Annotated in this window: 51 protein-coding genes and 1 pseudogene (2 of these 52 running past the window's edge); 26 read left to right on the top strand and 26 right to left on the bottom strand. The window is 73.6% G+C overall.

Going from position 1 to position 55,345, the window contains the following annotated elements; translation table 11 throughout:
* From AC07GB_RS15010 to AC07GB_RS14985, 6 genes are all read left to right on the top strand, one after another.
* A protein-coding gene (locus AC07GB_RS15010) for a hypothetical protein (protein ID WP_478845335.1) crosses the window boundary here: on the top strand, window positions 1-1,147 show its 3' portion. It extends 101 nt beyond the left edge of the window; 1,147 of the gene's 1,248 nt are visible here — the last part of the coding sequence; its start codon lies beyond the left edge, outside the window; its stop codon occupies window positions 1,145-1,147.
* A 39-nt stretch (window positions 1,148-1,186) separates the two neighbouring features.
* A complete protein-coding gene (locus tag AC07GB_RS15005; RefSeq protein WP_478845333.1) occupies window positions 1,187-1,753 on the top strand; it encodes a glycine-rich domain-containing protein in 567 nt (188 codons plus the stop codon).
* The gene (locus tag AC07GB_RS15000) at window positions 1,750-3,072 is read left to right on the top strand and encodes an MFS transporter (protein ID WP_478845331.1); all 1,323 of its coding nucleotides are present in this window, start codon (window positions 1,750-1,752) and stop codon (window positions 3,070-3,072) included. The genes AC07GB_RS15005 and AC07GB_RS15000 overlap by 4 nt, the downstream gene beginning before the upstream one ends.
* Window positions 3,073-3,077: 5 nt before the next feature.
* Complete coding sequence (locus tag AC07GB_RS14995; RefSeq protein ID WP_478845329.1) at window positions 3,078-3,533, top strand: hypothetical protein; 456 nt, start codon at window positions 3,078-3,080, stop codon at window positions 3,531-3,533.
* Window positions 3,534-3,600: 67 nt separating this feature from the next.
* Window positions 3,601-4,203 (top strand): carbonic anhydrase, encoded by a 603-nt coding sequence (locus AC07GB_RS14990; protein WP_478845327.1) that lies wholly within the window; start codon window positions 3,601-3,603, stop codon window positions 4,201-4,203.
* A 45-nt stretch (window positions 4,204-4,248) separates the two neighbouring features.
* Window positions 4,249-5,844, top strand: coding sequence for a SulP family inorganic anion transporter (locus AC07GB_RS14985; RefSeq protein ID WP_478845325.1), 1,596 nt, complete (start codon window positions 4,249-4,251; stop codon window positions 5,842-5,844).
* Window positions 5,845-5,926: 82 nt separating this feature from the next.
* Here the strand turns inward: AC07GB_RS14985 and AC07GB_RS14980 are convergent, their stop codons facing one another.
* Window positions 5,927-6,433, bottom strand: a complete 507-nt coding sequence (locus AC07GB_RS14980; protein WP_478845376.1) for a MarR family winged helix-turn-helix transcriptional regulator — start codon at window positions 6,431-6,433, stop codon at window positions 5,927-5,929.
* Window positions 6,434-6,664: 231 nt separating this feature from the next.
* Here AC07GB_RS14980 and AC07GB_RS14975 point away from each other — a divergent pair, with 231 nt between their 5' ends.
* Window positions 6,665-7,384, top strand: coding sequence for an SDR family NAD(P)-dependent oxidoreductase (locus AC07GB_RS14975; protein ID WP_478845323.1), 720 nt, complete (start codon window positions 6,665-6,667; stop codon window positions 7,382-7,384).
* A gap of 15 nt (window positions 7,385-7,399) precedes the next feature.
* Here the strand turns inward: AC07GB_RS14975 and nadE are convergent, their stop codons facing one another.
* The 7 genes from nadE to AC07GB_RS14940 form a co-directional block, all read right to left on the bottom strand.
* Window positions 7,400-8,221, bottom strand: coding sequence for an ammonia-dependent NAD(+) synthetase (gene nadE, locus AC07GB_RS14970; protein WP_478845321.1), 822 nt, complete (start codon window positions 8,219-8,221; stop codon window positions 7,400-7,402).
* A 116-nt stretch (window positions 8,222-8,337) separates the two neighbouring features.
* On the bottom strand, window positions 8,338-9,708 hold the full coding sequence (gene dctA, locus AC07GB_RS14965) for a C4-dicarboxylate transporter DctA (protein WP_478845319.1): 1,371 nt from the start codon (window positions 9,706-9,708) through the stop codon (window positions 8,338-8,340).
* 80 nt (window positions 9,709-9,788) lie between these two features.
* Window positions 9,789-10,847: a tartrate dehydrogenase gene (locus AC07GB_RS14960; protein ID WP_478845317.1), complete on the bottom strand. Its 1,059-nt coding sequence runs from the start codon at window positions 10,845-10,847 to the stop codon at window positions 9,789-9,791.
* A gap of 73 nt (window positions 10,848-10,920) precedes the next feature.
* Window positions 10,921-11,817, bottom strand: coding sequence for a LysR family transcriptional regulator (locus tag AC07GB_RS14955; protein WP_478845315.1), 897 nt, complete (start codon window positions 11,815-11,817; stop codon window positions 10,921-10,923).
* Window positions 11,818-11,863: 46 nt separating this feature from the next.
* Window positions 11,864-12,322, bottom strand: a complete 459-nt coding sequence (locus tag AC07GB_RS14950) for a pyridoxamine 5'-phosphate oxidase family protein (RefSeq protein ID WP_478845313.1) — start codon at window positions 12,320-12,322, stop codon at window positions 11,864-11,866.
* Window positions 12,323-12,403: 81 nt separating this feature from the next.
* Window positions 12,404-15,211: a protein kinase domain-containing protein gene (locus tag AC07GB_RS14945; protein ID WP_478845311.1), complete on the bottom strand. Its 2,808-nt coding sequence runs from the start codon at window positions 15,209-15,211 to the stop codon at window positions 12,404-12,406.
* A gap of 154 nt (window positions 15,212-15,365) precedes the next feature.
* On the bottom strand, window positions 15,366-16,190 hold the full coding sequence (locus AC07GB_RS14940) for an MBL fold metallo-hydrolase (RefSeq protein ID WP_478845309.1): 825 nt from the start codon (window positions 16,188-16,190) through the stop codon (window positions 15,366-15,368).
* Window positions 16,191-16,282: 92 nt separating this feature from the next.
* Between AC07GB_RS14940 and AC07GB_RS14935 the strand changes: the two genes are divergently transcribed.
* Entirely contained in the window at window positions 16,283-16,882 is a 600-nt protein-coding gene (locus tag AC07GB_RS14935; protein ID WP_478845307.1) for a CGNR zinc finger domain-containing protein, read from the top strand.
* A gap of 22 nt (window positions 16,883-16,904) precedes the next feature.
* On the opposite strand, the gene AC07GB_RS14930 is transcribed toward AC07GB_RS14935, so the two are convergent.
* Window positions 16,905-17,576, bottom strand: coding sequence for an SAM-dependent methyltransferase (locus tag AC07GB_RS14930; protein WP_478845305.1), 672 nt, complete (start codon window positions 17,574-17,576; stop codon window positions 16,905-16,907).
* Between the two features lie 207 nt (window positions 17,577-17,783).
* Here AC07GB_RS14930 and AC07GB_RS14925 point away from each other — a divergent pair, with 207 nt between their 5' ends.
* Window positions 17,784-18,359, top strand: coding sequence for a helix-turn-helix domain-containing protein (locus tag AC07GB_RS14925; protein WP_478845303.1), 576 nt, complete (start codon window positions 17,784-17,786; stop codon window positions 18,357-18,359).
* On the opposite strand, the gene AC07GB_RS14920 is transcribed toward AC07GB_RS14925, so the two are convergent.
* Window positions 18,356-18,604: a hypothetical protein gene (locus AC07GB_RS14920; RefSeq protein WP_478845301.1), complete on the bottom strand. Its 249-nt coding sequence runs from the start codon at window positions 18,602-18,604 to the stop codon at window positions 18,356-18,358. The two genes, AC07GB_RS14925 and AC07GB_RS14920, sit on opposite strands and share 4 nt — an antisense overlap.
* Before the next feature lie 81 nt (window positions 18,605-18,685).
* Window positions 18,686-19,138 (bottom strand): nucleoside deaminase, encoded by a 453-nt coding sequence (locus AC07GB_RS14915; RefSeq protein WP_478845299.1) that lies wholly within the window; start codon window positions 19,136-19,138, stop codon window positions 18,686-18,688.
* Window positions 19,139-19,331: 193 nt separating this feature from the next.
* On the opposite strand from AC07GB_RS14915, the gene AC07GB_RS14910 reads away from it, so the two are divergent.
* The 3 genes from AC07GB_RS14910 (at window position 19,332) to AC07GB_RS14900 (ending at window position 22,480) form a co-directional block, all read left to right on the top strand.
* Window positions 19,332-19,859 carry a DM13 domain-containing protein gene (locus AC07GB_RS14910; protein WP_478845297.1) on the top strand — a complete coding sequence of 176 codons (528 nt, stop codon included), beginning with the start codon at window positions 19,332-19,334 and terminating at the stop codon, window positions 19,857-19,859.
* A 175-nt stretch (window positions 19,860-20,034) separates the two neighbouring features.
* A complete protein-coding gene (locus AC07GB_RS14905) occupies window positions 20,035-21,426 on the top strand; it encodes an NADP-dependent succinic semialdehyde dehydrogenase (protein ID WP_478845295.1) in 1,392 nt (463 codons plus the stop codon).
* Between the two features lie 28 nt (window positions 21,427-21,454).
* Window positions 21,455-22,480 carry a PHP domain-containing protein gene (locus AC07GB_RS14900; protein WP_478845293.1) on the top strand — a complete coding sequence of 342 codons (1,026 nt, stop codon included), beginning with the start codon at window positions 21,455-21,457 and terminating at the stop codon, window positions 22,478-22,480.
* Window positions 22,481-22,507: 27 nt separating this feature from the next.
* Here AC07GB_RS14900 and AC07GB_RS14895 read toward each other — a convergent pair whose 3' ends face one another.
* Complete coding sequence (locus AC07GB_RS14895; RefSeq protein WP_478845291.1) at window positions 22,508-22,894, bottom strand: hypothetical protein; 387 nt, start codon at window positions 22,892-22,894, stop codon at window positions 22,508-22,510.
* 168 nt (window positions 22,895-23,062) lie between these two features.
* Here AC07GB_RS14895 and AC07GB_RS14890 point away from each other — a divergent pair, with 168 nt between their 5' ends.
* Window positions 23,063-23,881 (top strand): AraC family transcriptional regulator, encoded by an 819-nt coding sequence (locus AC07GB_RS14890; RefSeq protein ID WP_478845289.1) that lies wholly within the window; start codon window positions 23,063-23,065, stop codon window positions 23,879-23,881.
* A 106-nt stretch (window positions 23,882-23,987) separates the two neighbouring features.
* Entirely contained in the window at window positions 23,988-25,445 is a 1,458-nt protein-coding gene (locus tag AC07GB_RS14885) for an L-lactate permease (RefSeq protein WP_478845287.1), read from the top strand.
* Between the two features lie 252 nt (window positions 25,446-25,697).
* Here the strand turns inward: AC07GB_RS14885 and AC07GB_RS14880 are convergent, their stop codons facing one another.
* The 3 genes from AC07GB_RS14880 to AC07GB_RS14870 form a co-directional block, all read right to left on the bottom strand.
* Window positions 25,698-27,329 (bottom strand): eCIS core domain-containing protein, encoded by a 1,632-nt coding sequence (locus AC07GB_RS14880; RefSeq protein WP_478845285.1) that lies wholly within the window; start codon window positions 27,327-27,329, stop codon window positions 25,698-25,700.
* A 240-nt stretch (window positions 27,330-27,569) separates the two neighbouring features.
* Window positions 27,570-28,349: an alpha/beta fold hydrolase gene (locus AC07GB_RS14875; protein WP_478845283.1), complete on the bottom strand. Its 780-nt coding sequence runs from the start codon at window positions 28,347-28,349 to the stop codon at window positions 27,570-27,572.
* A 112-nt stretch (window positions 28,350-28,461) separates the two neighbouring features.
* The gene (locus tag AC07GB_RS14870; protein ID WP_478845281.1) at window positions 28,462-29,091 is read right to left on the bottom strand and encodes a LysE family translocator; all 630 of its coding nucleotides are present in this window, start codon (window positions 29,089-29,091) and stop codon (window positions 28,462-28,464) included.
* Window positions 29,092-29,205: 114 nt separating this feature from the next.
* Here AC07GB_RS14870 and AC07GB_RS14865 point away from each other — a divergent pair, with 114 nt between their 5' ends.
* From AC07GB_RS14865 to AC07GB_RS14855, 3 genes are all read left to right on the top strand, one after another.
* The gene (locus AC07GB_RS14865) at window positions 29,206-29,658 is read left to right on the top strand and encodes an Lrp/AsnC family transcriptional regulator (RefSeq protein WP_478845279.1); all 453 of its coding nucleotides are present in this window, start codon (window positions 29,206-29,208) and stop codon (window positions 29,656-29,658) included.
* A gap of 209 nt (window positions 29,659-29,867) precedes the next feature.
* On the top strand, window positions 29,868-30,602 hold the full coding sequence (locus AC07GB_RS14860; RefSeq protein ID WP_478845277.1) for an ANTAR domain-containing protein: 735 nt from the start codon (window positions 29,868-29,870) through the stop codon (window positions 30,600-30,602).
* A 56-nt stretch (window positions 30,603-30,658) separates the two neighbouring features.
* On the top strand, window positions 30,659-31,396 hold the full coding sequence (locus AC07GB_RS14855) for an ANTAR domain-containing protein (protein WP_478845275.1): 738 nt from the start codon (window positions 30,659-30,661) through the stop codon (window positions 31,394-31,396).
* A gap of 23 nt (window positions 31,397-31,419) precedes the next feature.
* Here AC07GB_RS14855 and AC07GB_RS14850 read toward each other — a convergent pair whose 3' ends face one another.
* The 5 genes from AC07GB_RS14850 to AC07GB_RS14830 form a co-directional block, all read right to left on the bottom strand.
* Window positions 31,420-33,000 carry a S41 family peptidase gene (locus AC07GB_RS14850; protein WP_478845273.1) on the bottom strand — a complete coding sequence of 527 codons (1,581 nt, stop codon included), beginning with the start codon at window positions 32,998-33,000 and terminating at the stop codon, window positions 31,420-31,422.
* Entirely contained in the window at window positions 32,997-34,550 is a 1,554-nt protein-coding gene (locus tag AC07GB_RS14845; RefSeq protein WP_478845271.1) for an amidohydrolase family protein, read from the bottom strand. Before AC07GB_RS14845 ends, AC07GB_RS14850 begins: the two co-directional genes overlap by 4 nt.
* The gene (locus AC07GB_RS14840; protein WP_478845269.1) at window positions 34,550-35,311 is read right to left on the bottom strand and encodes a uracil-DNA glycosylase family protein; all 762 of its coding nucleotides are present in this window, start codon (window positions 35,309-35,311) and stop codon (window positions 34,550-34,552) included. Before AC07GB_RS14840 ends, AC07GB_RS14845 begins: the two co-directional genes overlap by 1 nt.
* 228 nt (window positions 35,312-35,539) lie before the next feature.
* Window positions 35,540-36,769 (bottom strand): NAD(P)/FAD-dependent oxidoreductase, encoded by a 1,230-nt coding sequence (locus AC07GB_RS14835; RefSeq protein WP_478845267.1) that lies wholly within the window; start codon window positions 36,767-36,769, stop codon window positions 35,540-35,542.
* Between the two features lie 497 nt (window positions 36,770-37,266).
* Window positions 37,267-38,283, bottom strand: coding sequence for a metallophosphoesterase family protein (locus AC07GB_RS14830; RefSeq protein ID WP_478845265.1), 1,017 nt, complete (start codon window positions 38,281-38,283; stop codon window positions 37,267-37,269).
* A 325-nt stretch (window positions 38,284-38,608) separates the two neighbouring features.
* Between AC07GB_RS14830 and AC07GB_RS14825 the strand changes: the two genes are divergently transcribed.
* The gene (locus tag AC07GB_RS14825; protein ID WP_478845264.1) at window positions 38,609-39,742 is read left to right on the top strand and encodes an abortive phage infection protein; all 1,134 of its coding nucleotides are present in this window, start codon (window positions 38,609-38,611) and stop codon (window positions 39,740-39,742) included.
* Between the two features lie 108 nt (window positions 39,743-39,850).
* Window positions 39,851-40,105, top strand: coding sequence for an EF-hand domain-containing protein (locus AC07GB_RS14820; protein WP_478845262.1), 255 nt, complete (start codon window positions 39,851-39,853; stop codon window positions 40,103-40,105).
* 72 nt (window positions 40,106-40,177) lie between these two features.
* On the opposite strand, the gene AC07GB_RS14815 is transcribed toward AC07GB_RS14820, so the two are convergent.
* Window positions 40,178-41,071 (bottom strand): hypothetical protein, encoded by an 894-nt coding sequence (locus tag AC07GB_RS14815; protein ID WP_478845260.1) that lies wholly within the window; start codon window positions 41,069-41,071, stop codon window positions 40,178-40,180.
* 281 nt (window positions 41,072-41,352) lie between these two features.
* Between AC07GB_RS14815 and AC07GB_RS14810 the strand changes: the two genes are divergently transcribed.
* Window positions 41,353-41,766, top strand: coding sequence for a rodlin (locus AC07GB_RS14810; protein ID WP_478845258.1), 414 nt, complete (start codon window positions 41,353-41,355; stop codon window positions 41,764-41,766).
* A 104-nt stretch (window positions 41,767-41,870) separates the two neighbouring features.
* On the opposite strand, the gene AC07GB_RS14805 is transcribed toward AC07GB_RS14810, so the two are convergent.
* From AC07GB_RS14805 to AC07GB_RS14790, 4 genes are all read right to left on the bottom strand, one after another.
* On the bottom strand, window positions 41,871-42,980 hold the full coding sequence (locus AC07GB_RS14805; RefSeq protein ID WP_478845256.1) for a beta propeller repeat protein: 1,110 nt from the start codon (window positions 42,978-42,980) through the stop codon (window positions 41,871-41,873).
* A gap of 2 nt (window positions 42,981-42,982) precedes the next feature.
* Complete coding sequence (locus AC07GB_RS14800) at window positions 42,983-44,053, bottom strand: hypothetical protein (RefSeq protein ID WP_478845254.1); 1,071 nt, start codon at window positions 44,051-44,053, stop codon at window positions 42,983-42,985.
* Window positions 44,054-44,205: 152 nt separating this feature from the next.
* On the bottom strand, window positions 44,206-44,826 hold the full coding sequence (locus AC07GB_RS14795; RefSeq protein WP_478845252.1) for an L-threonylcarbamoyladenylate synthase: 621 nt from the start codon (window positions 44,824-44,826) through the stop codon (window positions 44,206-44,208).
* Between the two features lie 83 nt (window positions 44,827-44,909).
* Window positions 44,910-45,122: a hypothetical protein gene (locus AC07GB_RS14790; protein WP_478845250.1), complete on the bottom strand. Its 213-nt coding sequence runs from the start codon at window positions 45,120-45,122 to the stop codon at window positions 44,910-44,912.
* A gap of 215 nt (window positions 45,123-45,337) precedes the next feature.
* Between AC07GB_RS14790 and AC07GB_RS14785 the strand changes: the two genes are divergently transcribed.
* The 3 genes from AC07GB_RS14785 (at window position 45,338) to AC07GB_RS14775 (ending at window position 47,653) form a co-directional block, all read left to right on the top strand.
* Window positions 45,338-45,745 carry an XRE family transcriptional regulator gene (locus AC07GB_RS14785; RefSeq protein ID WP_478845248.1) on the top strand — a complete coding sequence of 136 codons (408 nt, stop codon included), beginning with the start codon at window positions 45,338-45,340 and terminating at the stop codon, window positions 45,743-45,745.
* A 152-nt stretch (window positions 45,746-45,897) separates the two neighbouring features.
* Window positions 45,898-46,152, top strand: a complete 255-nt coding sequence (locus tag AC07GB_RS14780) for a hypothetical protein (protein ID WP_478845246.1) — start codon at window positions 45,898-45,900, stop codon at window positions 46,150-46,152.
* A 274-nt stretch (window positions 46,153-46,426) separates the two neighbouring features.
* Window positions 46,427-47,653 carry a cytochrome P450 family protein gene (locus AC07GB_RS14775; RefSeq protein WP_478845244.1) on the top strand — a complete coding sequence of 409 codons (1,227 nt, stop codon included), beginning with the start codon at window positions 46,427-46,429 and terminating at the stop codon, window positions 47,651-47,653.
* A gap of 47 nt (window positions 47,654-47,700) precedes the next feature.
* Here the strand turns inward: AC07GB_RS14775 and AC07GB_RS14770 are convergent.
* Window positions 47,701-47,886: pseudogene (locus tag AC07GB_RS14770) on the bottom strand (hypothetical protein); the annotation flags it as partial.
* An 87-nt stretch (window positions 47,887-47,973) separates the two neighbouring features.
* Between AC07GB_RS14770 and AC07GB_RS14765 the strand changes: the two are divergent.
* From AC07GB_RS14765 to AC07GB_RS14755, 3 genes are all read left to right on the top strand, one after another.
* On the top strand, window positions 47,974-49,791 hold the full coding sequence (locus AC07GB_RS14765) for a methyltransferase (RefSeq protein ID WP_478845242.1): 1,818 nt from the start codon (window positions 47,974-47,976) through the stop codon (window positions 49,789-49,791).
* A 39-nt stretch (window positions 49,792-49,830) separates the two neighbouring features.
* A complete protein-coding gene (locus AC07GB_RS14760) occupies window positions 49,831-50,514 on the top strand; it encodes a hypothetical protein (RefSeq protein ID WP_478845240.1) in 684 nt (227 codons plus the stop codon).
* 216 nt (window positions 50,515-50,730) lie between these two features.
* Window positions 50,731-55,345, top strand: the 5' portion of a protein-coding gene (locus AC07GB_RS14755; protein WP_478845238.1) for an SDR family NAD(P)-dependent oxidoreductase. It continues 2,495 nt past the right edge of the window; only the first 4,615 of its 7,110 coding nucleotides appear in the window; it begins with the start codon at window positions 50,731-50,733; its stop codon lies beyond the right edge, outside the window.

Genomic DNA, 55,345 nt, shown 5'->3' with positions numbered 1-55,345 from the left:
GGAGATCGCCCGAGGCTTTCCCGACAACTGGATGACCCCCACCCTGGCGGCCGCCCTCGCGGCCGGCGAAGCGGAGTTCGTGCTCTCCACGGGCACCAACCACGCGCGGATGCAGATCATCCGGCCCCCGTACTTCCTGCTCAACTCCTACTACCGGCTGTGGAGCGAGCACCCCGACATCTCCGACACCTGGCACGAGGGCTGCCGGCGGGTCTCCCTCACCACCGTCCTCGCCACCGAGCACGTCGCCCGCGTCAACGCCCGGCGGCGCGGCGGCCCGCAGGCCGAGCCGGACCCGCTGCCGGACCTCGACCAGCGGCGCCTCGACGAGCGGACGTTCTACGTCAACCTGCGCCGCGACCCCGCCCTGTGGGACCGCGCGGACGTCGAGCGCATGGTCGAGGAGATCCGTACCGCACAGGCCGCCCACCCCCGCGGCCGCTACCACCTGGACTGCTCGGGACCCCATCTCGCGCACCTGGTCCGCAAGGCCGTCGACTGGGGCCTGTGGCCCTCCTTCCCCCGGCCCGCGAGCATCGTGCACGCCTACGAGTACGCGCCGCTCAACGTGCGGCGCTACCTCCAGCACCACTTCTCCTGCCCGGTCGTCGACCTGTTCGGCAGCACCGAACTCGGCTACCTCTTCTACAGCGACCGCACCGGCCGCTACCACCCGTACCTGGACCGGATGAGCGTCGAACTGATCCCCGTGGAGCCGGGCAGTCGCATCCACAGCCTCATCGTGACCAGCGTGCGCAACCCGCACATGCCCCTGGTGCGCTACCGCTCGGGCGACTGCGTGCGCACCGCCGACGGCTCACCGGACCCCGCCCGCATCACGCGCTTCTGCGGCCGGGAGAAGGAACTCCTGAAGACCCCGCACGGGCCCGTGGCCCAGGGCGACCTCGACGACGTGGTCGCCGCCGCGTCGCCCCGCGTCTTCGTCCACCAGCTCGACGCCCGCGACCCGTCCCGCGCGCTGCTGCGCTACACGACCTTCGACGGCGCCCCGCTCGCGCCCGTGGAGGCCGACACCCTGCGCCACGGCGTCGCCGAGCTGACCGGACGGGACAGCGACCTGGAACACCAGGAGCACATCCCCATCGGCACATCGGGCAAGTACGCCTGGCTCGCCCAGGACGCCTGAGTCCGCACCCCGCCCTCCGCCACGCCTTACGGGAGCACCATGACCACGCAGCCGATCGCGTCCGCCGCCCCCCTCGCGCCCGCCGTCGACCACGTGTCCGCCGCCGACCTCGCGTCCCTGCTCGGCGACGCCCTGCACGCCGAGGTGGTGGCCCACTTCGCCGCGGCGACCGACGCGCCGCGGGAGTACGTCGAGCGCCAGGTCACCGAGTGTCTGCGCTACCTCTACCTCGTCTCCCGCCACCCGGACCGGCTCAGCGGCCTCTTCCTCCCCGTCGAGCAGGAGATCGACGAGATCTGGCACTACCTCATCCTCCAGACCCGTGAGTACCGCGCCCTGTGCGAACAGCGGCTGCCCGGCGGCTTCTTCGTGGAGCACCGCAGCATCGCGTACGAGGACTACCAGCGCGAGCCGGGCAGGGAGCAGGCGATCGAGGAGGCGCTGCGCTGGATCCCGCTGTACGTGCGGGAGTTCGGCCCCTTCGACGAGGGAGCGCTGCCGCACTGGACGATCGTGCGCTTCCTCCACGAGCAGCTCGGCATGCCGCTCTCCGAGATCAGCGCGCTGACCCCGTCGGCGGCCTCCCAGGAAACGGGCGGCAGTTGAACGGGCACCCGCGCGCCGGCACGGCCGCCCCGCCGAACGGTCCGGCGCCCGCGAAGGCCACCCCTCCCGCCGCCGACCCGCCCGAGCAGCGCCGCGTCCTGACCGTCCTGGTCGTGTCCCAGATCCTCAGCGGCGCGGGACTTGCCGCGGGGATCACCGTCGGCGCGCTGCTCGCCGAGGAGATGCTCGGCTCCACGTCCCTCGCGGGGCTGCCCGCCGCCCTGTTCACCGGCGGCGCCGCGTTCGGCGCGGTGGCCGTGGGGCGGATCTGCCAGCGCTGGGGCCGCCGCCCCGGACTCGCCACGGGCTACGCGGTGGGCGCGCTCGGCAGCCTCGGCGTCGTCGTCGCGGCCGCCACCGACAGCGCGGTCCTCCTCTTCGCCTCCCTCGTGGTCTACGGCGCCGGTACGTCGACCAACCTGCTCGCGCGGTACGCCGGCGCCGACCTGGCATCGCCCGGTCGGCGCGGCCGCGCCATCAGCACGGTCCTGCTCGCCACCACCCTCGGCGCCGTGGCGGGACCGAACCTGGTGACCCTGTCCGGATCTGTCGCGCACGCCTGGGGACTGCCCCGGCTCAGCGGCCCCTTCCTGCTCGCGGTGGCGGCCTTCGCCGCGGCCGCCGTCGTCCTCGGCTGCTTCCTGCGCCCGGACCCGCTGCTCCTCGCCCGCTCCCGGGCCGCGCGAGCGAGCGACCCGGACGCGGCGCGGGCGGCCGAGGCGGCGGCGGACGACACGGCCACCGACGGGCGCGGCCTCGTCACCGGCACCACCGTCATGGTGCTCACCCAGCTTGTGATGATCGCCGTCATGACGATGACTCCGGTCCACATGCGGGCCCACGGGCACGACACACAGCTCACCGGACTCGTCATCGCCCTGCACGTGGGCGCGATGTTCCTGCCCTCGCCGCTGTCGGGACGGCTCGTCGACCGCCTTGGCCCGCGCCCGGTCGCCGCCGCGTCCGGCGTCACGCTGCTCGCCGCGGGCGCCACGGCCGCCCTGACACCCCCGCACTCCGTCCCCGGCCTCGCCACCGCGCTCGTCCTGCTCGGCCTCGGCTGGAACCTCGGGCTGCTGAGCGGCACGGCCCTGGTCACGGCCGCCGTGCCGCCCGCCACCCGCGCCGGCACGCAGGGCCTGGTCGACGTGGGCATCGCCGTCGCCGGTGCCACGGGCGGCATGGCCTCGGGCGTGGTCACCGCGTCCGGCGGATTCCCCCTGCTCGCCCTCGGTGGGGGAGTCCTCGCCCTCGCCGTCCTTCCGGTGCTCCTGGTGTCCCTCCGCCCCGCGCGCCCCGCCGCGCCCGAAGCCTCCTGACGACGATGAAACCCCTGACCCCCGACCGCCCGGACACGGCGACGGTACGCCGCACCCGGCCGGGCCCCGCGGCACGGGCACGCCGCTGGGCCGTCACCACCCTGATCGTCCTGCTGTCCCTCCTGTGCGGCGGCGCAGCGCCCGCCGTCACCGGCGCGGCCCCCGACACGGCGGCCCCGTCGCGGCTCGTCGCGCCGGAACCGCCCCCGGTCACCCTGGACACGCGGGAACGCGCGCTCAGGGACGGCGAAGTCCCCCACCCGCCCCCTCACTTCGTCCGGGGCCGTGCGCACACCACCCCGGCGCCCCTGCGAGCCGCCGCCGCGCGGGCCCACTCCGCCCTGGCCGGGCCCGCCGGCGCCGGCGCGGCCCTCAGACCCCACGACCCCCGGTCCGGCGCGCCCGCGCCCACCAGATCGGGCGCCCAACTGCTCCGCCTGCACTGCGTATCGCGCTCCTGAGCGGAAGCCGGGCCCCGCCCGTCGACCGCACACCCCACACCGACACCCCCCAGGAGGCGTCTTCGCCATGGAGACCTTCATCACGCATGCCCGCGGCATGACCGCCCGCATCGCCGAACGCCGCGAGGAACAGGAGACGTTCGGGCGGCTCGCCGCCGGGCAGTCCCCGCTCGCGCTCTTCATCACCTGCTCCGACTCCCGGGTCGTCCCCTCCCTGATCACCGGCGCCCGCCCCGGCGACCTCTTCGAGCTGCCCACCGCGGGCAACGCGGTGCCCCTGTACGAGGCGGACCGGCCCGCCAGTGCGGAGGGCGCCACCATCGAGTACGCGATGCGCGTCCTGCGCGTCGCCGACATCGTGGTCTGCGGCCACTCGCACTGCGGCGCCGTCGGCGCCAAGGCCCGCGGCGACGACCTCGCCGAGCTGCCCGCCGTACGGGACTGGCTGGACCGCCAGCTGTCCAGCGAACTGCCCGCCGACGACGGGCCCGCGGTCGCCGCCGCCGTCCAGCGCCACGTGCGCGAGCAACTGGCCCGCCTGCGCGACTACCCGTGCGTCCGCGAGCGCCTGGAGGCAGGGGAGGTACGCCTGCACGGCTGGTACTACGAGGTCCACACCGGCCTGGTGGCGGCGCATCACGCCGAGACCGACCTGTTCCTCCCCCTGTGAGCCCAGAGGGATCCGGTGAAACCCATGAAAGCTGACGTACCGACCATGAAAAGGCCCCCAGTGCGTGACCTGTCCACACTGCGCGCGGACTTCACCGCGTCGATCGTGGTCTTCCTCGTCGCCGTCCCTCTGTGCGTCGGGGTGGCCGTCGCCTCCGGCGTACCGGCCGAACTCGGTCTGGTCACCGGCATCGTCGGCGGCCTCCTGACCGGTCTGCTGCCCGGCAGCAGCCTCCAGGTCAGCGGCCCGGCCGCCGGCCTGACCGTCCTCGTGTACGAAGCCGTGCAGGAGTACGGCCTCGCGGCGCTCGGCGCCCTGGTGCTGATCGCCGGGCTCCTCCAACTGGCCATGGGAGCCCTGCGGCTCGGCCGCTGGTTCCGGGCGATATCGGTGGCGGTGGTCCAGGGCATGCTCGCGGGCATCGGCCTCGTCCTCATCGCCGGGCAGCTGTACGCGCTCGTCGACGCGAAGGCGCCCGCCTCCGGACTGGACAAGCTGGCCGAACTGCCCCGGCTCGCCGCCGACACGGCAGGGTCGGGCGACGCCCTGGCCGCGTTCGCCGTCGGCACCGGCACCATCGCCGTCCTGGTGCTGTGGCCGCGGTGGCGGAAGGCGGGGCGGGTGCTGCCCGCGCCGCTCGCGGCGGTCGCCCTGGCCACGCTCGCCGTGTTCACCTTCGACCTGCCGGTGGCGAAGGTCGAGGTGCAGGGCCTGGTGGACGCCGTGCAGCCGCCCGGCGGCGACGCGTTCTCCGCCCTGGTGGAGGGCGGTGCCCTCGCGGGCGCCGTCGGCACCGTGCTCGCCTTCACCCTGATCGCGTCCGCCGAGTCGCTGTTCAGCGCGGCGGCCGTGGACCGCATGCACGACGGGCCGCGTACCGACTACGACAAGGAGCTGATGGCGCAGGGCGCGGGCAACGCGGTCTGCGGGGCCCTCGGCGCGCTGCCGATGACCGCGGTGATCGTGCGCAGCTCCGCCAACGTGCGGGCGGGCGCCAGGACCAAGGCGTCCCGTGTGCTGCACGGCGTGTGGCTCCTCGCCTTCGCGGCGGCGTTCCCGGCGGCGCTCGGCGTCATACCGGTGGCGGCCCTCGCCGGCGTCCTGATCCACGCGGGCTGGAAGCTGATCCCCGTCAAGGCGCTCGGGCCGCTGTGGCGCGAGCACCGCGGGGAGGCCCTGGTGCTCGCGGTCACCGCGCTCGCGATCGTGGCGACCAACATGTTCGAGGGCGTCCTCATCGGCCTGGCCCTGGCCATCGTGAAGACGGCTTGGGACACCTCCCACGTGCACCTGGAGGTGGAGGGCCTGGAGGGCACCGGCACCATCCGCGTCCGCGTGGTCGGCAACGCCACGTTCCTGCGCCTGCCGAAGATCCTCGACCAACTGGAGGCGCTGCCGGACGACCGCAGGACCGAACTGGACCTGTCGGGGCTCCGGCACCTGGACCACGCCTGCTCGACGGCCCTCACCGCGTGGGTCGAACGGCATGGGACGGTGACGGCGCCCGACGGCGACGCACCCCTGACGGGACGTCAGGAGCGCACAGGCCACCAGGAGCGCACAGACCGCCAGGAGTCCGCCGACCGCGACGAGCACGCGGACCACCACGAGCACAAGGAGACCGCGGGAGCCCGTCGCTGACCGGGCGCACACGCCTCTGACGGAGCGGGTGCGGCACGGGCGCGGGATCTCCGCGTCCGCGCCGCACCTTTCGCGCGTGGCCTCAGAGCTGCCCCACCTGCGTGACCCGGTGGTCGCCCACGCGGTCCTGGACGTCGTCGAGCAGGACGCGCAGCAGGTCCGCGAGCTGGGTCTGCTGCTCGGGCGTGAGCGAAGTGATCAACTCGGCGTCGCGGTGCAGGACTTGGTCCACCGTGGCCTCGACGAGGTCGTGCCCGGCCGGGGTGAGGGCGACCAGGACGGCGCGGGAGCGGTCCGGCGCCGGGCCGCGGGTCACGAGCCCCTCGCGTTCGGCGCGGGCGACGCGCTGGGAGACCGCGCCCGCCGTCACCAGGCAGCGGTGGCCGATCTCCCGGGTGGTGAGCGTGTACGGGGGGCCGCTGCGGCGCAACACGCTGAGCAGGTCGAGCGTCGCGGGATCGACCCCGGCGCGGGCGAGCACGGCCCGCCGGTCGTCGCCGAAGAGCTTGGCCAGTTGCCAGATCGGGGTGACGATCCCGATCGAGTCGACCGGGGTGCCGGGGCGCTCGCGCTGCCAGGCCTCGGCGATGGTCGGGGCCGTGGGGAGGGCGGCGGCCTCCCGCGCGGCCGTCTCCGAGGCGGCCGTCTCCCGCGCGGCGGCCTCGGGCGTACCGACCTCCGGCGTACCGACCTCCTGCGCGTCGGCGTCCTGCACGCCGACCTCCTGCGCGTCGTGTGGATCACTTGTCACGGGGAGCCCTCTCGTACTACGTTTAGAGCTAAATTTAGACCTATACGAACGTGATTCGGAGCTGAGCATATGGCACGCACCATCCTGATCACCGGCGGCGGCACGGGCATCGGCAGGGCCGTCGCACGGCACTTCGCCGCGCGGGGCGACCAAGTGACGGTCACCGGCCGCCGCCCCGGCCCGATCGAGGAGCTGGCCGCCGAGACCGGCGCACGCGCCCTGGTCTGCGACCACACGCGGCCCGATCAACTGCTCCGGCTGCTCGACGAACTGCCCGCGCGCCTGGACGTCCTGGTCAACAACGCGGGCGGGAACGTGGACTTCGACGCCGACGGCGCGTCCGACCTGGCCTCCTACGCCCGCGACTTCCGCGGCAACCTGGAGGCCAACCTCATCAGCGCCGCCCTCACCACCAGGGCGGTGGCGGACCGCCTCGCCGAGGGCGGCGCCGTCGTCCACATCGGCTCCATCGCGGCCGACCAGGGGGCCGGATCCTACGGCGCCGCCAAGGCGGGCCTCGCCGCCTGGAACATCAGCCTCGCGGACGAGCTGGGCGCCCGCTCCGTCACGGCGAACGTGGTCGCCCCCGGCTACATCGGCGACACCGAGTTCTTCCGGGACAAGCTCACCGGCGAGCGCCGCGAGCAGCTGGTGGCGGCCACCGCCACCGGCCGCGCGGGCACCCCCGACGACATCGCCGGTGCCGTGGCCTTCCTGGCCTCACCGGCGGCCCGCCACATCACGGGCCAGGTCCTGCACGTGAACGGCGGCGCGCACACCACCCGCTGAGCGGCCGGCCGGGTCTCAGGGCGCGATCGGCAGCTGCCGCTTGTGCTCGGTGAGCCGGTAGCGGCGGACGATGGCCTCGAAGGCGGGCCCGTCGACCGGCTTGCCCTCCAGGAAGTCGTCGATGTCGTCGTACGTGACGCCGAGCGCCTCCTCGTCGGGCTTGCCCGGGCTCAGCGTCTCCAGGTCCGCGGTCGGGGTCTTCCACACCAGGGAGGCCGGCGCGCCGAGGGCGTCGGCCAGGGCGCGGACGCGCCGCTTGGTGAGGCCGGTCAGCGGCACCACGTCGGCCGCGCCGTCACCGAACTTGGTGAAGAAGCCGGAGACCGCCTCGGCGGCGTGGTCGGTGCCCACGACCAGGCCGTCGTGCGCGCCCGCGACCGCGTACTGGGCCACCATGCGCTGCCGGGCCTTGATGTTGCCGTGCACGAAGTCCCGGTGGTGCGCGTCGCGGAACGCCGTGCCCGCGGCGACGGCGGCATCGAGGGCGGCGTCGCTCGCGGGCCGCACGTCCACGGTCAGGGTCTCGTCGGGCCGGATGAAGTCGAGCGCGAGACGCGCGTCGTGCTCGTCGGCCTGGGTGCCGTACGGCAGCCGCATCGCGAAGAAGGCGGCGTCGTGCCCGGTGGCGCGGGCCCGCTCGACGGCCAGCTGGCACAGCCGGCCCGCGGTCGTGGAGTCCACGCCGCCGCTGATGCCGAGCACCAGCGAGCGCAGGCCCGTGGAGGTCAGCCGGCCGGCGAGGAACGCCACCCGGCGCTCGATCTCCTGCTCCGCGTCGAAGGTCGGGCTCACCTGGAGATCCCGGGCGATCTCCTGCTGGAGGGATAGGGGCGCCATGTCGCTCACGGTCGTTCCTCGGTCGGGGTCGGCACGCGCCGTCGGCCGGGGCCGCGCGCGTCCAGGGGACCTCAGCACTCTAGAGGAAGGCCGCGCGGCGCCCGCGGCCAGGAGGCTCAGGCCTTGGCCGGCTGCTCCACCGGGGCCTCGGCCCGGTCGTCGGCCTCATCTGCGGGGGCGGGATCCGGGGCGCGGCCCTTGAGTACCGCGTTGACGCGCGCGGTGTCGAGGTCGTTCTCCCAGCGGGCGACGACGAGCGTGGCCACGCTGTTGCCCGCGAGGTTGGTCAGGGCGCGGCACTCGGACATGAACTTGTCGATGCCGAAGATGAGCATGATGCCCGCCGCCGGGACGGTGCCCACCGTGGACAGGGTCGCGGCCAAGGCGATGAAACCGGCCCCTGTGATGCCGCCGGACCCCTTCGACGTCAGGATCATGACGGCGAGCAGACCGAGCTGCTGACCGAGGCTCAAGGGGGTGTCGGTCGCCTGGGCGATGTAGACGGCGGCCAGGGACAGGTAGATGGAGCTGCCGTCGAGGTTGAAGGAGTAGCCCGTGGGGACCGTCAGTCCGACGATGTCCCGCCGGATGCCGAGCCCTTCGAGCTTCTGCATCAGGCGCGGCAGGGCGCTCTCCGACGACGAGGTGCCGAGGACGAGGACGAACTCCTCGCGCAGATGGCGGAGCAGCCGGAAGATGTTGATCCGCAGCGCGGCGGTGACCGCGCCGAGCACCACGATCACGAAGAACGCGGACGTGCCGTAGAAGAGCCCGATGAGCTGACCGAGGCTGGTCAGCGTGGAGATCCCGTACGCGCCGATGGTGTAGGCCATCGCGCCGAAGGCGCCCACGGGAGCCGCCAGCATCACGTAGTGCAGGATCTTGAAGGCGACGGCGCTGAGGCGGTGGATGCCTTCGACGAGCGGTTCACCGACCGGCCCGACGGCCTTGAGCGCGACGCCGAAGAGGACCGAGAGGAAGATGACCTGGAGGATGTTGCCCTCGGCGAACGCTCCGACGGCGCTGTCGGGGACGATGTCGGTGAGGAAGTGCCACCAGTCCTGGTCCTGCCCGTCCTTGACGTAACTTCGCGCGTCCCCTTCGATGCGCAGCGTGCCCGGGTCGGCGTGGACGCCCGCGCCGGGCCGGAAGACGTTGACGGCGACCAGGCCCACCAGCAGGGCGGCGAGCGTTCCTGCCTGGAAGTAGAGCAGGGACTTCAGGCCCACGCGGCCGACGCGGCCGAGGCTGTCGACGCCGCCGATGCCCGCCACGACGGTCAGGAAGACGATCGGCGCGATGAGCATCTTGATGGCGGAGACGAAGGTGGTGCCCACCGGCTCAAGGGCGGTGCCGACCGAGGGCCACAGCCAGCCGGTGAGCACCCCGGTGACGATGGCGGTGAGAACCCAGAAGTACAGCTGCCGGTACCAGGGCCGCCCGGGCGCGGGAGCGGGTGCCGGGGCGAGGGACGCGGGTGCTGCCATGACGTTTCTCCTCGTCGGGGAACGGGCGCAACCGGCCTTGGGCTGCTCGCGGCGGCCGCCGGCGGCTCACGGGGCGGAGGTCAGAGAAGTTCGAGGACCTTGTCGGTGAACTCGGCGGTCGTGGCGGTGCCGCCCAGGTCGCGGGTGCGCACGTCGGTCTTGGCGAGGACGCCCGCGACAGCGTCGGTGACGTCCCTGGCCGCCGCCGACTGGCCCAGGTGGTCGAGCATCAGGGCCGCCGACCAGATCGCGCCCAGCGGGTTGGCGACGCCCCGGCCCGCGATGTCGGGCGCCGAGCCGTGCACCGGCTCGAACATCGAGGGGAACTCCCGCTCCGGATTGAGGTTCGCGGCGGGCGCGATGCCGATGGACCCGGCGATCGCCGCCGCGAGGTCGCTGAGGATGTCACCGAAGAGGTTGGAGGCGACCACCACGTCGAACCGGCCGGGATCGAGGACGAACTTCGCCGCGAGCGCGTCGATGTGCTCCTGGTCCCAGGCGACGCGCGGGAACCCGGTCGCGCGCTCGGCGACCAGCTCGTCCCAGAACGGCATGGTGTGCACGATGCCGTTCGACTTCGTGGCCGAGGTCAGCCGCCCGCCCCGCCGCGCCGCGAGGTCGAAGGCGTAGTCGAGGACACGGCTGACACCGGCCCGCGTGAACACGGACTCCTGCACGGCGAGTTCATCGGGGAAGCCCCTGTTGAAGCGCCCGCCGACCTCGCTGTACTCGCCCTCCACGTTCTCCCGGACGACCACGAAGTCGACGTCGCCCGCGCGTGCGGCCCGCACCGGGCTGTCGATGCCTTCGAAGACGCGGATGGGCCGGAGGTTGACGTACTGGCGAAAGCCCCGCCGGATCGGGATGAGGAGACCCCACAGCGAGACGTGGTCGGGCACCTCCGGGTGGCCCACCGCGCCCAGCAGGATGGCGTCCTTGTCGCGCAGCTGGTCGAGGCCGTCGTCCGGCATCATCGCGCCCTCGCGCAGATACCGCTCGCAGGACCAGTCGTCGTACGAGGTGTAGGTGAGGCCGAAGCCGTGCCGGCGGGCGAGGGCGTCGAGGACCCGCTGCGCGGCGGGCAGCACCTCGGTGCCGATGCCGTCGCCGGGGATCAGGGCGATGCGGTGGTTCGTCATGCCGTCGATTCCAGCAACGCGCCCGCTCCGGCGTCCAAGACGCAAACCGGATCTGCCTTATAGGCGGGCCCTATCAGGAGGCCTCGGCCGCGGCGCGGGGCCCGACGGCGGCCGCCGCGAAGGCACTGGCCGCGGGGGACAGCACGCCGCGCCTGCTGACCAGGGCGATGTCCAGCGTGGTCGCGGGCTCGATGTCCAGGACGCGGGCGCCCGCCCGCCGGGCGAACTCCCGCCAGGAGTCCGTGACGACGGCGAGCCCGACCCCGGCCAGGACCAGCGGAAGGAGCGCCACCCGGTGCTCGGTCTCGGCGGCCGCGGTGAAGTCGACACCCCGCTCGCGCAGCGCGTCGACGTAAGCGCGCATGCCGGTGCCCGGCTGCCCGACGATCAGCCGCTGCCCGGCCAGCTCCGCGCAGTCGAGCGCGTCCCGCCCGGCGAAGGGGCCGCCGGGCGGCACCACGAGCACGAACCGCTGCCGGCCGAGGACGTGCGCGGCGACCTCCTTCTCCGGCACCGCCCCGGCGGTCGCGAGCAGACCCAGCTCGACCGCGCCCGTACGCACCATGTCGATGACGTCGCGTGCGGTGAAGGCCGCCTTGACGGCCACCGAGACGCCCGGGTGGTCGTCGCTGAACGCGCGGATCAGCGTGGTGAGCGGCTCGACCGCTTGCGACGGCATGGAGGCGATGTCCAGGCGGCCCGCGCGCAGCTCGCGCACGGCGTCGACACTGGCCCGCGCGGTGTGCAGACTCCGCACGGCCGCGCGCGCCGGTTCGATCAGGGCCCTGCCCGCGTCGGTGAGGACCGCCCGGCGGCCGATGCGGTGGAAGAGGTCCGTGCCGATGTCACGTTCCAGGGCCTGGACGGCCTGCGAGAGCGACGGCTGCGACACGTACAGGGCCGCGGCCGCCCGGTTGAACCCGCCACGGTCGACGATCGCGAGGAAGTACTCCAGCTGCCGGACATCCATACGCGCACCTTCTCAGGAAGAGGCCGAAAGCCGGTGCGAGGGGCGGCTAGCCGAGCCACGCGCCCCCGCGCATGAGCACCCGGCCGGTCAGCTCGCCCTCGCCGCGCCAGGCCAGCACGGTCTCCGGGGTCACCCGGACGTAGACGTACGCCCCGTCCTCCGCCCGCGGGTCCCAGCCGAACTTCGCCGCGAACCCGGCCGCGCCCTCCTCGGGCACCTCCCGCGCCGCGAAGCAGTCCGCCGACCCGCGCAGTTGCACCACGTCGAACGTGTCCGGCAGGGCCAGGCGCACGCGCGGGTCCGCGCGGAGGTTGCGCACGGTCGCCGTTGCCTCGCCGGTGCACAGCCACAGCGCGCTCCCGTCCCACCAGAACCACAGCGGTACTTGGTGCGGGCCCCGGTCCGGGTGCGCGGTGGACACCCAGACGTCCCGTTCGCGGCCGAGGCGCTCCCGCGTGTCACGGGTGCGTTCCCGCACGTCGCGGCGCGTGTCGTCAGTCGTCATGGGGACCGACCGTAGCCAGTGACAGGGGGCCGCGCATGAGGCACAGGACCTACGTCCGAGGTCCGAGGACGCCCGGGCGGGTCAGCGGCGCACGTACGCGTTGAGCGGCGACACCCCGTCCAGGTCGACCTGGAGGCCGGCGAGCGCCCTGGAGTGCAGGAACGTACGCGTCGGTACGTAGACCGGCACGACCGCCGCCTCCTCCATCACGCGGCGGTCGACCCTGGACCACAGTTCGCCCGCGGCGGACACGGAGTCCGCGCCGCCGGCCGCCTCGATCGCCTCGTCGACGTCCGCGCTTTTGAGGCGGGAGTAGTTCGACGAGGTGGGGGCGGTGGCCGCGCTGTCGAAGTAGTCCGGCAGGAACGAGGAGGCGACGGGCAGGCCGCCGCCGACGGCGAGACGGAACAGGTCGTACTTGCCCTCGCCCGCGTTCTTGAAGTAGTCGGTCGTCTTGTCCTGTTTCCGGTCGACCCGGAAACCGGCCTGCTTCAGCGCCGCCGCGATCACTTCGGCACGCTTGCCGTCCGCCTCCGTCCCGTACCCCAGAGTCAGCCGGTAGCCGCTCTTGCCCGCCTCCTTCAGGAGCGCACGCGCCCGGGCGGGGGACCCTCGCTCCCCGGCGCCGTACAGGTCGAAGGCGCGGGCCCCGCGCACACCGGGGGGCAGCAGGTTGTGGTGGACGGTGCCGCTCTCGCCGCTGGCCGCGAGGACGTCGGCCGCGGGCAGCGCCGTCGCGATGGCCTTGCGGACGGCGCGGTCCTTCACCCGCCGAGTGTTGATCATGTACGCCTGCACATACGGGGAGGGCGCCGAGAGACGGCCCGCGCCGGAGGCCTTGTCGAGTCCGTCCTTGCTGAGGGAGCCGGTGAAGGTCATCACTGCCTCGCCCGGGCGCGCCGCCAGTGTGCGGGACTTGATCTGGTCGGCGGACACGCCGCCCTGCATGCGGTACGTGTCCGGGTAGGCGGTGCGCAGCGGGTCGGTGTCCGCCTTCCAGGCGCGGTTGCGGGTGAGGACGAGGTCCTTGCCGCCGCCCTGGAAGGCGTTGATCTGGTACGGGCCGGTCGACGGCAGCGTCCCCGAATTCACCGGGGTGTCCTTGACCTTGGCGGGCAGGGGCGCGCCCGCGGGGCCCGCGAGCGCGACGTTGAAGTCCGGCCGGGCGCTCTTGAGGTGGAAGACGACCGTGCGGTCGTCGGGTGTCTCGATGGCGCCCGTCGGCAGCTTGCGGGTGCCGGTTCCTGTGCTGTCGTCCTTGCCGAGGAGCCAGCGGCGTACGGTCGCGTCGCCGAGGGAGAACCGCGGGTTGAGTGTGCGCTCGACGGCGTGGGCGAAGTCCTCGGCCCGCACGGGAGTTCCGTCGTTGTAGGTCAGCCGCTCCTTGAGGGTGAACGTCCAGGTCCTGCCGCCCGCGGTGGGGCGCCCGGCGTCGGTGGCCAGGTCGCCGACGAGCCGGACCGAGCCGTCGGGCAGTGTTTTCAGGCCTGTCAGGCTGCGGTAGACGAGGCGCGAGACCAGGCGGTCGGTGCCCGTCCACAGCGTGCCGGGGTCGATGGTGGTGAGGTCGTAGGGGTCGAGGACGGTGACGGTGCCGCCCCTGCGGGCCCCGCCGACGGCGGGCGACGGGCCCATGGAATCCGCCGCCGTGCCGATGGCCAGCGTCTCGGTCCTGGCCCGCTCGGCCACCGCGGGGCCCTTGACGCCGCTTCCGCCGCCCGCCTCGCGGCCGTTCGAACTGCCCGAGCCGCTGCCCCGCGCCCGCCGGTCGGAGCCGTCGCCGTCCTTGCCGAAGGGGTCGAAGGAGTCGAAAGGGTTGACGACGGTGAGGACGGCGACGAGCGCGGCGACGGCGACGGCCGCCCCCGCCGGAAGCCACCATCCGCGCCACCACGGGCGGCGGGCGCCGTCGGCCGCGACCGGCGGCCGTGGCACGGGCCACGGCGTCGGCGGGCCCTGGGGCATGGGCGGGGCGAGGGGGTACTCGCTCGCCACGGCCGGCTCCGGGGCCGGGGGCGGCGGCACCGGAGCGGGCCGCAGGCCGGGCGTGCGCGCGAGGACCTCAAGAGCCTGACGTGCCTCTTCGGCACTGGGTCTGCCGGTGGGGTCCTTCACCAGGGTCCGGCCGACGAACGCGTCCCACTCGGGGACGAGTTCCGGCCGCCGCGCGGAGGGCGGTTCCGGGGCCTCGTACACGTGACAGTGCATCAGGGCGGCCTCCGACGGCGCGTCGAAGGGCGGCGAGCCGGTGAGCATCTCGTGGACCATGCAACCCAGCGAGTACACGTCGGTGCGCCCGTCGGCGGGCCCGCGCGTGAACCGCTCGGGGGCCATGTAGTGCAGCGTGCCGATGGGGGAGTCGGAGGTGCGGGTGAGGTAGGCGCCGGTCGCTCCGGTCGCGTCGAGGAACTTGGCGATGCCGAAGTCGAGGACCTTCACCGTGCCCTCGTCGGTCACCATCACGTTGGCCGGCTTGATGTCCCGGTGCACGATGCCCGCACGGTGGGCCACGGCGAGCGCCCGGCACACCTGCCCCGCGATGTCCGCCACCCGTTCCGGCGCGAGGCCGTCGCCCTCGGTGAGCAGCGCGTTCACCGTACGGCCCGTGAGCAGGGGCATGACGAGGTACGGCACGTCACCGTCCGCCCCGTGGTCGAAGACCGGCACGATGTACGAGCTGTCGAGCGCCGCCGCGGCCCGTGCCTCCCGGACGAAGAGCGCCAGCATCCGCTCCCGCTCGGGCCCCGACGTGTGCCGGGGCAGACCGAGCAGCTTGACGGCCACGTCCCGGTCGAGGCGCGCGTCCCGGGCCCGCCAGACGGCGCCCATGCCTCCCGCGCCTATCCGCTCCGTGAGCGTGTACCGCCCGTCCAGGACCGTGCCGCGCATCTCCTACCCCAACCCCCCGACGAGGCACGCCCGCCGTGGGCGGCAAGGTCAATTTACCCGCGCCGTGACGGAGTTGGAGAGCTTTGGTGTCGGAGAGGCGGACGGCCGTGTCCCCTCGGCCGCGCCGGCACCGGATCCCGTGGCCGTTCCCCCGTCACCGGGCCTGGAGGCGGTCGGCGAGCCCCGCGGCCTCGAAGGCGGCCACGAGGTCGTCGTGGCCCTCGGTGAAGTGGGCCCAGCTGTCGCAGTGCACGGGCACGACCCGGCGCGCCCCGAGGATCGCCGCTGCCTCGGCGGCCTGGGCGCTGTCGAGGACCAGCAGGGCGCCGTCGAGGACGGGGACGCGGGGCGCTCCGGCGAAGAGGACGGCGGTGTCGACCGGGCCGAAGCGCGCGGCGATCTCGCGGACCCGGCCGAGCGAGGCGTTGTCCCCGCTCACGTACACCGTGGGCAGGTCGGAGGCGGTCAGGACGAAGCCGACGACCTCACCGACGGCGGCCTCGACCGTCTCGACGCCGAGTTCCTCCGGGCCGTGCAGGGCGGGGACGCCCGTCACGGTCACCGTGTTGCCGTCGGGGCGGTCGAGGTCGACCGACGTCCAGGGGGCCAGACCCCGCGCGGCGCCGCCCAGGCGGCGGGCACCGCTGGGGGTGGTGAGGGTGAGGGGCGTCTCGGCGAGGAGCGCCCGGCCGGAGTCGTCGAGGTTGTCGGGGTGTTCGTCGTGCGAGAGCAGGACGACGTCGACGCGGCCCAGTTCGGCCGGCGTGACCGCGGCGGGCGCCGTCTTGACCAGCTCGCCGCCCGGAACCGGATACGCGCGGGGCGGGTCGAAGGTCGGGTCGGTGAGGAACGTGAGACCGCCGTACTCGAAGAGCGCGGTGGGGCCGCCGAAGACGCGTACGGGTATCCGCTCGTGGGACGCGCCGACCGGAGGCGGGGTGGGGCCGGGAACGGCCACGGACGGGTCGGAAGGAGCCATGGAAGAGAACACCTCACGGATGAGTAGGGGTGCATCCGTGAGGTGAAGCTAGTTGTTTCTCATGGATGAGCGCAAGCCATACCATGAGAGTCATGAAGGACAGCGTGACCGCCGAGCCGGAGCCGCCGCCCGCCCCGGGCGCCGAGCGGCACCCCGCCCTCGCCTTCGCCAACAGCGCGATCGCGCTGCCCGGCGGCCAGTTCCTCGATCTGCTCGGCAGCCCCGCGGCGACGAACCGATGGCTCGCCGAGCACGGCCTCGCGCCCGTCGACGCCGGGCTCCAGGAGATGTGCGCCGCTCAGCTGCGGACGCTGCGCGAACAGATCCGGTCCCTGCTCGCCTCCCACGTCGACGGCCACCCCGCACCCGCGAGCGCGCTCGCGGGTGTCAACGAGGCGCTGACCCGGGCTCCCGCGGCGTCCCTGCTGCACTGGGACCCCACCCGCGGCCTGTACCGGGCGGCCTCGCACCCCACCACCCAGATCGTCGAGCACGCCCTCGCCGCCCTCGCCGCCGACGCCGCGGACCTGTTGACCGGGCCGGACGCCGACCGCCTCACCGCCTGCGGCTCGACTCCCTGCAACCGCTATCTGCTGCGCCACGGCCGCCGCCACTGGTGCTCGACGCGCTGCGGCGACCGCGCCCGGGCGGCCCGCGCCTACGCGCGGCGGACGCGGGCGGGGGAGTGCTGAGGGCGTCCCCGCCCTCGCGCGATCACCCGGCCGACCGCTGGAGCAGCAGGACGTTGTCGACGACGGTGGCGGTCTCGCCCGTGGGTCCCGTGGCCCGGCGGCGGGGCATGTCGGCGCGCAGCACGGACCAGCGCGCCGGGTCGAGGGCGAGGCCGGCGGCGGTCTCCTCGGGCGTGGGGTAGTGGAGGTCGGGGTCCTGGTTCCACGACCAGGGCGCGGTGGAGCCGTGGTCGACGACCAGCAGGCGGCCACCGGGCCGCAGGGACTCGGCGGCGGTGCGCAGGATGTCCGCGCGGGGCAGGGCGAACGGGGTCTGGAAGTACTGGGCGGAGACGAGGTCGAACCGGCCGTCAGGGAAGCTGTCGGCCAGGTCGTGCCGCTCGGCGGTGACCAACTCCGCGACCCCCAGCTCACGCGCCCGCGCCCGCACTTTTTCGACGGCGGTGGCGGAGATGTCCACGGCCGTGACGTGCCAGCCCTGTCGCGCCAGCCAGATGCTGTCACCGCCGGGGCCACAGGCCAGGTCCAGGGCGGCGCCGGGGCGCAGCGGCGCGGCGATCTCGGCGAGCAGGGGGTTGACGCGTGCGGCCCAGCCGTTCCGGGCGCGGTGGACCCGCTCCCAGAACTGGGCGGCGTCCTCTTCCGTCTCCTCCGTCGTGTCGCCGGTGGACCGGGGGTGGTCCGTGGAATTCATCTGAGGTGCCCTTTCGTCTTCACCGGAAGCCGGAAGCCGGAAGCCGGAATGCCGGTCACTGGTAGCCGGTAGCCGGTAGCCGCGCGGACGCGGCGCGAGCGCGGTGCGGGCGCGCACCGCCGGCTCGGCCCCGGCCCTGTGCCGACAGCATCGCCACGCCCGTTCCGCCCTTGCAAGGAAAGTTGCGGATGCGCAAAATCGGTCGGCATGGACAACCCCGCTGAAGACGTGCTGGCCCGGGTCGGGCCGCGGCTGCGCGCCCTGCGCCGGGCGCGCGACACCACGCTCGCCGCGCTGGCCGCCGAGACCGGTCTCACCGCGAGCACCCTCTCCCGCCTGGAGAACGGCAAGCTCCGCCCCACGCTGGAGCAACTGCTGCCGCTGGCCCGGGCGCACGGGGTCCCGCTGGACGACCTCGTGGCCGCGCCGCCCACCGGCGACCCGCGCGTGCATCTGCGGCCGGTGCGGCGGTCCGGGCTCGTGATGGTGCCCCTGACCAGGCGACCGGGCGGCATCCAGGCCTACAAGGTGATCTACCCGCCCGCGGGGTCCGCGTCCACCACGACACGGCAGACCCACGAGGGCTACGGCTGGTTCTACGTCCTCAACGGCCAGGTCAGGTTCGTGCTCGCCGAGCAGGAGTACCTGCTAGGCGCCGGTGAGGCCGTGGAGTTCGACACCCGGGTGCCCCACTGGATCGGCAGCGCCGACAGCCGTCCGGCGGAAGTGCTCGTCCTGGTCGGCCCGCAGGGCGAGCACCCCCATGTGACACCGGTGGCCTAGGCCCGCGTACGGCGGCGGCCCAGCAAGGTGCATCCCACCATCACCAGGCCGACGGCGATGACCTTGGCGGCGCCGAAGTAGCCGGACGCCAGCTCCTGCGGAGTGCCGGGCAGCCGGAAGAGGCACGCGGCCGCGAGACCGCCGAAGACGATCAGGACGCCGGCGCCCCAGGTCCCCGGATCCGCCCACCAGGGCCCCGGGTCGTGGCCCAGCTCGCCGGTCTGCTCAACGTCGTTGTCGGCCACGGCCTGTTCTCCTGTGCATGTGCATGTAAGGGCGGTCGCACGAGAAGAGGGGGGCCCGGCCCGGAAGGTTCCACCGGCGGCCTACGTTCCGATGTCCTCGTTCCACAGCTCCGGGTGGGCCTTCGTGAAGTCGGCCATCAGGGCGACGCACGCGGGCTCGTCCAGGACGACGATCTCCACGCCGTGCGCGGCCAGCCAGTCGTGCCCGCCGTGGAACGTCCGCGCCTCGCCGACGACGACCCGCGAGATGCCGAACTGCCGCACCAGGCCGCTGCAGTACCAGCACGGCGAGAGCGTCGTCGCCATCGTCGTACCGCGATACGTCCGCTGCCGTCCCGCCGCCCGGAAGGCCGAGGTCTCCGCGTGCGCCGACGGATCGCCGTCCTGCACGCGGCGGTTGTGGCCGCGGCCGAGCAGGGTGGACCCGTCCGGCGCGTACAGGGCGGCGCCGATCGGGATGCCGCCCTCGGCCAGGCCCGCGCGAGCCTCCGCGAGGGCGGTGCCCAGCATCCGCCGGTCCGATTCCGTCGACATGGGGCGTCCTCCTGGCTGCGCGCGACACGGGCCGGCCCAGCGTGACACGTGCCGGTACGGGGGCGCCGGAGGAACGGTCCGGGGCAGCCCCGGGGCACGTAAGACTTTCGTCATGGGATTCCGGGAGTGCCGGGCACCCCGCCGACGTCGTACAGGGCAGAAGCACACTCGATCTCTGAGGCGGAGGCATCGCATGGGACGCGTACGACGCACACTCGGCAGGCCCTGGTTCATCGCGGTGCTGTGCACCGGTGCCGTGCTCGCGGGAGCGGGCCTGTACTGGTTCCAGCCGTGGAAGCTGTGGGTGGACGAGACCGTACGGGACCCGCTGCCCGTGGCGGCGGCCCGGGACGGCGCAGAGGCCCCACCGAAGACCCTGGCCCGCGGGGAGCTGATCAGCCACGAGCACGAGACCAGCGGCTCGGTCCGCGTCCTGCGCCTCGCGGACGGCACCCGTGTGCTCCGCCTGACGAACCTGAACACGAGCAACGGTCCCGCCCTGCGGGTCTGGCTCACCGACGCGCAGGTGAAGCCGGGCAAGGACGGCTGGCACGTGTTCGACGACGGCCGGCACGTCAGCCTGGGCGAGCTGAAGGGCAACAAGGGCGACCAGAACTACACCCTGCCCGCCGGCCTCGACCTGGACCAGTACCGCAGCGTCACCCTCTGGTGCGACCGCTTCGACGTGTCCTTCGGCGCCACCGAACTGACCCGCGCCTGACCGGCCCGCCGCGACGACCCCTTCGTCGTCGGCCCCCGTGCCCGGCGCGGCCGGCGGCGGCACCCGCCCCGCATGGCCCCGCCCCCACCGGGTACGCGGCGGTCCTGCGTTGCGCCCCGGCGGGCGAGGCGCGAAGGTCGATGAAGGCGTACAAGACGGAGGCGAGGCCACAGACATGCCCATCGCAACGGTGAACCCGGCGACCGGCTGGACCGAGCTGACCTTCGAGCCACTCGGAGCGGAGGAGATCGAGGAGCGGCTGAGCCGTGCCGCCGCGGCCTTCGAGCGCTATCGCACCACCGGCTTCGCCGACCGCGCCGAGCGGCTGCGCCGCGCCGCCGACCTCCTCGACGAGGACACGCCCGAGATCGCGCTCACCATCACCTCCGAGATGGGCAAGCCCCTGAAGGCGGCCCGCGCGGAGGCCGCGAAGTGCGCCAAGACCATGCGCTGGTACGCCGAGCACGCCGAGGCCCTGCTCGCCGACGAGCGGCCCGACGAGGGCGACGTACGCGACTCCGGCGGGTCCCGTGCCTTCGTCCGCTACCGCCCCCTGGGGGTGGTCCTCGCCGTGATGCCGTGGAACTTCCCGCTGTGGCAGGTGGTGCGGTTCGCCGCGCCCGCCCTGATGGCGGGCAACGTGGGGCTCCTGAAGCACGCGTCGAACGTGCCGCAGACCGCCCTGTACCTGGAGGACCTCTTCCTCCGCGCGGGCTTCGACGAAGGCTGCTTCCAGACCCTGCTCGTCGGCTCCGACGCCATCGAGGGCATCCTGCGCGACACCCGGGTGGCGGCCGCCACCCTCACCGGCAGCGAGGGCGCGGGCCGCTCGGTCGCCGCCATCGCCGGTGACGAGATCAAGAAGACCGTCCTGGAACTGGGCGGCAGCGACCCCTTCGTCGTGATGCCGTCGGCCGACGTGGCCGCGGCCGCCGACACGGCCGTCACCGCGCGGACGCAGAACGCGGGCCAGTCCTGCATCGCCGCGAAGCGGTTCATCGTGCACACGGACGTGTACGACGCCTTCCTGGAGCGGTTCGCCGCGGGCATGCGGGAGCTGACCGTCGGCGACCCCACGGACGAGAGCACCGACGTCGGCCCGCTCTCCAGCGAGCAGGGCCGCGACGACCTGGAGGAACTCGTCGACGACGCGGTACGCCGTGGCGCTACCGCCGTCTGCGGCGGACGACGGCCCAAGGGACTGGAACGAGGGTTCTACTACGAGCCGACCGTCCTGACCGGCATCACCCTCGAGATGCGCGTCCACCGCGAGGAGACCTTCGGCCCGGTGGCCACCGTCTATCGCGTGGCGGACCTGGACGAGGCCGTCGCCGTGGCCAACGACACCTCCTTCGGCCTCAGCTCCAACGCCTGGACCACCGACCCGGCCGAACAGGAGCGCTTCGTACGCGATCTGCGGGCGGGCGGGGTCTACTTCAACGGCATGACCGCCTCGCACCCGGCCTTCCCCTTCGGCGGCGTCAAGCGCTCCGGCTACGGCCGCGAGCTGTCCGGCCACGGCATCAAGGAGTTCTGCAACGCCACCACCGTGTGGCACGGGGCCTGAGCGCCCCGGGAACCGGCAGGTGGCACCGATGGACCCCGTCGAGGCACTGAACCGCATCGCCTTCCTGCTGGAGCGCGTCCACGCGCCCACCTACCGGGTACGCGCCTTCCGCACCGCGGCAGCCACCGTCGCCGCCCTCTCGGCGCAGGAGCTGGCCGAGCGGGTCCGCACCGGCACCCTGGAAGCCCTCAAGGGCATCGGCCCCAAGACAGGCGCGGTGGTGCGCGAGGCCCTCGACGGCGATGTGCCCGGCTACCTGGCCCGCCTTGAGGAGGAGGCCGAGCAGCCCCTGGTCGCCGGCGGCGCCGAGCTGCGGGCCCTGCTGCGCGGCGACTGCCATCTGCACTCCGACTGGTCCGACGGCGGCAGCCCCATCGAGGAGATGGGCCGGGCCGCGGCCGCCGTCGGCCACGAGTGGGCCGTCCTCACCGACCACTCGCCCCGCCTGACCATCGCCCGCGGCCTGTCGCCCGACCGGCTGCGCGAACAACTGCGGGTGGTGGCCGCCCTCAACGAGACGTGGGCCCCGTTCCGCCTGCTCACCGGAATCGAATGCGACATCCTGGAGGACGGCGGCCTCGACCAGGAGCCCGAACTCCTCGCCCAACTGGACGTCGTGGTCGTCTCCGTCCACTCCAAGCTGCGCATGGACGCCGCGGCGATGACCCGCCGCATGGTCAAGGCCGTGCGCAACCCGCACGCGGACGTCCTCGGCCACTGCACCGGCCGCCTCGTCACGGGCCGCGGCCGCCCCGAGTCCACCTTCGACGCCGACGCGGTCTTCGCCGCCTGCGCCGAGTCCGGCACCGCCGTGGAGATCAACAGCAGGCCCGAGCGCAAGGATCCCCCCAAGCGGCTGCTGCGCCGGGCGGTCGACGCCGGGGTCCTGTTCGCCGTCGACACCGACGCGCACGCGCCCGGCCAGCTCGACTGGCAGGCCATCGGCTGCGCCCGCGCCGAGGAGTGCGGGGTGCCGGCCGAACGCGTCGTCACCACCTGGAGCGCCGAGGACCTGCTCGCGTGGACGAGCAGGTCCGGGCAGGGGCCGGGCTGAGCCGGGGCGATCCCGGGCGCGGCGGGGTCAGTTCGTGAGGGTCACACAGGGCAGGCCGACGCTCGCGCCGCCCCGGAAGCCCTCCGCGCAGAGCCGCGTGCCCGCGGGGAAGTGCCGCTGGGGATAGGCCTGGTCCCGGTAGGTCCGGAACTTGGCGACGTCCTCCACCTTCGTGCGGGCGCTCCAGCCGTTGGTGGTCCACACGCGCGCGCTGATGCGGTTGGGCTGGTTGGTGTTGGTGACCGACACCTCGACGCGGCCCAGGTAGGTCCCGGAGTCGTAGGTCTCGATGCAGACCGAGTGGTTGCACCACTTGCCGTCGGCGACCGCCGAGGGGCCGGTGGCGACGACGCAGCCGAGCGCGGCCGCCGCCGCCCCGATCCCCGCGACGATCTTCCTGGTGATGTCGAGCATGGTGAGCCGCCCTCATATGAATCGCAACGCCCGTGACCAGGTGCCACGGACTCCCGGGCGGACCAACGCGGAGCAAGATCGTTGGTTACGGGGAACGCGCGCAGGCACCATGCCCCCACTGTGACCAGGGCCCTAGGCCGGCGCGCAGCCGTCTGCGACCATGCGCCGATGGCTGAGGAAGGCGAACACGCACGGCTCTGGGCCGCGCCGGGCAGCGCGCAGGTGGAACTCCTCTCCGCGCGGTTCGAGCGCTTCGCCTTCGACCGGCACAGCCACGAACAGCTGTCCGTCGGCGTCATCGAGGAAGGCGCGGAGGGCCTGCACCTGGCCGGGGGCAAGGTGGTGATCCCCGCGGGACAGCTCGTGATCCTCAACCCCGGGCAGGTGCACACCGGTTTCGCCGCCGAGGCCTCCGGCTGGCGCTACCGGATGTTCTACTTCGACACCGCCATGGTCGACGAACTGGCCGGTGAACACCTGGGCGTCCGGGACGTCTGGTTCGCGCGGGCGGCGGTGCGCGACCCCGAGCTGTTCTCCGGCCTGCGCCGCGTGCACCGCGCCCAGGAGCGCGCCGACGACCCCCTCACCGCCGAGTCCCTGCTGCTCGGGGCGCTGACCACGGTGCTGCGCCGACACGCGAGCACCGGCCCGGTCGCGGCCACCGGGCCCCGGCGGGAGCCGCGCCGGGGCCCGGACCTGGCCCGGCAGCTGCTCCACGACCGCTGGACCGAGCCCGTCACGGTCGCGGAGCTGAGCGCGGCCGCGGACATGCCGCGTGCCTCCCTGATCGCCGCCTTCCGGCAGGCGTACGGACTGCCCCCGCACGCCTACCTCCTGCGCCTGCGCGCCAACCGCGCCCGCCGTCTGCTCCTCGCGGGACAGCGGCCGGCCGAGGTGGCCGCCGCCACGGGCTTCGCCGACCAGGCGCATCTGACGCGCGTCTGCAAGCGCTACTTCGGCGTGACCCCGGGGGCCATCCGGCCCTGACGGCGTCGGCCCGACTTTCGTTCAAGACCCCCGTCGCGCGCCGCGCCAGGCTGGCCCCGTCGTACGAGGAGAGACGGAAGGCGGCTGAACGGACATGGTGTGGGCGATGGCGGTGTCCCCGCTGGTCGTGGTCCTGGGGATGATCACGGGGCTGCGCCGGGCGGCGCACTGGGCGGCGGTCGTGGGGGCGCTCATCGCGGCCCTCCTGATCTGGTGGCTGCCGGACTTCGCGCTGCCGGGCGACGCGGCCGCGCAGAGCGCGAAAGGCGCGGCCCTCCTGGTGCTCAACGCCGCCGCGGTGATGGTCCCGGGCGTCTATCTGAGTCAGGTGCTCACCCGCCGCGCGGTGCACAAGGCACTCCAGGAGTGGGTGCGCGGCCTCCCGCTGCCGGCACCCGCGACGACCGCCCTCGTGGTGGCGGGCATCGCCCCCACGGTGGAGGCCCTCACCGGCTTCGGCGTCTCGCTCCTCGTCACCGTGCCGGTGCTGCTCGCCCTCGCGCCACCCGCGACCGCCCTTCGGCAGGCCATGCTCGGCATGAACATCATGCCGTGGGGCACCCTCGGCCTCGCCACCGTCATCGGCACCGCCCTCACCGGCACCGGCACGGCCGACCTCGGCACCGCCACAGCGGTCACGAGCGCCCTGGTCTTCCCCCTGGTGACCGCGTGGGCCGCGCTCCTGGCCCGCCCGCGACGGCCACTGCGTACCGCGGTGGTGGCCGCGGGCGCGGGTGGCTTGCTCGCGCTCGGGCTCCTCGGCCTGAACCGGATCGGCGCGGTCCAGCCCGCGGGCGTCCTGGCCGGACTGCTCACCACCGCCGCAGGACTCGCGCTGTGCGCCGCCCGCCGCCGACGGCGGACCGGCTCCGGCCCCGCCGGCCGGCTGCTGCCGCCCCGCGCTGTCCTGTCCGCGTACGGCCTCGTCCTCGGCGGCATCGCCCTGACCCGCGTGGCCAAGGCCGTGGGAGCGCCCGCCCTCACCCTGCACGCGGGCGACGTGAGCTTCGCGCTGCTGAGTTCGCCGGGCCTGCCCCTGCTCGCCGCGGCCCTGATCCTCGACCGGGGCCGCCCGCACCGCCGGGACGCGCGCACCGCGCTGACCCGTGTCGGCAGGCCGCTGCTCGCCCTGACCGGGTTCGTCGCCCTGGGCCGCCTGATGGCCGACAGCGGCATGATCGGGGAGCTGGGCGCCGCGGTCGCCGGGGCGCCGCCGCTGGTCATCGCCCTGGCCGCCCCCGCGCTCGGCATGCTCAGCGGCTTCCTCACCGGCTCGAACGTCGGCGGCAACGCGCTGATGATGCCGCTCCAGGAGCGCCTCGCCCCGGACGGCGCGGGCTTGGACACCTGGTTCGCCGCCTTGCAGAACAGCGCCGCGGGCCACACCGTCTTCACCTCACTGCCCATGATCATGCTGATCCTGGCCGTGGCCGGCGACCGCGCGAAGTCCGCCGGGGTCACCGAGCGCGGCCTGTTGCGCTTCGGTCTGCGCGTGGCCGCCGCGGTGTACGCCGCCCTGGCGGTGACGGCGGTCGCCCTCGTCGTCCACGGGGGAGCGGTGTGACCGCATCAGGCCGGTGACCGCATCAGGCCGTTGACCGTGCCAGGTTCGCGGGCGGTCCGAGCCCGTCCCCGACGCGGAGCATCCGTACGACGGCTCCGTTGCCCGCGGACCGTTGGAGGCGCCGGAGGTGCTCGACCACGCGGGGGTCCGCCGGCCCCCTCGCTATCGGCAGCCGCTGCGCGGGTCCCTCCACGCGGTGCCCGGCGCGTTCAGGGGAAGTCGCGGGCCGTCGGGGTGCGCGCGGCGCTCCTGTCAACGGCGCAGGGTGAGGGTGAGGGTCGCGCCCATGAAGGCGCTGCGGGACGAGCTGGTCCAGCCCTCGTGCCACGTACGGCCGGACTCCTTGCCGTACATTCGGAAGTACCACAGCGGGTCGTTCCCGCCCCTGGTGTCCATGCTGTCCGGGTGCTGTTCGCGCGCGTAGTTCTCCATGGTGATGTAGTCGCTCCCGCTCACGGCGACCACGCCGCCGAAGTGGTAGTCCATGTGGTCGTCGCCCGAACTGCCGCGGATCTTGTCCTGCTCGGCGTCGGGCCGCGCCATGGTCATCATGCCGTCGCCGACTCGGGGGACGGCCGCGTGCTGGTTGGCCTCCAGCTCCCGCAGCGCCCGCTCGGCGGCCTCGGGTGACTGCCGGACCAACTGCTGGAAGCGCGCGCTCATGGCATGCGTGACCCTGAGGTACGCCGCCGAGCCTTCCGATTCGGCCAAGTCGGCGGCCTCCTCGAACTTCCCCCTCCAGCGCTCCGCGGAGTCCACGCGCACGAGGAACTTCTCGATCGTGTCCCAGTAGCGCCGGTCGGCCAGGCGGTGCATGGCCATGTCCCCGGTCACGAACCCGAGCATCTCGTTGCAGCGCTGCGGTACGAGGACGTCGAGGCCCTTGGACTTCTCGCCGCCCTTCACCTTGCGGGACTTGGGCTCGATCTCGTGGAGCACGACCTTCCGGCCGGGCCCGTCGATGACCAGGGACCGGCCGGTCTTCGAAAGGGAGAGCCCGATGTTCTGATGCGCGCCGGGGAGGCGTTTGAGGGACGCGTTGAACTGTTTGTCGGTGGCGAAGAAGTTCTTCGGCTCCTGGCCGCCGGCGGCGTGTTCCACGGCCAGGTCGAAGCCGTCCGACACGGCGAGGTCCACCGCGCCCGAGTACACCAGGTGGGGCCTGGGAGGGGCGTGGGCCGACCGCTCGTCGAACCAGCTTCCCTGCTCGTTCGTGTCCTGGCCCACGAAGAAGTCGTCGGAGTCCGGCTGCTTCGTGGGGTACCCCGCGGAGCCGGCCCTGATCACGTGGAGGCGTTGCACGGTGGCGCCCCCGCCCCCGCCCCCGCCGCCGTCCCAGCGCGCGCCCCCGCCCCCGCAGCCGTCCCCGCCCGCGCACCCACTACTGGCCTGGTGCGCCCTCGCGTTGCCGCCCCCGTGCCCGCTCCGGCTCCGGTCCGCGCCGGCGCGCTGCACGGGCGCCGGCGCGCTCATGACCTCGTCGGCCTTCGCGTCCGCGCGGCGCTCGCCCGCGTCGCCGGGGCTTGAGATGCTGACGTCGGCGCCGTTGTCCGTGCCCGGTACGTCTCCCAGCGCCTGGTCCTGCCAGTGGGCCAGTTCGTGCGCCCAGTCCCTCCTGGACATCCCGCCGCCGTCCACGATGTGGCGGCCACTGGTGAACGCCTTCGCCTCCAGGACCGCCGCCGACTCGCGCGCCGCGGGCCCGTCGTGGACGAGGGCGCCGCTGAAGTCCGCTCCCCCGAAGCGCTGTTCCATCTCCGTGCGCAGGCTCGGCTCCAACGGCTTGGAAGGAGAACTGAGCGCCCGGTCGAGCGCGGCCCGCTGCACGTGGGCGCGGTCCACGTCCGGCACCGCGCCGGGCGGTCCCGCGGCCACGGTCGCCACGCGCTGGATGTGCCGGATCCAGGCACCGGTCAGCGGCGGGGACGATGCCGTGGGGGAGGGGCGGCCCGGGGTCCGACCGTCCGCATGGGCATGCCCTTGATGGAAGGCCCGCACCTGTGCACCTCTCGCCGGAAGCGATCACCTGACGCACCACGTGTACCGAAGCAGGCGGGAGCGGGACACGTCCGCGAGGGCACACACGAGGGCATGTCCGAGGTGCCGCCGGACCGTGTGCCGCGGTCAGACCGTGGCGTCGCCGTCCACCTGGGACAGGAAGGCGCGCACGGTGGCGGCGAACTGCTCGGGGGCGTCCTGGTGCACGACGTGCCCGGCCGGGATCTCGGCGAGGCGGGCCCGGCCGCCCCGGCGGGCGATCATCTCCCGGGCGTGGTCCCGCGCCAGTACTTCGCTGTCCGCTCCCCGGATCAGCAGGGTCGGGCAGGTCACCGACTCCCAGTCGCTCCAGTGGTCGCCGGTGAGGGCCTGGTGGGACAGGATCGTGTCCTCGGTGTCGAACGAGTACCCCCAGCCGTCGGGGAACTCGCGGAAGGTACACGCGAGATAGGGCGCGATCGAGCCGAGGTCCGAGGCCAAGGCCTCGCGGGACGGCGCGTCGCGCGGCAGCCGCGTGGCCATCGACCAGTCGGCGTCCATCACCGCGCCGACGTCCGCGACGATCAGGGCCGGCACCTGGTCCGCGTGCCGCGCGGCGTACTGGAAGGCGTTGACACCGCCCATGGAGTGGCCGAGGACCGGCACGGGACCGAGCCCCAGATGGCGGTGGAAGGCCGCGATGTCGGCGACGTAGTCGGCCCGTCGATAGCTCGGGGCGCGGTCGGACTCGCCGTGCCCGCGCTGGTCCAGAGCGATCACCCGCCACCGCGGCGCCAGCGCCTCGGCCAGCGGGGCGAAGGTCGACGCCTCGGTGTAATGGCCGTGGAACGCCAGCAAGGGAAGGCCCGAGCCCCCGAAGTCCAGGAACGACAGCCGACGTTGATCAACCGTGAAGAAATCACGCATATCACCCATGCTACGTACGGATGGCGGCCTCCACCGGAGGGTCCGCGCGCTCTTCGGCACCTCGGCTGTCGTCGTCTCCCCGCGCGGTCGCCCGGCCGTGCGCCGGGCGCTGTCATCCCACGAAGTGCCCTCCCACGCGCTCCACCAGGAGGAAGCCGCCGATGGCGATCATCATGGCGCCGCTCGCCCGGGTGACCACACGGGCCGCCGCGGGCCGGGCCTTCAGGACGGCGCCTGCCAGCACGCCGACGCCGAGGTAGACCACCGCGCAACTGACCATGTGCAGGGTGCCGAGCAGGCCGCTCTGGACCGCGACGGGCCAGCCCGTGCCCGGGTGGATGAACTGCGGGAACAGCGAGAAGTACAGCAGCAGCGCCTTGGGGTTGAGGCCGCTGGTGCCCATCCCCTTCCACGCTGTCTGCCAGCGGGAGTCCCCCAGCGCCTCGGTGGCCGACTGCGGAGTCGCCGGGCGGGCCAGGACGCCCCAGCCGAGCCAGATGAGGTACACGGCGCCGAGCACGGTCAGCGTCGTGAGCACGGCCCCGGAACTCGCGACGATCACGACCAGGCCCGCCACCGCGAGCAGCGTGTACCCGGCGTACCCGGCCACCAGGCCGGCCACCGCCGGGACCACCGACCGCTCCCGCAGCCCCGCCGAGATGGCGTACGCCCAGTCCGCGCCGGGTGTGCACACCAGTAGCAGGTCGACCGCCAGGAAAGCCGCCACCGTGCCCGTGTCCATGCTGAATCGTTTCCTCTCCGTCTCGTCGTACGGAAGGGAAGGCTAGGAGCTTTTCGGCCAAAGGTGTTTCCTTAATTGCCCCGGCATCCGGCATGGCGGGGGATAATCTTCCGCATGGACGCCCTGGACCGGAAGATTCTTACCGAGCTGCAGCAGGACGGCCGGCTGACCGTGACGGAGCTGGCCGCCCGCGTGAAGCTGAGCGTCTCGCCCTGTCACCGGCGCGTGCGCGACCTGGAGAAGTCCGGGGCGATCCGTGGCTATCGCGCCGTGGTCGACCCGCCCGCGCTCGGTCTGAACTTCGAAGCCCTCGTGTTCGTCACCCTGCGCTGGGAGGACAGCGACACGGTCACCGCGTTCGAGGAGGGCGTGGCCGACGAACCGCATGTGATCCAGGCCCAGCGCCTGTTCGGCGAACCCGACTACCTGCTGCGCGTCGCCACCGCCGACCTGGCCGCCTACCAGCAGCTGTACGACCAGCGGCTCGCCACCCTGCCGGGCGTCCAGCGCCTGACCTCCACCCTGGTCATGAAGCACGTGGTCGACGACCGCCCGCTGCCGCACTAGGACGGCCCGGCGGCGACGGCGCGCCCACGGGCCTTGCCCCGGGGCGGCCGGGGGAGAAGGATGCCGGAAGAGGGCTTCTCCCTGAGGTCTGGAGCGTCGACCGGCCCGACGCAGGGGACGGTCGGGGGAATGCGTAAGGGCTGTCCCGGCCACGCCAACTGCCGCCCGTCAGCGGACGGCAGCCCCGCACCCACGCAAGGTGGCCCGTCATGGCTACGGCTCGCGAGGAACGGTTGGCCGCCGCGTTCATCGACCTGGCCGACATCCTGAGCGACGACTTCGACATCATGGAGTTCCTGCACCGGCTCGCCGACCACGCCGTCGTCCTGCTCGGCCTCGCGGACTGCGGCGCCATGCTGCTCAGCGCGCAGAGCCGGCTCGCGGACGCCACCGCGACCAGTGAGGCCGCGCGGCGCCTCGAACTCGCCCAGATCGACATGGAGCAGGGGCCCTGTTGGGACCGCGTCCACAGCGGCATACGCGTCCCCGACACCATCCTGGCCAGCGACGCGGCCCGCCGGAGGTGGCCGCGGTTCACGCCGCTCGCCCGCGCGCGGGGCTTCGCCGGGATCGCCGCCGTGCCGATGCGCCTGCGCGGCCGGACGGTCGGCACGCTGAACCTCTTCCACACCCGGGCCATGCCGATGTCCGCCGCCGACCTGCGCCTCGGCCAGGCACTCGTGGACGCCGCGGCCATCGCCATCCTCACCCAGCGCAGCCTGCACGACCAGCGGCTCCTTGCCGAACAGCTCCAGACCGCGCTGGACAGCCGCGTCGTCATCGAACAGGCCAAGGGCGTGCTCGCCACCCGGGCCGGGATCAGCCTCGACGAGGCCTTCGAGCGGATGCGCCAGTACGCCCGGCACCATCGGCGGCGCCTCACCGACCTGGCCTTCCACGTGATCGAGGATCCCGCCGAACTCCTCACCGGCCCGCTGTCGTAATCCCACCCTTCCCCGGGCGGCCAGGACAACCTGGCCGCCGACAGGCGGTGACTGGCATGACCGGCTACCCCCCGCCCACCACGCCCCTGACCCGAGCCCTGCACGACGCGCCGCCCGAAGCCGGGCTGCCCGGCCTCCGCGCCGCCGACTGCGCCGAGGCCCTGGGCCTTGACGGCCTGACCGTCGCTCTGCTCACCCCCGCAGGCCCCGCCGAACTCGTCTGGCACGACCCCGCCGACCGCGTCGGGCCGGCCCTGGACGACCTTCAGTTCACCCTCGGCGAGGGCCCCACGGCCGACGTCGCCCGCACCGGCCTCGCCACCCTTCAGGACGATCTGAACGACGCCCCCGCGGCACGGTGGCCCGTGTTCACCCCTGCCGCCCTCGGCCTCGGCGCCCGCACCCTCATCGCCCTGCCGCTGGCGTTCGGTGCCATCCGCCTCGGCGTCCTCACCGGCCACCGCGCCACCCCCGGTGCCCTGACGTCCGCTCAGCGCGGCGACGTCATCACCCTCACCAACGCGATCACCTTCCTCGCCGTCACCGCGCCCGAAGCCACCGTCGGCCTGCACAGGCCCCCCGCCTACGACGCCACCGACACCCCTCTGCACCGCGCCGAGGTCCACCAGGCCACCGGCGTCATCGCCACCCGCCAGCGACTGACCCTCCAGACCGCGCTGCTGCGCCTGCGCGCCTACGCCTACAGCCACGACCGCGCCCTGCTCGACGTCGCACGCGCCGTCCTCGACGGCACCCTCCGCCACCTCAACAACGGCACCTCCGCGCACGATTGACAGCACGGAGGGACGGCGTGACGTCAGGCGAGCAGCGCCGCGGCCGCTGCCAAGAGGTCCTGATTGTGCCCGGTGACATCGCGCTCGGTCAGCCGGTGCAGCTCGTCCGCCTCGACCCCGAGGTCCTCCAGCGGTACGTCGACGTTGCCGCGGGCCCGCGTGGCCCGCCGGAGCGCGACGCGGAACCCGGCGCCGCGCGGCAGCTCGCCGAGGATCTCGGGCAGCCACACGCGCAGCAGCTCGTGCGTCCACACGTTGGCGCCGCCGGCGCCGGTGCGCCGCGCCGTGCCGAGGACGGGACCGAGGCCGTTGTCCTGGAACCCGGCGGCGAAGATATCGGCGGCCGAGTACGACAGGGCATCGGTGATCAGGACCTTCGGGCCGCAGTAACGCGGAAGCCCCGCGGTGATCGCCTCCGGATCGGTGAGCGGGAAGGCCTGCGAATACACCTCGCCGGTCTCCACGGCGGCGCGGATCGAGTTCGTCCAGACGCGGAAACCCGGGTTGGCCCGGGCGAGGGCGAGCCCGGCGCGCGTGGTGGACAGCGAGAAGCTCACCGGGGCGACGGGGTGCGCGCTCAGCACCTGCAAGGCGGACTCCGCGGCCGGGACGTGGCCCCCCGGGTTGCCGCGGATGTCCACGATCAGGCCGCTCTTGGGAGCGCGCGCCGCGATCCGCGCCACCTGCTCGGCGAACGGCCGCGCCCCCGCGACGTTGAACGAGTAGACGCGCAAGTACCCGTACGCGCGGCCGCGTACGCGCACCGTCCGGTAGTGCACGACACTGCGCAGGGCCCGCGCGGCCGAGCGCCGTGCCGGGGGCGGAGCGAACAGCGCGCGCTTGACGTGACGCGCGGCCTCGCTGCCGACGTCGATGCCGAGGCCCGTGGCGAGCGTCGGCACGGGGTCCTGTGCGCGCCCCCCGTGCTGCTCGACGGCCCGCACCCGCCAGGGGACGCGCGTCTCGCGGCGGCGGCCCCCGGCGGTGCGGTAGGTCAGGAGCACGCGGTGCTCGTCGGGCGGGGGACCGGTCCGCAGCGGGCGCAGCGTCAGCGACTCCAGGCCGCGGGCCGAGCGCGCGTCGAGGTTCGAGCCCGCCTGCGCGGCCGCGTTGCGCTCGACGGCGCGTTCGACCGGCACCCCGTTCCAGGCCTCCAGCTCGGCACCGACGTCGAGACCCGCGTGCACCAGCGAAGGGTCGATCTTGGAGACGATGTGGTGGGGCGTGCCGTCGGGGTCGCTGTAGCGCTCGACGAGGAAGCCGAGCGTGGCCACATGGCCCCGGTAGGGGTCCGGCAGCTGGTAGACGGTGTGCAGGTCCCGCAGCCCACGGAAGACGTCCGTCAGCTCGGCGTGGAACTGCAACTCGCTGAGGGGCGCGAGGCGGCGCTCAAGGAGGCGCAGCCGCTGCACCGGGTCGGTGGCGTGCATCGCCCGCTTGAGCGGGAGGTGCACGTACAGCTCTTCGAGGAGCACGCGCGCGGCGGCCACGAGCCGGTAGCGGTCCGCGAGCGGCAGCGGGTCGGCCTCCACCCGCCGCATGAACTCCTCGAGCCCGACCGAGTCCGGCAGGGCCCTGTCCGGTTCGGCGATGGCGCGCCTCACGGGTAGTAGCCCGCGAGGTGCTGGAGCTGGGGCACACCGCTGCGGGCCACGGCGGCGAAGTAGGCCGCGTCGTGGACCAGCGGGTCCAGGCGCGGGATGACCAGGTCGAGCGGGACCTCGCCCGCGGCGGCGAAGGCGCCCGTGTCGCCCTCGGGCATGTCCCCGAACAGGGCGAGCGGCGCGTCGGGGTCGTCCAGCGGCCCGCCCCAGTCCGCGAGCGCGTCCTGCGCGGCGCGCCAGGCGGCCACCGGGTCCTCGCGGACCTTCTCCAGGGCCCGCTTGACCCCGGGCCAGTCGAGGGTCGCGTCGGCCCGCCGCGGATCGCGTACCGCCACGCGCCGGGAGAGCCCGGCCACCGTGAGCGCGCTGGTGTCCGTGGCCCCGGCCGCGGCCATCAGCGCCCGCGTGCCGTAGAAGGGGCGGCCGCGCACGAGGACCAGGCGCACATGGCGCTCGGTCGCGTCGATCAGGTTGCGGTACGGGTCCCGCGCCGGGTCGTGGCGTTCGAGGACGAGCAGGTCGGCGGCGCTGCCGCGCTCCAGGCGGCCCACCTGCGGGCCCCAGGCGGTCGCGAGGGCGTCGCCGGGGTTGGCGGTCACCATGTCGCACAGCTCGCGGTCGGTGAAACGGCCGCCCAGCTCGTGCCGGTTGACGGCGTCGGCGACCTTCAGCTCGCCGAGCACGTTCTTCGTGCCCGAGGGGGACCAGTCGGAGCCGAGCGCGATGCGCAGCCCCTTCTTGTCCGCCTCCACCACGTCCGTGGTGGTGTGGTACAGCCAGTAGTTGGAGAACGGCGACCAGACGACGGTGGCCTTCTCCTCGGGGTTGATCGCGGTCACCGCGCTCTGCCACTTCTTGAAGTCGGCCGCTGTCAGGGCGGTGCCGTGCACGCCGATCAGGCCCGGTTTCAGGCACGGTTCGAGGTCCTCGAACTCGCGGCGCACGATCGAGCCGGGCTTGCCCTCGGCGACGTGGTAGATCAGCAGCCGCGTGCCGTCGAGCCGCGCGGCCCGCTCCTCGCGCAGCTCCTCGGCGTCGAGCTGGAGCGCGGCGGTCATCACCATGTCGGCGCCCGCGGGCAGCTTCTCGTTGTCGATGGTCCGCAGCAGCCAGCCGTCGACGGGGCGGGTGGACAGCGGCGCGCCCTGGACGGCCGTGACCCCGCCGACGAGCGCCTTCACCTCGACGTACTTGAGCAGTGCCTCGGGCGCCGCCTGGCCGAGCACCTTGGCCGGCCAGGTCACCGACGTCGCGTAGTCGGGCGGGTGCTTCTCGCCGACCCAGCGGTCGTGGTGCAGATAGGGGACGCCGACCGCCTCCCACAGCGGCAGGGAGTTGTAGAGCAGGTGGTTGTGCAGGTCGATCAGGCCCGGCAGGATCAGCGCGCCCGTGTCGAGCACCGGCGCGCCAAAGAAGCCCGCGGGCGGCGCCTGCCGGGCCGGGCGCACCGCGGCGAGGCGGCCGTCGTCACCGACGTACACGGCGCCCGGGTCGAGGATCCGGTGCTCGCTGTCGCAGGTGACCACCGTGCCGCGCAGGACGAGCGCCATCAGCCCGGCGCCTTCCAGAGCAGCGTGTGCTTGTCGTCGGGCGAGGGGCGGCTTACGGAGTTCGCCCCGCCCCCGGCGCGCACCCAGGCGTCGTCGCCGAGGAAGCGGGGGGCGCCGAAGGGCAGGTCGCGGGCGGGGATCGCGGCGTAGTCGGACTCCAGGAACTCGCTGCCGTAGTTCGGCCCGGTGTTGTCGCCGTCCGGGTCCGGCGTCACCACCGACCGCAGCTGCGTGACGGCCGCACGCCAGGCGTCCAGCAGGGCCGTCGGGTCGTGGCTGGACGGGTGGGGCACTTCGACGAGCGTCACCTGGGGCCGCGTCGTCCACAGCCGCACCGCCTCCTGGGCCATGAAGCCCATGGCGACGACGGCCTGGAGGGTCGGGTCGGTCGCCCGGTCGTAGACGGCGTTGCGCCACCGCGCCTGCGGCGGGTCGGCGAGCCGCTCCTTCATCGCGAAGGCCCGGCTCGGCTGGACGGCGTACGCCCACGCGTTGAGGCAGACGTAGGAGCGGGTCAGGCCGAGCTTGGTGAGGAAGCCCTGCACGCGCTGGCCGGCGTTGCCGACGAGGCTGCGCCCGGCGATCCGCTCGGTGGGCCCGGGGTCGGAGGCCACGATCAGCACGCGCGCGGAGCCGTCGAGCCGGCCGCGGTAGAAGATCGGCCCCCAGTCGAACCAGAACGCGTCCTTCACGGGCGGCTCGGGCACCTGGTCCAGCAAGTCGGCGAACTGGGCCGTGGGCCCGCGGTCGAACTCCGCCATGGGTCAGCGCCTCCCCACCGGCCGGACGGCGGGCCCGTGAGCGCACGGGGCCCTCCGCCGCCGGGCGGGGGCCCGGCGGCGGGAACCGGTGTCCGATTCAGTGGATCACTCCACCTCGAACGGCGCAAACGGTGGCATATCGACCATCGCGTCCCGGCCTGCGGCACCAGGAAGGCCCGCTGCCCGGCCGGACGCGGGACCCACCCGGCTCAGTGGGAGCCACCCGGCTCAGTGGGAGCCCGCGGGCGAGGCCTGGTCGTGGAGTTCGCGCATCTCGACCATGAGGTCGAGGACCTCGGGCGTGATGAACTCGTTCACCGGGCAGGCGCCCGAGAGCGTCGAGAAGTAGCGGTCGGACAGCTCGCTGCTCGTGGCGGCCGCGCGCAGCAGGTCCACGTGGTGGCCGGGCGGGTTCAGCTCGGCCGTCTTCAGCGTGCTCTTGTAGTCCGGGATGAGGGTCTCGGTCCGCTGGGCGGCGAACTCCTCGAGCGACTTCCGCAGCCGGTCGGGCTCGTGCAGGGTGTCGCCGATCCGGTCCACCAGGAGCTGGGCCTGGATGAAGGCGTCGGTGATGCCGCGGGCCGTGATGGAGTCCTTGTGGTGGCTCGCGTCGCCGACGAGGGCCCAGCCGGGGCCCGCGGCCCTGCGGAAGAAGTTGAGCTGGTTGCCGGTGCCGAACAGCCGCTCCACCTGGCTGCCCGCGTCCATCTCCGCCCGCACCTCGGGGGCCGTGCGCCGCGCGGCGTCGAGCAGGGCCGTGAGGCCGTCGCCCTTGACCTCGGCGAACCGCGCCTGCGGGAAGTACGCCGCGACCAGCGTCGCGCCCTCGTTGGTGGGGACCGTGCCGATCCAGCTGCCGCGGGTCTGGAAGAGCCGGAACCGCGTGGGCAGGCCGGTCCAGTAGCTGTAGTAGCAGCAGGTGAGGGTGGGGGCCTCGATCTCGTACGGCGCCTTGACCTTCGCCGCCACCGTGGAGCGCATGCCGTCGGCGCCGATGACCAGGTGGGCGCGCTCGACCACCTCGGGCCCGCCGCCCGCCTTCAGGCGCACGCCCACGACCCGATCGTCCTCGAAGACGAGGTCCGTGACCGAGCAGTTGTCGCGGAACTCCACACCAGCGTCGACCGCGGCCCGCGCGAGGATCGGGTCGAGGAGGAAGCGGCGCGGGGCGTACGACGCCTGCTGCCCCTCGACGGGCCAGGAGGAGCCCTCGATGCGCAGGCCCGCGTACGTATAGGCGGCCCTGTCCAGGGGCGGGCAGCCGGTGGCCACCACCTCCGGCAGTACGCCCCACTTGCTGAGGAGCGCGATGCCCGGCTGGTGGATGTACAGGGTCGACAGCGTCTCCTTGGGGAAGGCGCTGCGCTCGACCATGAGCACCCGGTACCCGGCGCGCGCGAGCAGCATCGCTGTCGGAGAGCCGGCGACCCGCGCCCCGACCACGATCACGTCGTACACGAAATACCTCCTCGTCGGGCACCGACTCGTCCGGGCCGGGCTGTTCTGCAAAAGGGCGCAGTTGCGGAATGGATAAAGGGCAGTGCGTCAGGGCGCGTACGGCTCCCGCGGAGAACTCGGGGGAGCCGCGGGGATGGCCGAAAACGAAAGGGGATGGCCACCGAACGCGCCGCGTACGGCAAAAGGAATGATGGCTCACCCTAGCCCCGCCCTCATCAATTCCCCGTCCAGCGACTGCTTTTCCACACCGCGATCGACGTGACGCTGTCCTGGCGACGAGACGGCTGCCCGGGTGCGTCGCCGTACCGGTTGTGATGGCACCTCACCGTGCGGACAACTGCCGGAGCCGCGCTCGGAGTTGGGGTGGTGCGCGGCCCGACCCGGAAGTGGACTCCCGCGTATCGGGGTTGATCAGGTGTCGTCCCCCGATGCGGAATTCCGAGGGCGCGCCCGACCGGCCCTCCGGCAATCGGGCGCGCCCCACCGCGGCCGTTGGCTCACCGGCTCAGCGGCACCGTGATCTGCTTCAGCCAGGCGCGGCGGGCGAAGTCGCGGGCCTTGATGACGACGGAGTCGCGGTGCACCTCGACCTGGAGGCCCTGGTTGAAGGAGCCCTCGACGGCGGTCTCGCCGCCCTTGCCGTCGTCGCGGTATCCGGTCTGGATCGCCCCGGTGTTGACCACCGTGAACCCTTCGAGATTGGCGGTGCCCGGCACGACACGGCGGACCACCCAGTCGGACAGGTCGAGGTCCCAGTGGGTGTGCCCGGAGAAGAGGAACACGTCGGGGTGGCGCCCGAGCAGGCCGAGCAGGCGGTCGGCCTGGAGGTAGTCGCTCGCGTAGAGCTTGTTGCGGGTGCCGGAGACCGTGTTGGGCAGCGGGTGGTGGGTGATGACCATGACCGGCCTGCGCCGGCGCGACCAGTGCCGGAGCCGGTCCTCCAGCCACGCGAACTGCGCGTCGCTGAGCCATACCTCGTCCCAGAGCCTGGGGTCGTGGAAGTGCGCGTACCGCTCGGTGCCGAGGGAGAGCACCGGGATGCCGCCGAAGGAGGTCTCCGCGTGCACCGAACCGCGCCTGGCGAACCGGTAGAAGCTGCGGAACAGCGAGTCCTCGGTGGCGCCGTTGGGCCAGGTGTCCTGGGCCAGGGTGTCGGGGTCGCGCCACTTCGGCACGTAGAACTCGTGGTTGCCGATCGCCCAGGCCACGCAGCGCGGGTGGGAGTGCCGCCGCAGTTCGGCACTGACCTGCGCGTACTCGAAGTCGTAGCCGCGCGGCGTGATGTCGCCCGCGACCGCGAGGCCCGCGCTGTGCGGGTTGACGGCCGCCATGTCGTCCAGGGCCCGCCCGAAATCACGCAGGTCGCCCTGGATGTCACTGATGACGTTGAACCGTACGACGTCCCGGCCGTGCCACCCCTCGGTGTGTGCGGTCTGAGCGGCGTGGGCCTGTGGGGCGACGGCGGTGGTCGCCAGGGCGCCGCCGCTCGCGGCGAGGAGGGTTCTGCGGTCCATGCGTGGCTCCAGGGTGGTGAGGGGCGGACGGTGAGGGGGATGTGTCGTCGGTGAACCTCACGCGGGCCGGTGCCCTCCCCGCCACGCGCGGTGGGCATGTACGTGTATCAGGCATGAACATCTGCCGGGACGGCGGGACGGCGGGGCGCCGGCCGGGTGCGGAAGTAGCGGTCGAGGGCGGCTCACGGTGGCCAACCGGCCCGTCAGATGCCGACTTCGGCCACGGCACGCAGGACCGATGCCCGATGAGCGGCGTGCCACCGACGGCCGAAGCTGGGCCTGAACCGACCGCGACCAAGGGGAGCACGTGATGCGGAACGAGGGCATGACCAGGGGGAGATTCCTCGCCGGCGCGGCAGCGGCGGCGGGCGCCGCCGCGCTCGCTGGCCCGGGCTCGGCGGCGGCAGCGCCGCGCCCCGGCTCCCAGCCGGCACCCGCCCGGCGCGGACTGACGTACCGGGGCGTCATGTACGAGTGCGCGGACGGGGACACGCCCGACATCGCGTGGAACCGCACGCGGATGCGCGCCGACATGCGCACCATCAAGCACGCGCTGCACGCCAACTCGGTCGTGGTCTACGGCACGGGCGTCGAGCGCCTGGCCGCCACCGCCGCGGAGGCGGCCGAGCACGGCCTGCACGTGTGGCTCCAGCCACGCCTGGGCGACGTCCCGGAACGGCAGATCCTCGACCACCTCGCCGAGACCGGCAGACAAGCCGAACGGCTGCGCCACCAGGGCGCGCGCGTCCACCTCAGCGTGGGCTGCGAGTTCGTCCTGTTCGTCCCCGGGATCGTGCCGGGGGACGACGCCCTGGAGCGGGTCGAGAACATGCTCAAGGGCAACTGGGACCCCGGGAAGGCGCAGCGCGAGCTGGACCGGCTCATCCCGCTGGCCGCACGGACCGGGCGCCGCGTCTTCCGGGGGCCGCTGACGTACGGCGCCGCGCACGAGGACGTCGTCGACTGGAGCCTGTTCGACATCGTCAGCGTCAACTACTACTCCTACTTCGCCGATCCGCGCGGCTACTTCAAGGAGCTGGACCCCTACCGGAAGTGGCGCAAGCCCGTGGCCGTCACCGAGTGCGGCACCTGCACCTTCGAGGGCGCCCCCGAAGCGGGCGGCATGGGCTGGAACAGCGTCGACTACAGCAAGCCCAAGCCGGAGGTGCGCGAGGGCCTGAAGCGCAGCGAACGCACCCAGGCCCGCTATCTGACCCAGATCCTGGACGTGTTCGAGCGGATGAACCTGCACGCGGCGATGGTGTACGAGTTCACATCGCCTGGGTCGCCCCACCGCCGCGAGAGGCGCTACGACCTGGACATGGCCAGCTACAGCCTGACCAAGGCCATCTGGAAGACCGAGGACGAGCCGACGCCGCGCTGGCACTGGGAGCCCAAGGAATCCTTCCACGCGGTCGCCGAGCACTTCGCCCGGGCCCGCGCCGGCCAGGCCGGATGAGGGCTCCGCGCGCACCGGGCGCGGGAACCGGCCCCGCACGGCATACGTTGTCGTTCACGGGCAAGCCGGATAGGCACGCCCGCTGACGAGGGAGAAGAGGGCGACGTGATGAGTGAGAAGGCCCGGAAGCTGTTCGAGGCCCTGGACCTCGATCACAACGGGACCTTGACCCGCGAAGAGGTGATCACCGCCTTGCGGACCAAGGGCCCGTCCCTGGCCGCGTCCGGGGACCTGCCGTTCTGGGGCCTCGGGGACGCCGAGGACTCCTCGGCGCTGTTCGACGCCGCCGATCAGAACGGGGACGCGGTGCTGACCCTCGAAGAGTTCTCAGCGGTGGTGGACCGCCGCTTCGGCTGGCGCTGAGGGCGGGCACCCGGCGCTCCAGAGGCGCCGGATGCCGTCGTGGGGTGCCGATCAAGCCACCCGGCCCACCCGTCAGGCGTAGTGGTGGAGCGTCCCGCGCATGGTCCCTGGGCCGCACTTCTGTGTGTAGCGGGCGGCGATGGCCGTGATGGTGCCGTCCGGTCGTGCCGCCAGCTTCGTCACCGTGAAGGTCCCGGTCGCGCCGGAGCAGGCGCGTCCGTTGCCGTGAACCATCAGCTGGGCCGTGTCCGCACCGATGTCGTCGTCCGTCGTGTACGTGCGCCCGACCTCGATCGTCCGACCCTTGGGCACGCGGAAGCTGACCGTCCAGTACTCGCGCTTGCCGGACACGTCGTACTCGATGCCCTCGTTCGTCTTCCCCTGGAGCTTGAACAGGCTGGTGGCCCCCAGGTGCTCGTTCGAGCGGCCCTCGCCCACCGGGTCCGTGGGGTCGCTCTCGTAGGTGTAGGACAGCGGATACGCCTGCCAGGTGACGCGCCCCTTCAGGGGTGGTGCGTCCTCGGCCTCGCAGCGCTGCTCGAAGGTCGCGTCCACGAGCAGGGGGCGGCCCTCGGCGTCCGTCTCGTACTGGTTCAGGTGGTACGAGCCCCAGATCCGGCCGCAGCCACGGCCCTCGCCGCCGACGTCGAGGCCGGGGGAGCGGCCCGTCTGGAAGGGGTGCCGCTCGGCGTCGCGGTGCACGCCGGGCCTCAGGACGTCACCCTCCGGAGCGCCGAGCATGACGGACCAGAATCCGCCGGGGGTGTCGACCTGGACGTGCACATACGTCTTGTTGCCGTAGGCCACGAAGGTGGACCCGGGGTTCGTGTACGTCTCGGAGCGGCCCCTGCCGATCGGGTCGCCGGGGGCGCTGGTGAAGGTGAACTGGGAGACACGTTCGGGCGTGGCGGGTGCGGGCGCGGCCTGCGCGGCCGTGGCGGGCGCGACGAGCAGTGCGGCCAGCACGGCGGCCGCCCCGCCCACCGCCGCTGACGCGCGGGCACATCTTCGTAGGAACTCGGAACCGATGATGGTCGTCCCCTCTCAGCAAGTGCCGCCGGTGCGGCGGCACTTGAGGCTCCTGCCCGGCGTGGATCAGAACACGCCCGGCGATCACCCGCGAGCCGAGCCGCCACCGACGTGCTGAGCCGTCCGAGCGAAGTCGAGCAACCCCTGTCCACCACGGCAGTTACCCATGGTGCTCCTGGACAGGGGCTGAGCCACGGCTTATGAGAAGGGAAACCCTTGTGCTGAAGAAGGTTATGGCGGCGACCGCGGTCACGGCTTCCGCGGTAGGCATGGTCGGCGCGGTGGCGCCCGTCGCGAGCGCCATCGGCGACGACCGCGGCACCACCTCGGCGAGCGGCAACGGCGCGTCGGAGGCGTTCGGCAACTCCTCCACGCACGGGAAGATGAGCCTCCAGGGATCGATCGCCCAGGGCTCCCTCAACAAGCCCTGCATCGGCCTGCCCGTCAAGGTCAACGCCGGGGCGATCGTCGGCATCCTGGTCCCGGTCGCGGTCCAGGACATCCCGATCCTGTCGGCGCCGCAGAACCAGCAGTGCGCCGAGAACGCGACCCAGGCCAAGGGCGACGAGCCGCTGTCGCACATCCTGGACGACATCTCGGCCCTGTCCGGCAACGGCGCGGGCAACGGCTGACCTCCCCCCGTCACCCTTGCCTCAGCGGGCCGCCGAACACCCCCCTCGGCGGCCCGCCGCATGTCCGGTGAGGCGTGCGGCCCCGGAGCGGCCGGGGCGTGTTCTCAGCCGAACCGCTGGACGCGGGGCGCGAAGGTGCCCTCTGGGCCGCCCGCGCGGCCGACCGACCACACCGTCGTCGTGCCCGGCACCGGTGCGAGACGCAGCATCGAGGAGTCGCTCTCCCCGGCCACCGCCGGTTCGTCGTACCCGGTGAACGACTGGCCGTTCCAGGCGAGGAAGTCAGGCCCTGGCACGAGCGGGGGACTGCTGCCCGGCGGCCCCCACTTCAGGGAGCGCACCACGGCCACCCAGCCCAGCTCGCCGGAGGCGGTGGGCGCGAGGGAGGTGATCCCGCCGAAGGTGGTGGGCATGGCGACCCGCTGCCACGTCTGCCCGTCGAAGCGGACGAGCAGGGGCGGTATCGGCTTGCCCGGCGGGCCGCCGACGAACCCGGCCGTGCCGCCCGCCCACACCTCCGTCGGCGAGACCGCCAGGATGCTGCCCACGGCCGACCGCGGGAACCCGTCCACGATCGTCTGCTGCCATTCCTTCCCGTTCCAGTGCGACACCGCCGCGCTGGAGCCCGCGGAGCCCGCGGCCCAGACGTCGTCGGCCGCCTTGACGTGCAGGCCGTACACGGTTCCCGGCGGCACCGGCAGGTCCTGCCAGGCGCGCCCGTCGCGGCGCAGCAAGGCCTGCGCGCCGTCGCGTGAACCGATCAGCCACGTCTCACCGCCGCCGGCGACGACCTCGTTCAGTACGACGCCACGGGGTGGCTTGCTCTCGCGCCAGGCGGTGCCGTTGAAGCGAAGCAGGTGGGAGCCGCCCGCCGCGTCGCGGCCGACCGCCCAGGCCGAGGTCGGCGCGGTCGCGGCGATGGACAGCAGCTCTCCCTGCCAGCGGATGCCGGGCAGGCTCTGGCGCTGCCACGCCGTCCCGTCCCAGCGCAGCAGCAGCGGGAAGCCCGGCGCCTGGCGGCCGACGGCGTCCTCGCCCACGGCCCACGCCCGGTCAGGGCCGAACGCCACGGCCTGGTTGAGGCCGGCCTGCGGGCGCACCTCCGCCGGGACCGGAACGTGTTGCCAGGACGCGGTGTCCGCCGTGGCCGGTGTCAGGGCGGTGACGAGGGCCATGGCGACGGCGAGGCCCGCCACGAGCAGTCTGCGTGCCATGGTCAGCCTCCCAGCCGCTCGCTCATCAGGTTCGGTTTCGAGCCGTAGATCTCGACGCTCCCGAGGGACAGCAAGGAGGTCCCCGCTCTGGTCAGCGCCTGGGGTCTGACCTCGATCGCGTTCGTGCGCTTCGGGCCGTAGGAGTAGGTGGCGCGGGAGCCGTCGAGGCGCGCGTACTTCGACTGGAACGCGCGGTCGCTGCGCACCGGCAGCCACAGCGCCCCGTCCGGGCCGCGCACCATCTCCTCGGTGTAGGTGTCGCCCAGCGGCGGGTAGGTGGTGCGCCAGGCGTGTCCGTCGTAGGTGGTCAGATAGGTGCGGGCCGCGCCGTCGGCGCGCCGGCTGCCGCCGATCGTGACCCGGCCGCGGGGTTCGAGCAGGATCGTGTGCACGTTGCTGTCCGGCGGCAGCGGCACCCCCGCCTCCCGCCAGGCCGTGCCGTCCCAGCGCAGGACGGTCCGCTCCCCGGTGCGCCTGCTCGCCCAGGCCCAGACGTCCGTGGACGTGCGCGCGGTGACGCCCATCAGGAACAGCACGTCGTCCGGGGTGGACTGCGTGGTCCAGCCGGAGCCGTCGTAGTGCAGCACCTTCAGGCCGGTGGAGTCCTCACCGACCACCCACGCGCCGCCCGGCACCGCGGTGAAGTCCTGGTAGGTCCACAGGGTCTGCGGCAGCGGCACGGTACTCCACCCTGCCGCCGACCGGCGCAGGATCTCCCCGGCCCCGGCGCGGTTGTGGAAGATCCACACCTCGTCGCCGACGAACTGCACCTTGCCGAGCCAGCCCGACTCACCGGCGCCGGGGAAGCTGGTGTCCCGGCTCCACGCGGTGCCGTCCCACCGGTAGAGCATCGGCCGCAGCCCTTCGGGGGCCTGCTCGTACCCCGTCGCCCACACGTCGTGCGGGCCGCGGGCGGCGAGATCCTTCACCGTCACCGGCGCGTCCGCCGCCGGGACCGGCAGCGCCGACCAGCCGGGGGCGGCGGCCGGGGACGGTGCCGCGGCCGCGGTCGGCGACACCACCGCGGCACACGCGAGCACCAGGCAGACAACGACCGTACGGAGACCGTTCACGAGACCCCCCGAGAACACGAAGGCCGCACACGGTATTGGCATGTACCCGCCCGTGAACAGGTGACAACCAGCCGTTCATGGTCCGGATCCGCCAGGCCCTGCCGTGCCGTGGGGGCCGCGCCCCGCCGTGCCGGGGGACGGCGGGGCGCGTACTACTCGAAGCGCGAGACGTCGCCCGCCCCGCGGCGCACGATCGTCACCTGGCCGTCGGAGAAGTCGATGACCGTCGTCGGTTCCGTACCGCAGTCGCCCGAGTCGACGACCACGTCGACCTGGTGGTCGAGGCGCTCCTTGATCTCCCAGCCCTGCGTGAGCGGCTCCTCCTCGTCCGGCAGGAGCAGGGTGCTGGACAGCAGCGGCTCGCCCAGCTCGGCCAGGAGGGCCTGGGTGACGGAGTGGTCGGGGATGCGGACCCCGACGGTCTTCTTCTTGGGGTGCAGCAGCTGGCGCGGCACCTCCTTGGTGGCGGGCAGGATGAAGGTGTAGCTGCCCGGCGTGGCCGCCTTGATGGCGCGGAACACGTCGTTGTCGAGGCGTACGAACTGCCCCAGCTGCGCGAAGCTCTGACAGACGAGGGTGAAGTGGTGCCGGTCGTCGAGATCGCGGATCGCCCGGATCCGCGCGATGCCGTCACGGCTTCCCAGCTGGCAGCCAAGGGCGTAGCAGGAGTCCGTCGGGTATGCGATGAGGGCACCGGAGCGGACGCCGTCGACCACGCTGGTGATGCTGCGTCGTTGCGGGTTGTCCGGGTGCACGTCGAAATACTTGGCCATTGGCGTCGAGTCTAGGCGATCAGGGCGTCAGCGGGGCGGCGGGACCCGTCCGGACCGCGCCGCGCCGGCCCGTCGGACAGGCCCTAGTCGTGGTAGCCGTGGATGCGCCAGCCGACGCCGGGGAGTTCCTCGAAGAGCTTGGCCGCGACGAGTTCCTCGGCCTGGCGGCGCGGTGCCCGGGTGTCGACCACCTGTCTCAGCTCGCCCGGAGTGATGACGCCGTCGGCGAGGTTCTCCGCCGACCAGCAGACCGCGGAGACGTAGAGACGGAAGGCTCCGTCGGACAGGAACCGCACTCTCCAGTTCCATGGGAACCGCGCATCGAATTGAGCCCACGGCATCGGCGCTTCTTTCGTCGGCGTTGACTGCCCCTCGGCTGTGCTCTTCTCGTATACAGGATGTCTACGCAGGCACACAGGGCTTTCCGGATTCGCCCCCTGGCGCGGGGGTGGCGGACCCGCGCTCCACGACACAGGCATGGGCAGGCCGACGAGCAGGCAGGATGAGCCTCATGGGCGAGCAGGAGCGGATGGACTTCAACGACCTCGTGCGCGAGCGGCGGGCCGAGCTGGGCATCAGCCTCCGGGAGTTGGAGGCCCGGGCCGTGGACCCGGAGGCGGGCGAGCGAGCCCGGTTCGGATGGATCTCCAAGGTGGAGAAGGGGCGGCCGGTCGACGCCCCGCCCCCGGCCCTGCTGCGCGCCCTGGCGGTGGGTCTCGAACTGCCGCTGCGCGTGCTCCAGGAGGCCGCGGCGGCGCAGTTCCTCGGCATGACGTCGTACGTGTGGAGCGAGGACCGCACGACGCGGGTGCTCGCCGCGCACATCGAGGAGATGACGGACGCCGAGCGACGGCAACTGGCGGACATCGCCGAGACGTTCGCCCGTCGGCGCGCGCGGAGTGAGGGTGCGCCGGGGTAGTGCGGGGCGCTCACGCGCGGCGATTCGCTCTGGCCCGCCGGAGGCCCGGTGTGGCACAGTCGGTGATCCGCCGCCTGGGGGGCGCAGTCGGATACCAACCGCTCACGGTCGCGGCCGTGCGGCGGTGACGAGTGTGGCTGTGAGGGGCTGGAATGGCAGACGAGGGCGCGCAGCGGGCCGGTGAGCCGGGCGAGTCGAGTGAGCCGTTGGCGGAGTTCGACATGGAGTTCGTGGACCAGCTGCCGGGCGGCAGGGTCGTGATCCCGGTGGAGAGCCAGGGGCGGTTCACCTGGCTGGTCGCGCGCGGACATGTGTCGGAGCAGGCCCGCAAGGAGTTCGTCCAGGAGATCCAGCACATCGTGGGGCGCGGGCTCTGGCGGCAGAACTGGCCGGCCGAGACGGACTAGGCGCCGCCCGCGACCGGTGCGGCCCTCCCGCACGCCCGCTACGGCTCCCCAGCCCTCGGCCGCGGGTTGCCAGGGGTTGACCGTCCCGCCCCGAGCCGCGGCCCCGGCGCGGAACCGCCACCCGCCCGCTCGGCCGCAGGGACTGACCGGTCGTCAAGCCCGCGCCGGTGAGGGTATGCTCCCTCGGCCCTCCCGGCCGGGGGAGCGCGAGCACCGGCCGGAGCGGCACAGCCCGGCGCCCCGCGCTTCGTTCCCGCCGCTGAAGGAGACCGGTATGACCGCCCAGCCGATCGTGCTCGACCCCACCGGGAACCAGCGCCACGCCGAGGACCGGCTCCTGCGCGCGCACGGACCCGCCGCCCGCGTGGACGTGCTCGGCGTGACGGCGTGGGCCGTCACCGACCCCGGCCTGCTCAAGACCCTGCTCACCAGCCCCGACGTGTCCAAGAACGCCCGCTCGCACTGGCCCGCGTACGAGAGGACCGTGGCGACCTGGCCGCTGGCGCTGTGGATCGCGGTGGAGAACATGTTCACCGCCTACGGAGCCGATCACCGGCGGCTGCGGCGCATGGTCGCCCCGGCCTTCAGCGCCCGCCGCATCGCCGCCCTCGCCCCGGCGGTCGAGGACGTCGTCACCGGCCTCGTCGACGGCATCGCCGCCCGGGCCGAAGCGCCCGGGACGGTCGTCGACCTGCGCGAACACCTCGCCTACCCGCTGCCGATCGCCGTCATCGGCCACCTCATGGGCGTCCCCGAAGCCCGGCGCCCCGCCTTCCGCGCCCTGGTCGACGGCGTCTTCGACACCACCCTCACCACCGAGGAGGCCACCGCCAACACCGCCCGCCTGTACGAGACGGTGGACGAGCTGATCGCCGCCAAGCGGGCCGACCCCGGCGACGACATGACCTCCCTGCTCATCGACGTCCGCGACGAGGAGGGCGACGGCAGCCGCCTGTCCGACAACGAACTGCGCGGCACCCTGGTGCTGATGATCAGCGCTGGGTACGAGACCACCGTCAACGTCATCGACCAGGCCGTCACCGCGCTCCTGACCCGGCCCGAGCAGCTCGACCACATCCGCGCGGGCCGCGCCGACTGGAACGACGTCGTCGAGGAGACCCTGCGGCACGAACCGGCGGTCGCCCATCTGCCCCTGCGCTACGCCCTCACCGACATCCCCCTGCCCGGCGGCGGCACCATCGCGGCGGGCGAGGCGATCCTGGCCTCGTACGCGGCGGCCAACCGCCACCCCGACTGGCACGGCCCGAGCGCCGACGCCTTCGACGTCACCCGGGCCGTCAAGGACCACCTGGCCTTCGGCCACGGAGCCCACTTCTGCCTGGGCGCCCCGCTCGCACGCCTTGAGGTCGCCACGGCCCTGCGCGCGCTCTTCGACCGCTTCCCCGCCGTCGAACTCGCCGTGCCCGCCGCGGACCTGCGGCCCCTGGCGTCCTTCATCTCCAACGGCCACAAGGAGCTGCCGGTCCGGCTGAGCCCCTGAGCGGGCGGCCGAGGCGTACGCCGCCCCGCCCAGGGGGGACCCGCGTCGGAGTTGTTCACGGTCTCGTTCTTGGCCAGGACCTGACCGCAGTGCCAGTGCGTGGGGGAGCCGGAGCGACGGATGGACGTCCCGACGACGAACCCTGGAACGGCGTTTCCCGCGCGCCGGTGGGGCGTCATCGGCTCTCCCCGTGCCGGTGCGTCCGAGGCTGACCAGAACGAGACGAAGACTGGCCGGAACAAAGTGCCGGGGCGGGGTGGAGGGGGCGTGGTACCGCGTGCCGCTGTCTCCCCAGCGGTGTGCACCGAGAGGAGCTGACCTTGACGGCTCAGCGAATTCCGACGGCCCGACCTGAACCGAACGACCCCGAACCGACCGGCCCCGGCCCGACGGGTCTGGACCCGGCGGATCTCGGGCTGATCCGCGACTCCCTGGCATGGGTGCGCGGCCTGGACACCGACGGCGTGCTGGCCGAGCTGGCTCCCGCGCTCACAGGCCGGGAGCGGGCCCAGATGGCAGCGCACTGCGCCCTGGCCCACGTGGCGGCACTGGTGTTCCCGCCCTCGCTCGACGCGCTGACCGCAGGGCTCCGCGCCGAGGGGCTCCGCGTCGGGGAGGCGGTGCCCGGCGCCCTCGTGCGGGCACGGCTCAGCCGGCGGTACGGCGTGCCCGACGCCTCCTTGGACATCGTGATCCTGCGCGCCCGCCTCCCGGGGCCGGGCCACGACGTCCGTACGCTCGAAGTCTTCGCCCTGGAGCTGCCGCCGGGCGCACCTCTGCACGAGATCGCCACCAGGGAACGGGCCGAGCGCAACGAGTCCCACGTCGCCCTCGACGTGGGGGCACCCGACGCGGTGGTCCTGTCCGGCCTGTGCGCGCTCCTCGGCGGACGGGGCGGCCTCGTGCCGGACGGCGGAGGCTACGACGGCCACGAGGACCGCACAGTGCTGTACTTCCGCGACGCCGGAGGGCCACGCCCGCTCGGCCGCGAGGAGGCGCCCCCGCCCGGCCCCCGCCGTCTGGAACTGCGCGCCCATGGGCACCACCGCCCGGCGCTGACCGCACATCAGGGGGCGACGGCGCCCGATCCGGCGAAGCGCCTCCTTGAGCTGATGACCGGTGCCTGGACCACCCAGGCGATCGCCGTGGCCGCCGAGCTGGGGCTGATCGACGAACTGCCCGCCAGGACCGGCGGGCGGACGTCCGCGGGCCCGGCGGAGCCCGGTGCCCCGACGGTCGCGGAGGTGGCGGCGCGCGTCGGCGCCGACCCCGGCGGCCTGGCCCGTCTGCTGCGCTACCTCGCGGCCGTGGGCCTGGTGACCCCGGCCGGGGAGGCGTACGTGGCGACGGAGTTGGGCGGCCTCCTGCGGCAGGACGCCACCCCGTCGCTGCGTCCGCTGGCCCTGCTCTACGGCGGGCCCTTCTACGACTCCTTCGGAGCCCTGGCCCACTCCGTGCGGAACGGGCAGGAGGCCTTCGCGACGCTCTTCGGGAAGTCGCACTTCGACCACCTCACCGAGCATCCCCGTCTCGCCCGCCTTTTCGACTCCGCGATGGCGGCCAGCGCGGCCATGTTCGAGCCGATCCCCGGGCTCGTCGACTTCCGGGCGGCCCGTGTGCTGGTGGATGTCGCCGGAGGCAACGGGCATCTGCTCGGCCGGATCCTCGCACGCGTGCCACATCTGCGCGGTGTGCTGTTCGAGCGGCCGCACGTGGTGGAGGCCGCGCGGAAGCAGTGGGCCGGTACGGAGTGGGCGAAGCGATGCGCGTTCGTCGCGGGCGACTTCACCGAAGCGGTGCCCGAGGGCGGGGACGTCTACGTGCTCTCCCGCGTCCTGCACGACTGGGACGACGAGCGCGCGCTGGTGATCCTGCGCGGCTGCGCGGCGAGCATGGAGGACGGCGCCGCCCTGCTGATCGTGGAGCGGCTGCTGCCGACCGACGGATCCGCGTCCCTCGCCGTCTCCTGGGACCTGCACATGATGTGCAACGTGGGGGGTCGTGAGCGGACCGCCGAGGAGTACGAACAGCTGCTCGCCGCGGCCGGATTCGCGCTGGTCTCTGTGCGCGGCCTGCCTTTGGACGGCAGTCTGCTGTGTGCCCGGAGGAGCGGGCGCCCGGCCGAACCCCGGCTCTGACCGGGCACGATCACGGAAATCGAGGATGGAACGGAACATATGGCGACAACGGCCCATGGCTACCTGACCGGTCCGGAGAGCGCGGCGCGGCGGGCGTACGACGACACCCCGCCGGCCACTTCAGGCCGGGCTGCCACGGCTGCCGCAGACGCACCCGCCGCCTTCGACGACGGCCAGGGTGACGGCAGCGTCGGGCGGGTGGGCGGGGTGGCCCGGGGGCAGCGGCTGCTCGAAGGGCCCGTCGCACGGGGGCAGGGGGCCATGTCGGGGAGTGGAGGAGCCCACCCTGGCGGGGTGGGCCATGAGGGCTGGGGGCAGGAGCCGGCCCCCGGTGTCCCGGCGCCGACCGGCCGCCTCGCGCGCGGGTGCCTGCGCGCACCGCTCGCCGCCGATGGCAGCGCGCACGAGGCAGCGGTGTCGCGCCGCCGGCTCGCCACACCGCCCCGGGCGGAACACCACCACGCCGCTCGGCTCCTGCCGGGTCGATCCCTGCCGGACCGGTCCCTGCCCGATCGGCCGCTGCCCGCGGCGGCCGGTGCCGGTGACGCGCCCGGCCGGGCTCGCGGCGGCCTGGCTGCGGCGCCGCCGGACCCGGTACGCCCCGCCCTGCCCGGGACGACCGGCGCCCCGCCGGCGACGGCCGCCCTCTTCGACCGCCCGGCCGCGGCCGGCCCGGCCCGCCACCCGGCCGGACCGGCGGGGGAGGAGCCGGCGACGCGCTGACCGTACTCCTGGAACTCCCTGTCGAGCCGCTCGGCAGTCCGCTCGCCGCGACGGGTCCAGCAGGCCCGTGCCCACCGCCGGCCGCCCCGGCCCGCGACGCGCGCACCACCCGCCCCGCGCGGGTGCGGCCGTCGCAGGCGGTACCGATCGGTGCCGGAGACGGCGCCGCTCGTCACCGAAAGCATGCTTGTCTGATCCATTGAGGAGAAACACCCCATGCCTACTTCTGCCTCAGGAACGGCCGACGCGAGCGAGCCGAAGGCGCGCGGCGACGCGGGCCGTGCCCCACGGTCCGAGCCCGTGGCGATCATCGGGATGGGATGCCGCTTCCCCGGCGGCATCGAGGACCCGCGGAGCTTCTGGGACGTGATCGCCGCGGGGACGGACGCCATCGGTGACATCCCCCAGGACCGCTGGGACGCGGACGCCCACTTCGCCGCGGACCCCGGGGTCCCCGGCCGTACGGTGGTGCGGCAGGGCGGCTTCCTGCGCACACCCGTCGACCGGTTCGACGCCGCGTTCTTCGGCATGACGCCCCGGGAGGCGGCGGCCCTTGACCCGCAGCAGCGCCTCCTGCTCGAAGTCGCGTGGGAGGCCTTCGAGGACGCGGGCCTGCCACCCGGCGCCACCGCGGGCACCGGCGTCGGCTGCTATGTCGGGGGCTTCACCTTCGACGCCGCGACCCTGCAACTGGCGGACACCAACCGGCACCTGGTGAGCGCGGCCACGCCCACCGGGGTGAGCATGACGATGCTCGCGGCCCGGCTCTCCCACGTCTTCGACTGGCGCGGCCCGTCCCTGACCATGGACACCGCCTGCTCCTCGTCCCTGGTGGCACTCCACCACGCCTGCGCCGCGCTGACGCGCGGGGAGTGCGACCTGGCCGTGGCCGGTGGCGTCAACGTCATGGTCAGCCCCGTGACCACGCTGCTCATGTCGAAGGGCCAGTTCCTCTCCCCGGACGCCCGCTGCAAGTCCTTCGACCACCGTGCCAACGGATACGCGCGGGGTGAGGGCGCCGGAGTCCTGCTGCTGAAGCGGCTGTCGGCCGCCCGGCGGGACGGCGACCACGTGCACGCCGTGGTGCGCGGTACGGCCGTCAACCAGGACGGCCGCACCCCCGGGATCACGGTGCCCAGCGGGCAAGCCCAGCAGGAGGTGATCCTGCGGGCCTGCCGCGCCGGGGGCGTCGAGCCCGCCTCGGTGGGCTACTTCGAAGCGCACGGCACCGGCACCGCCGTCGGCGACCCCATCGAGGCCACGTCCATAGGCGCCGTCCTCGGGAACTCACCGATGACGCACTGGATCGGCTCGGTGAAATCGAACATAGGCCACACCGAAGCGGCGGCCGGGATCGCCGGCGTGATCAAGGCGAGCCTGTGCCTCCAACGCGGCCTCATTCCGCCGAACCTGCACTTCGAGCGGCCCAACCCCGCCATTCCGTTCGACACGATGCCGCTGCGGGTGCCCACGAGGACGGTGCGCTTCCCCGAGGGGAGAGGGCCGCGCCGGGCCGCGGTCAACTCCTTCGGGTTCGGCGGCACGAACGCGCACGCCGTACTGGAGCAGGCACCCGCCGACCGGAACGAGAACCGGACGCGGCCCGCGCCTGGCGCCCCCCGTGAACTCGCCCCCGCAGGGCCCCAGTTGCTCCCGCTCTCGGCCCGTGCGCCGGAGGCCCTGCGCGCCTCCGCCGACGCCTACGCCACGCTGCTGGAGGGGGCGGACGCCCCCACTCTGCGCCGGATATGCGCGGCGGCCGCACGGCAGCGCGAGCACCACCCTTTGCGGGCGTACGTCGTCGCCGACGACTCGCGGGGAGCCGTCGACGCACTACGGAGCCTCCAGGTGTCCCCGCGCCGCCCGAGCGGCGGCGACGTGGCGTTCGTCTACACCGGCATGGGCCCCCAGTGGTGGGGGATGGGACGCGAGCTGCTGAGCGAGGAGCCGCGCTTCCGCGAGGCCGTCGCCGCGTGCGACGAGGAACTGGCGCGCTTCGGCGTGTCCGTCGGTGACGAGCTGGCCCGGCCGCAGAGCACGTCCCGCCTCACGCGCACCCGCTACGCCCAGCTCGCCAACTTCGCGGTGCAGACGGGGATCACGGCCGTGCTGCGCGACTGGGGCATCGAGCCTGCGGTGCTCGTCGGCCACAGCGTCGGCGAGGTCGCGGCGGCGTACGCGGCGGGCGTGTACACGCTGCGGGACGCCACCACGATCGCCTTTCACCGGGCCGACCTCCAGGCGCGCCTCGCCGGACGAGGCGTCATGGCCGCCGTCGACCTGCCCGCGGACGACGTACGCCCCTTCCTGGTGGACGGCGTGAGCGTGGCCGCGGTCAACAGCGCGCACGCCACGACCCTGGCCGGCGACCCGGGCGCCATGGCCGCCGTGACAGGCGCCCTGCGCGAGGCCGGCGCCACCGTGACGCCCCTGCGCGTCGAAGTCGCCTACCACAGCCACCAGATGGACGAGATCAGGGAACCCCTCGTGACGGCGCTGCGCGGCATCCGGCCGCGCACGGCGCGGGCCGCGCTGTTCTCCAGCGTGACCGGCGAGCGGGTCGAGGGCGACGAACTCGACGCCGACTACTGGTGGCGCAACGTCCGGCGGCCGGTCCTCTTCTCCGACGCCCTGCGCGGACTCCTCACCCGCGGACCGGGCGCGGTCGTCGAGATCGGACCACACCCGGTCCTGGCCCCGGCCATCGACGAAGCCTTGGCCGCACGCGGCGGCAGCACCCGCCACCTCGCCTCCCAGCGCCGGGACGCACCCCAGCGGCGGCAACTCCTCGACACCCTCGGCGCCTTGTACGCGGGCGGCGCGGACCCCGACTGGCAGCGGGTCCACCCGGGCGCACGCGTCCACGTCGACCTGCCCCGCTACCCCTGGCAGCGCACGCACCACTGGATCGAGTCCCAGGCCTCCCGCGAGGCACGCATCGGTGCCCCAGGGCCCCGGCTCTCCGGCCGGGCGGTGGCGGCGGCCACGCCGACGCGCGACGTACAGCTGTCGGTCGCCGAGTTCCCCTACCTCCCGGACCACCGGATCGGGCAGACCGCCGTGTTCCCCGGCTCCGGATACGTCGAGGCGGCCTTGGCCCTGTTCCCCGACGACGTACCGTGCTATCTGGAGGACATCGTCTTCCACCGCCCGCTGACCCTGCCGGAGCGTACGGTCACGACACTGCGGTCCTGCCACGACCCCGCCCACGGGCTCGTCACGCTCCACAGCCGGGACCAGGGCACCTGGACGCTGCACGCGCAGCTCCACCACTCGGCTCCCGGCTCCTCCAGGCCGGGCCCGGCCCCCGCCGCCGGGCTCGCGGAGCTGGCGCGCTCGCTGCCGCGAGCCGGCCACGAGCAGGTGTACGCACTCCTGGAGGGCAGCGGCCTCACCTATGGTCCGGCGTTCCGGACCGTCGACCAGCTGTGGTACCGCGCCGACACCGCAGAGGTCTTCGCCGAGCTGCGCGTCGACACGGTCGACACCGAGGGCTATCGCCTGCACCCCGCACACCTCGACGCCGCGCTCCAGGCAGTGATCGCGGGCGCCCTGTTCCACGCGGGCGACGGGCCGACGGCGACCTATGTCCCGGCCCGCATCGAGGAGTTGCGCTTCTTCCGCTCCCCCGGAAAGCGCCTGTGGCTGCACGCGCGGGACCGGCGCAGCACGGTGGCCGGGCGCCTCGAATGCGATCTCACCCTGTTCACCGACGAGGACCAGGTCGTGGCGGAGGTCATCGGCCTGCGGGCCCAGCGCACGACCGAGGTCCGCGCCGACGAACCGACGCCTTCCGCCCGCCTGTACTACGAGCACGCCTGGCGGCCCCAGCCCCTGGCAGAGCGAGCCGGCGACGCCACCGGCACCTGGGTCGTCGTCGGCTCCTCCGCGACGGCGGCCGCCCTCACCGCCCGCATCGAGTCCGAGGGCGGCACCGTGGCGCGCCACACCGTGCCGGAGCAGGACGCGCCGTGGGCCGACTGGCCCGCGCGCCTGACGTCCGGAGCGCCGGGAGACCAGGCGTGCCGCGGCGTGGTCTACGTCGACGAGCCGGGGCCGGCCGGAGCCGCGGCCTGCGCCTGCGTCGCCGCACCCCTGCGCCTGGTACAGGCCCTGTCCGACCAGACCGTCCCGCTCTTCCTCGTGACCTCCGGCGCGCAGAGCGTGGCGGACGACGACGCCACGACCAACCCGTTCGCGGCGGCCCTGTGGGGCTTCGGCAGGGTCGTCAACGCCGAACGGCCCGAACTGCGCTGCCGAGTGATCGACGTGGACCCACGAGCGGAGGACACGGCGGCGGCGCTGACCCGCGAGCTGTGCCACGACGGCCTCGACGACGTGGCCCTGCGCGGCGACCTGCGGTACGCCCGCCGCCTGGAGCACGCCGCCGACCGGTCACCCCTGCACCACGCGGACACCCGCACCGACCGGACGCCGGTACGCCTGCGCACCGGCTCCTCGGGGTTGAGTGACCTCGTCTTCACGGCGGCGGCGCGCAGAGCGCCAGGACCGACCGAGGTCGAGGTCGAGGTCGCGTACGTCGGACTCAACTTCAAGGACGTGCTCAAGGCGACCGGGCTGCTGACGCCCGAGGCACGCGAGCACAGTCACTCGCAGCACAGGCTTGGCCTGGAGTGCTCCGGCACGGTGGTCCGCGTCGGCGCCGCCGTGTCGGCCCTGCTCCCCGGGGACGAGGTGTTCGCACACAGCGGCGACGTGTTCCGCTCCCACGTGACGCTCGACCAGACCCGCGTGGTGAAGCGGCCGGCGACGCTGTCCCTCGCCCAGGCCGCTTCGCTGCTGCCCGTGGTGACCGCGCAGCAGTCCCTGG

The organism is Streptomyces sp. NPDC045778 (assembly GCF_056431945.1).
The sequence above is the reverse complement of the archived record's forward strand: the minus strand, read 5'-3'. Positions and strand labels throughout refer to the sequence as shown.

What these genes read in the sequence shown, in the direction of transcription:
- AC07GB_RS15005 (WP_478845333.1), top strand. Translation starts at nt 1,187, where the DNA reads ATGACCACGCAGCCGATCGCGTCCGCCGCCCCCCTCGCGCCCGCCGTC.
- AC07GB_RS14995 (WP_478845329.1), top strand. Translation starts at nt 3,078, where the DNA reads ATGAAACCCCTGACCCCCGACCGCCCGGACACGGCGACGGTACGCCGC.
- AC07GB_RS14990 (WP_478845327.1), top strand. Translation starts at nt 3,601, where the DNA reads ATGGAGACCTTCATCACGCATGCCCGCGGCATGACCGCCCGCATCGCC.
- AC07GB_RS14985 (WP_478845325.1), top strand. Translation starts at nt 4,249, where the DNA reads ATGAAAAGGCCCCCAGTGCGTGACCTGTCCACACTGCGCGCGGACTTC.
- AC07GB_RS14975 (WP_478845323.1), top strand. Translation starts at nt 6,665, where the DNA reads ATGGCACGCACCATCCTGATCACCGGCGGCGGCACGGGCATCGGCAGG.
- nadE (WP_478845321.1), bottom strand. Translation starts at nt 8,221, where the DNA reads ATGGCGCCCCTATCCCTCCAGCAGGAGATCGCCCGGGATCTCCAGGTG.
- dctA (WP_478845319.1), bottom strand. Translation starts at nt 9,708, where the DNA reads ATGGCAGCACCCGCGTCCCTCGCCCCGGCACCCGCTCCCGCGCCCGGG.
- AC07GB_RS14960 (WP_478845317.1), bottom strand. Translation starts at nt 10,847, where the DNA reads ATGACGAACCACCGCATCGCCCTGATCCCCGGCGACGGCATCGGCACC.
- AC07GB_RS14955 (WP_478845315.1), bottom strand. Translation starts at nt 11,817, where the DNA reads ATGGATGTCCGGCAGCTGGAGTACTTCCTCGCGATCGTCGACCGTGGC.
- AC07GB_RS14950 (WP_478845313.1), bottom strand. Translation starts at nt 12,322, where the DNA reads ATGACGACTGACGACACGCGCCGCGACGTGCGGGAACGCACCCGTGAC.
- AC07GB_RS14945 (WP_478845311.1), bottom strand. Translation starts at nt 15,211, where the DNA reads ATGCGCGGCACGGTCCTGGACGGGCGGTACACGCTCACGGAGCGGATA.
- AC07GB_RS14940 (WP_478845309.1), bottom strand. Translation starts at nt 16,190, where the DNA reads ATGGCTCCTTCCGACCCGTCCGTGGCCGTTCCCGGCCCCACCCCGCCT.
- AC07GB_RS14935 (WP_478845307.1), top strand. Translation starts at nt 16,283, where the DNA reads ATGAAGGACAGCGTGACCGCCGAGCCGGAGCCGCCGCCCGCCCCGGGC.
- AC07GB_RS14930 (WP_478845305.1), bottom strand. Translation starts at nt 17,576, where the DNA reads ATGAATTCCACGGACCACCCCCGGTCCACCGGCGACACGACGGAGGAG.
- AC07GB_RS14925 (WP_478845303.1), top strand. Translation starts at nt 17,784, where the DNA reads ATGGACAACCCCGCTGAAGACGTGCTGGCCCGGGTCGGGCCGCGGCTG.
- AC07GB_RS14915 (WP_478845299.1), bottom strand. Translation starts at nt 19,138, where the DNA reads ATGTCGACGGAATCGGACCGGCGGATGCTGGGCACCGCCCTCGCGGAG.
- AC07GB_RS14910 (WP_478845297.1), top strand. Translation starts at nt 19,332, where the DNA reads ATGGGACGCGTACGACGCACACTCGGCAGGCCCTGGTTCATCGCGGTG.
- AC07GB_RS14905 (WP_478845295.1), top strand. Translation starts at nt 20,035, where the DNA reads ATGCCCATCGCAACGGTGAACCCGGCGACCGGCTGGACCGAGCTGACC.
- AC07GB_RS14900 (WP_478845293.1), top strand. Translation starts at nt 21,455, where the DNA reads ATGGACCCCGTCGAGGCACTGAACCGCATCGCCTTCCTGCTGGAGCGC.
- AC07GB_RS14895 (WP_478845291.1), bottom strand. Translation starts at nt 22,894, where the DNA reads ATGCTCGACATCACCAGGAAGATCGTCGCGGGGATCGGGGCGGCGGCG.
- AC07GB_RS14890 (WP_478845289.1), top strand. Translation starts at nt 23,063, where the DNA reads ATGGCTGAGGAAGGCGAACACGCACGGCTCTGGGCCGCGCCGGGCAGC.
- AC07GB_RS14885 (WP_478845287.1), top strand. Translation starts at nt 23,988, where the DNA reads ATGGCGGTGTCCCCGCTGGTCGTGGTCCTGGGGATGATCACGGGGCTG.
- AC07GB_RS14875 (WP_478845283.1), bottom strand. Translation starts at nt 28,349, where the DNA reads ATGCGTGATTTCTTCACGGTTGATCAACGTCGGCTGTCGTTCCTGGAC.
- AC07GB_RS14870 (WP_478845281.1), bottom strand. Translation starts at nt 29,091, where the DNA reads ATGGACACGGGCACGGTGGCGGCTTTCCTGGCGGTCGACCTGCTACTG.
- AC07GB_RS14865 (WP_478845279.1), top strand. Translation starts at nt 29,206, where the DNA reads ATGGACGCCCTGGACCGGAAGATTCTTACCGAGCTGCAGCAGGACGGC.
- AC07GB_RS14860 (WP_478845277.1), top strand. Translation starts at nt 29,868, where the DNA reads ATGGCTACGGCTCGCGAGGAACGGTTGGCCGCCGCGTTCATCGACCTG.
- AC07GB_RS14855 (WP_478845275.1), top strand. Translation starts at nt 30,659, where the DNA reads ATGACCGGCTACCCCCCGCCCACCACGCCCCTGACCCGAGCCCTGCAC.
- AC07GB_RS14845 (WP_478845271.1), bottom strand. Translation starts at nt 34,550, where the DNA reads ATGGCGCTCGTCCTGCGCGGCACGGTGGTCACCTGCGACAGCGAGCAC.
- AC07GB_RS14840 (WP_478845269.1), bottom strand. Translation starts at nt 35,311, where the DNA reads ATGGCGGAGTTCGACCGCGGGCCCACGGCCCAGTTCGCCGACTTGCTG.
- AC07GB_RS14830 (WP_478845265.1), bottom strand. Translation starts at nt 38,283, where the DNA reads ATGGACCGCAGAACCCTCCTCGCCGCGAGCGGCGGCGCCCTGGCGACC.
- AC07GB_RS14825 (WP_478845264.1), top strand. Translation starts at nt 38,609, where the DNA reads ATGACCAGGGGGAGATTCCTCGCCGGCGCGGCAGCGGCGGCGGGCGCC.
- AC07GB_RS14820 (WP_478845262.1), top strand. Translation starts at nt 39,851, where the DNA reads ATGAGTGAGAAGGCCCGGAAGCTGTTCGAGGCCCTGGACCTCGATCAC.
- AC07GB_RS14805 (WP_478845256.1), bottom strand. Translation starts at nt 42,980, where the DNA reads ATGGCACGCAGACTGCTCGTGGCGGGCCTCGCCGTCGCCATGGCCCTC.
- AC07GB_RS14795 (WP_478845252.1), bottom strand. Translation starts at nt 44,826, where the DNA reads ATGGCCAAGTATTTCGACGTGCACCCGGACAACCCGCAACGACGCAGC.
- AC07GB_RS14785 (WP_478845248.1), top strand. Translation starts at nt 45,338, where the DNA reads ATGGGCGAGCAGGAGCGGATGGACTTCAACGACCTCGTGCGCGAGCGG.
- AC07GB_RS14780 (WP_478845246.1), top strand. Translation starts at nt 45,898, where the DNA reads ATGGCAGACGAGGGCGCGCAGCGGGCCGGTGAGCCGGGCGAGTCGAGT.
- AC07GB_RS14775 (WP_478845244.1), top strand. Translation starts at nt 46,427, where the DNA reads ATGACCGCCCAGCCGATCGTGCTCGACCCCACCGGGAACCAGCGCCAC.
- AC07GB_RS14760 (WP_478845240.1), top strand. Translation starts at nt 49,831, where the DNA reads ATGGCGACAACGGCCCATGGCTACCTGACCGGTCCGGAGAGCGCGGCG.